Annotated in this window: 60 protein-coding genes, 2 tRNA genes and 1 other annotated feature; of the genes, 31 read left to right on the plus strand and 31 right to left on the minus strand. The window is 44.3% G+C overall.

Annotated features, from left to right (window positions below; translation table 11 throughout):
• Positions 1-39 precede the first annotated feature (39 nt).
• Positions 40-1,692: a peptide ABC transporter substrate-binding protein gene (locus tag ACXADE_RS19585; RefSeq protein ID WP_474982275.1), complete on the plus strand. Its 1,653-nt coding sequence runs from the start codon at positions 40-42 to the stop codon at positions 1,690-1,692.
• A 117-nt stretch (positions 1,693-1,809) separates the two neighbouring features.
• Positions 1,810-2,439, plus strand: a complete 630-nt coding sequence (locus ACXADE_RS19590) for a YczE/YyaS/YitT family protein (RefSeq protein ID WP_474982098.1) — start codon at positions 1,810-1,812, stop codon at positions 2,437-2,439.
• Positions 2,440-2,495: 56 nt separating this feature from the next.
• On the opposite strand, the gene hmpA is transcribed toward ACXADE_RS19590, so the two are convergent.
• Entirely contained in the window at positions 2,496-3,716 is a 1,221-nt protein-coding gene (gene hmpA, locus ACXADE_RS19595) for an NO-inducible flavohemoprotein (RefSeq protein WP_474982099.1), read from the minus strand.
• 176 nt (positions 3,717-3,892) lie between these two features.
• Between hmpA and ACXADE_RS19600 the strand changes: the two genes are divergently transcribed.
• Complete coding sequence (locus tag ACXADE_RS19600) at positions 3,893-4,330, plus strand: Rrf2 family transcriptional regulator (RefSeq protein WP_474982100.1); 438 nt, start codon at positions 3,893-3,895, stop codon at positions 4,328-4,330.
• Between the two features lie 174 nt (positions 4,331-4,504).
• Here ACXADE_RS19600 and rpsR read toward each other — a convergent pair whose 3' ends face one another.
• The 7 genes from rpsR to ACXADE_RS19635 all read right to left on the minus strand — a co-directional run bounded on the left by rpsR (position 4,505) and on the right by ACXADE_RS19635 (position 9,357).
• Positions 4,505-4,732 carry a 30S ribosomal protein S18 gene (gene rpsR, locus ACXADE_RS19605; RefSeq protein ID WP_035507315.1) on the minus strand — a complete coding sequence of 76 codons (228 nt, stop codon included), beginning with the start codon at positions 4,730-4,732 and terminating at the stop codon, positions 4,505-4,507.
• A 21-nt stretch (positions 4,733-4,753) separates the two neighbouring features.
• Positions 4,754-5,242 carry a single-stranded DNA-binding protein gene (gene ssb / locus ACXADE_RS19610; RefSeq protein WP_226582278.1) on the minus strand — a complete coding sequence of 163 codons (489 nt, stop codon included), beginning with the start codon at positions 5,240-5,242 and terminating at the stop codon, positions 4,754-4,756.
• A 12-nt stretch (positions 5,243-5,254) separates the two neighbouring features.
• Positions 5,255-5,548, minus strand: a complete 294-nt coding sequence (gene rpsF / locus ACXADE_RS19615; RefSeq protein WP_474982101.1) for a 30S ribosomal protein S6 — start codon at positions 5,546-5,548, stop codon at positions 5,255-5,257.
• Positions 5,549-5,686: 138 nt separating this feature from the next.
• On the minus strand, positions 5,687-6,784 hold the full coding sequence (gene ychF / locus ACXADE_RS19620; RefSeq protein ID WP_474982102.1) for a redox-regulated ATPase YchF: 1,098 nt from the start codon (positions 6,782-6,784) through the stop codon (positions 5,687-5,689).
• A 359-nt stretch (positions 6,785-7,143) separates the two neighbouring features.
• Positions 7,144-7,338 (minus strand): DUF951 domain-containing protein, encoded by a 195-nt coding sequence (locus ACXADE_RS19625; RefSeq protein ID WP_474982103.1) that lies wholly within the window; start codon positions 7,336-7,338, stop codon positions 7,144-7,146.
• Positions 7,338-8,285, minus strand: coding sequence for a mechanosensitive ion channel family protein (locus ACXADE_RS19630; protein ID WP_474982104.1), 948 nt, complete (start codon positions 8,283-8,285; stop codon positions 7,338-7,340). Before ACXADE_RS19630 ends, ACXADE_RS19625 begins: the two co-directional genes overlap by 1 nt.
• Before the next feature lie 52 nt (positions 8,286-8,337).
• Entirely contained in the window at positions 8,338-9,357 is a 1,020-nt protein-coding gene (locus ACXADE_RS19635) for a YkvI family membrane protein (protein WP_474982105.1), read from the minus strand.
• Between the two features lie 89 nt (positions 9,358-9,446).
• Between ACXADE_RS19635 and yyaC the strand changes: the two genes are divergently transcribed.
• Complete coding sequence (yyaC, locus tag ACXADE_RS19640; RefSeq protein ID WP_474982106.1) at positions 9,447-10,073, plus strand: spore protease YyaC; 627 nt, start codon at positions 9,447-9,449, stop codon at positions 10,071-10,073.
• Positions 10,074-10,077: 4 nt separating this feature from the next.
• Here the strand turns inward: yyaC and ACXADE_RS19645 are convergent, their stop codons facing one another.
• The 5 genes from ACXADE_RS19645 to ACXADE_RS19665 form a co-directional block, all read right to left on the minus strand.
• A complete protein-coding gene (locus ACXADE_RS19645) occupies positions 10,078-10,782 on the minus strand; it encodes a DUF554 domain-containing protein (RefSeq protein WP_474982107.1) in 705 nt (234 codons plus the stop codon).
• Positions 10,783-10,855: 73 nt separating this feature from the next.
• Entirely contained in the window at positions 10,856-11,704 is an 849-nt protein-coding gene (locus tag ACXADE_RS19650; protein ID WP_474982108.1) for a ParB/RepB/Spo0J family partition protein, read from the minus strand.
• On the minus strand, positions 11,685-12,458 hold the full coding sequence (locus tag ACXADE_RS19655) for a ParA family protein (RefSeq protein WP_474982109.1): 774 nt from the start codon (positions 12,456-12,458) through the stop codon (positions 11,685-11,687). Before ACXADE_RS19655 ends, ACXADE_RS19650 begins: the two co-directional genes overlap by 20 nt.
• 116 nt (positions 12,459-12,574) lie before the next feature.
• Positions 12,575-13,438, minus strand: a complete 864-nt coding sequence (gene noc / locus ACXADE_RS19660; RefSeq protein ID WP_474982110.1) for a nucleoid occlusion protein — start codon at positions 13,436-13,438, stop codon at positions 12,575-12,577.
• Positions 13,439-14,004: 566 nt separating this feature from the next.
• Positions 14,005-14,526, minus strand: a complete 522-nt coding sequence (locus tag ACXADE_RS19665; protein WP_474982111.1) for a GNAT family N-acetyltransferase — start codon at positions 14,524-14,526, stop codon at positions 14,005-14,007.
• Positions 14,527-14,693: 167 nt separating this feature from the next.
• On the opposite strand from ACXADE_RS19665, the gene ACXADE_RS19670 reads away from it, so the two are divergent.
• A complete protein-coding gene (locus ACXADE_RS19670; protein WP_474982112.1) occupies positions 14,694-14,954 on the plus strand; it encodes a transcriptional regulator SplA domain-containing protein in 261 nt (86 codons plus the stop codon).
• Entirely contained in the window at positions 14,948-15,976 is a 1,029-nt protein-coding gene (gene splB / locus ACXADE_RS19675; protein ID WP_474982113.1) for a spore photoproduct lyase, read from the plus strand. Before ACXADE_RS19670 ends, splB begins: the two co-directional genes overlap by 7 nt.
• 66 nt (positions 15,977-16,042) lie before the next feature.
• On the opposite strand, the gene ACXADE_RS19680 is transcribed toward splB, so the two are convergent.
• The 3 genes from ACXADE_RS19680 to ACXADE_RS19690 are packed head-to-tail and all read right to left on the minus strand — an operon-like array spanning position 16,043 to position 19,732.
• Positions 16,043-17,125: a Ger(x)C family spore germination protein gene (locus ACXADE_RS19680; RefSeq protein WP_474982114.1), complete on the minus strand. Its 1,083-nt coding sequence runs from the start codon at positions 17,123-17,125 to the stop codon at positions 16,043-16,045.
• Positions 17,122-18,231 (minus strand): GerAB/ArcD/ProY family transporter, encoded by a 1,110-nt coding sequence (locus tag ACXADE_RS19685; RefSeq protein WP_474982115.1) that lies wholly within the window; start codon positions 18,229-18,231, stop codon positions 17,122-17,124. The genes ACXADE_RS19680 and ACXADE_RS19685 overlap by 4 nt, the downstream gene beginning before the upstream one ends.
• Positions 18,224-19,732 (minus strand): spore germination protein, encoded by a 1,509-nt coding sequence (locus tag ACXADE_RS19690; RefSeq protein WP_474982116.1) that lies wholly within the window; start codon positions 19,730-19,732, stop codon positions 18,224-18,226. The genes ACXADE_RS19685 and ACXADE_RS19690 overlap by 8 nt, the downstream gene beginning before the upstream one ends.
• Positions 19,733-19,837: 105 nt before the next feature.
• On the opposite strand from ACXADE_RS19690, the gene ACXADE_RS19695 reads away from it, so the two are divergent.
• The 5 genes from ACXADE_RS19695 to nei all read left to right on the plus strand — a co-directional run bounded on the left by ACXADE_RS19695 (position 19,838) and on the right by nei (position 23,331).
• Entirely contained in the window at positions 19,838-20,068 is a 231-nt protein-coding gene (locus ACXADE_RS19695; RefSeq protein ID WP_474982117.1) for a hypothetical protein, read from the plus strand.
• A complete protein-coding gene (locus ACXADE_RS19700) occupies positions 20,040-21,026 on the plus strand; it encodes a DUF3231 family protein (protein WP_474982118.1) in 987 nt (328 codons plus the stop codon). Before ACXADE_RS19695 ends, ACXADE_RS19700 begins: the two co-directional genes overlap by 29 nt.
• Before the next feature lie 23 nt (positions 21,027-21,049).
• Positions 21,050-21,517 (plus strand): hypothetical protein, encoded by a 468-nt coding sequence (locus ACXADE_RS19705; protein WP_474982119.1) that lies wholly within the window; start codon positions 21,050-21,052, stop codon positions 21,515-21,517.
• 92 nt (positions 21,518-21,609) lie between these two features.
• Positions 21,610-22,479: an SDR family oxidoreductase gene (locus tag ACXADE_RS19710; RefSeq protein ID WP_474982120.1), complete on the plus strand. Its 870-nt coding sequence runs from the start codon at positions 21,610-21,612 to the stop codon at positions 22,477-22,479.
• An 18-nt stretch (positions 22,480-22,497) separates the two neighbouring features.
• Positions 22,498-23,331: an endonuclease VIII gene (gene nei / locus ACXADE_RS19715; protein ID WP_474982121.1), complete on the plus strand. Its 834-nt coding sequence runs from the start codon at positions 22,498-22,500 to the stop codon at positions 23,329-23,331.
• Positions 23,332-23,348: 17 nt separating this feature from the next.
• Here the strand turns inward: nei and ACXADE_RS19720 are convergent, their stop codons facing one another.
• From ACXADE_RS19720 to rpmH, 9 genes are all read right to left on the minus strand, one after another.
• Positions 23,349-24,110: an SDR family oxidoreductase gene (locus tag ACXADE_RS19720; protein ID WP_474982122.1), complete on the minus strand. Its 762-nt coding sequence runs from the start codon at positions 24,108-24,110 to the stop codon at positions 23,349-23,351.
• A 114-nt stretch (positions 24,111-24,224) separates the two neighbouring features.
• Positions 24,225-24,716 carry a metallophosphoesterase family protein gene (locus ACXADE_RS19725; protein WP_474982123.1) on the minus strand — a complete coding sequence of 164 codons (492 nt, stop codon included), beginning with the start codon at positions 24,714-24,716 and terminating at the stop codon, positions 24,225-24,227.
• A gap of 62 nt (positions 24,717-24,778) precedes the next feature.
• Positions 24,779-25,495 (minus strand): 16S rRNA (guanine(527)-N(7))-methyltransferase RsmG, encoded by a 717-nt coding sequence (rsmG, locus tag ACXADE_RS19730; protein WP_474982124.1) that lies wholly within the window; start codon positions 25,493-25,495, stop codon positions 24,779-24,781.
• 17 nt (positions 25,496-25,512) lie between these two features.
• Complete coding sequence (gene mnmG, locus ACXADE_RS19735) at positions 25,513-27,402, minus strand: tRNA uridine-5-carboxymethylaminomethyl(34) synthesis enzyme MnmG (protein WP_474982125.1); 1,890 nt, start codon at positions 27,400-27,402, stop codon at positions 25,513-25,515.
• A gap of 45 nt (positions 27,403-27,447) precedes the next feature.
• Entirely contained in the window at positions 27,448-28,824 is a 1,377-nt protein-coding gene (gene mnmE, locus ACXADE_RS19740) for a tRNA uridine-5-carboxymethylaminomethyl(34) synthesis GTPase MnmE (RefSeq protein ID WP_474982126.1), read from the minus strand.
• Positions 28,825-29,303: 479 nt separating this feature from the next.
• Positions 29,304-29,918 carry an RNA-binding cell elongation regulator Jag/EloR gene (gene jag, locus ACXADE_RS19745; protein ID WP_474982127.1) on the minus strand — a complete coding sequence of 205 codons (615 nt, stop codon included), beginning with the start codon at positions 29,916-29,918 and terminating at the stop codon, positions 29,304-29,306.
• Positions 29,918-30,676, minus strand: coding sequence for a YidC family membrane integrase SpoIIIJ (gene spoIIIJ, locus ACXADE_RS19750; RefSeq protein WP_474982128.1), 759 nt, complete (start codon positions 30,674-30,676; stop codon positions 29,918-29,920). The genes jag and spoIIIJ overlap by 1 nt, the downstream gene beginning before the upstream one ends.
• Positions 30,677-30,786: 110 nt before the next feature.
• Complete coding sequence (rnpA, locus tag ACXADE_RS19755; RefSeq protein ID WP_474982129.1) at positions 30,787-31,140, minus strand: ribonuclease P protein component; 354 nt, start codon at positions 31,138-31,140, stop codon at positions 30,787-30,789.
• Positions 31,141-31,398: 258 nt separating this feature from the next.
• On the minus strand, positions 31,399-31,536 hold the full coding sequence (gene rpmH, locus ACXADE_RS19760) for a 50S ribosomal protein L34 (protein ID WP_160910483.1): 138 nt from the start codon (positions 31,534-31,536) through the stop codon (positions 31,399-31,401).
• A gap of 673 nt (positions 31,537-32,209) precedes the next feature.
• Between rpmH and dnaA the strand changes: the two genes are divergently transcribed.
• The 9 genes from dnaA (at position 32,210) to ACXADE_RS19805 (ending at position 42,846) form a co-directional block, all read left to right on the plus strand.
• Complete coding sequence (gene dnaA, locus ACXADE_RS19765; RefSeq protein WP_474982130.1) at positions 32,210-33,562, plus strand: chromosomal replication initiator protein DnaA; 1,353 nt, start codon at positions 32,210-32,212, stop codon at positions 33,560-33,562.
• Positions 33,563-33,735: 173 nt separating this feature from the next.
• The gene (gene dnaN / locus ACXADE_RS19770) at positions 33,736-34,875 is read left to right on the plus strand and encodes a DNA polymerase III subunit beta (protein WP_474982131.1); all 1,140 of its coding nucleotides are present in this window, start codon (positions 33,736-33,738) and stop codon (positions 34,873-34,875) included.
• Positions 34,876-35,266: 391 nt separating this feature from the next.
• Positions 35,267-35,488: a S4 domain-containing protein YaaA gene (gene yaaA, locus ACXADE_RS19775; RefSeq protein WP_474982132.1), complete on the plus strand. Its 222-nt coding sequence runs from the start codon at positions 35,267-35,269 to the stop codon at positions 35,486-35,488.
• A gap of 15 nt (positions 35,489-35,503) precedes the next feature.
• Positions 35,504-36,622 carry a DNA replication/repair protein RecF gene (gene recF, locus ACXADE_RS19780; protein WP_474982133.1) on the plus strand — a complete coding sequence of 373 codons (1,119 nt, stop codon included), beginning with the start codon at positions 35,504-35,506 and terminating at the stop codon, positions 36,620-36,622.
• A gap of 9 nt (positions 36,623-36,631) precedes the next feature.
• Positions 36,632-36,916 (plus strand): extracellular matrix regulator RemB, encoded by a 285-nt coding sequence (gene remB, locus ACXADE_RS19785; RefSeq protein WP_474982134.1) that lies wholly within the window; start codon positions 36,632-36,634, stop codon positions 36,914-36,916.
• Between the two features lie 65 nt (positions 36,917-36,981).
• Positions 36,982-38,904: a DNA topoisomerase (ATP-hydrolyzing) subunit B gene (gene gyrB / locus ACXADE_RS19790; RefSeq protein ID WP_474982135.1), complete on the plus strand. Its 1,923-nt coding sequence runs from the start codon at positions 36,982-36,984 to the stop codon at positions 38,902-38,904.
• A gap of 80 nt (positions 38,905-38,984) precedes the next feature.
• Entirely contained in the window at positions 38,985-41,540 is a 2,556-nt protein-coding gene (gyrA, locus tag ACXADE_RS19795) for a DNA gyrase subunit A (protein WP_474982136.1), read from the plus strand.
• Positions 41,541-41,746: 206 nt separating this feature from the next.
• Entirely contained in the window at positions 41,747-42,076 is a 330-nt protein-coding gene (locus tag ACXADE_RS19800; protein ID WP_474982137.1) for a hypothetical protein, read from the plus strand.
• Positions 42,055-42,846, plus strand: a complete 792-nt coding sequence (locus ACXADE_RS19805) for an HD-GYP domain-containing protein (RefSeq protein WP_474982138.1) — start codon at positions 42,055-42,057, stop codon at positions 42,844-42,846. The genes ACXADE_RS19800 and ACXADE_RS19805 overlap by 22 nt, the downstream gene beginning before the upstream one ends.
• Positions 42,847-42,861: 15 nt before the next feature.
• On the opposite strand, the gene ACXADE_RS19810 is transcribed toward ACXADE_RS19805, so the two are convergent.
• Positions 42,862-43,668, minus strand: a complete 807-nt coding sequence (locus tag ACXADE_RS19810; protein WP_474982139.1) for a YaaC family protein — start codon at positions 43,666-43,668, stop codon at positions 42,862-42,864.
• Between the two features lie 81 nt (positions 43,669-43,749).
• Between ACXADE_RS19810 and guaB the strand changes: the two genes are divergently transcribed.
• The 6 genes from guaB to ACXADE_RS19840 all read left to right on the plus strand — a co-directional run bounded on the left by guaB (position 43,750) and on the right by ACXADE_RS19840 (position 50,214).
• On the plus strand, positions 43,750-45,219 hold the full coding sequence (gene guaB / locus ACXADE_RS19815) for an IMP dehydrogenase (protein ID WP_474982140.1): 1,470 nt from the start codon (positions 43,750-43,752) through the stop codon (positions 45,217-45,219).
• 104 nt (positions 45,220-45,323) lie between these two features.
• A complete protein-coding gene (locus tag ACXADE_RS19820) occupies positions 45,324-46,655 on the plus strand; it encodes a serine hydrolase (protein ID WP_474982141.1) in 1,332 nt (443 codons plus the stop codon).
• Between the two features lie 119 nt (positions 46,656-46,774).
• A complete protein-coding gene (gene pdxS / locus ACXADE_RS19825; RefSeq protein ID WP_146814478.1) occupies positions 46,775-47,659 on the plus strand; it encodes a pyridoxal 5'-phosphate synthase lyase subunit PdxS in 885 nt (294 codons plus the stop codon).
• A 23-nt stretch (positions 47,660-47,682) separates the two neighbouring features.
• On the plus strand, positions 47,683-48,273 hold the full coding sequence (pdxT, locus tag ACXADE_RS19830) for a pyridoxal 5'-phosphate synthase glutaminase subunit PdxT (protein WP_474982142.1): 591 nt from the start codon (positions 47,683-47,685) through the stop codon (positions 48,271-48,273).
• Between the two features lie 37 nt (positions 48,274-48,310).
• Positions 48,311-48,532 (plus strand) — a binding site (T-box leader).
• 69 nt (positions 48,533-48,601) lie between these two features.
• On the plus strand, positions 48,602-49,876 hold the full coding sequence (gene serS, locus ACXADE_RS19835) for a serine--tRNA ligase (protein WP_474982143.1): 1,275 nt from the start codon (positions 48,602-48,604) through the stop codon (positions 49,874-49,876).
• 245 nt (positions 49,877-50,121) lie between these two features.
• Positions 50,122-50,214 (plus strand) — tRNA-Ser (locus ACXADE_RS19840).
• Positions 50,215-51,053: 839 nt separating this feature from the next.
• Here ACXADE_RS19840 and ACXADE_RS19845 read toward each other — a convergent pair.
• Positions 51,054-51,398 (minus strand): winged helix-turn-helix transcriptional regulator, encoded by a 345-nt coding sequence (locus tag ACXADE_RS19845; protein WP_474982144.1) that lies wholly within the window; start codon positions 51,396-51,398, stop codon positions 51,054-51,056.
• A 275-nt stretch (positions 51,399-51,673) separates the two neighbouring features.
• On the opposite strand from ACXADE_RS19845, the gene ACXADE_RS19850 reads away from it, so the two are divergent.
• A complete protein-coding gene (locus ACXADE_RS19850) occupies positions 51,674-52,882 on the plus strand; it encodes an MFS transporter (RefSeq protein ID WP_474982145.1) in 1,209 nt (402 codons plus the stop codon).
• Between the two features lie 78 nt (positions 52,883-52,960).
• Positions 52,961-53,431: an NUDIX hydrolase gene (locus ACXADE_RS19855; protein ID WP_474982146.1), complete on the plus strand. Its 471-nt coding sequence runs from the start codon at positions 52,961-52,963 to the stop codon at positions 53,429-53,431.
• A gap of 188 nt (positions 53,432-53,619) precedes the next feature.
• Here the strand turns inward: ACXADE_RS19855 and ACXADE_RS19860 are convergent, their stop codons facing one another.
• Together ACXADE_RS19860 and ACXADE_RS19865 are read right to left on the minus strand one after the other, a co-directional pair.
• The gene (locus ACXADE_RS19860; protein WP_474982147.1) at positions 53,620-54,303 is read right to left on the minus strand and encodes a deoxynucleoside kinase; all 684 of its coding nucleotides are present in this window, start codon (positions 54,301-54,303) and stop codon (positions 53,620-53,622) included.
• The gene (locus ACXADE_RS19865) at positions 54,300-54,941 is read right to left on the minus strand and encodes a deoxynucleoside kinase (RefSeq protein WP_474982148.1); all 642 of its coding nucleotides are present in this window, start codon (positions 54,939-54,941) and stop codon (positions 54,300-54,302) included. The genes ACXADE_RS19860 and ACXADE_RS19865 overlap by 4 nt, the downstream gene beginning before the upstream one ends.
• A gap of 195 nt (positions 54,942-55,136) precedes the next feature.
• On the opposite strand from ACXADE_RS19865, the gene ACXADE_RS19870 reads away from it, so the two are divergent.
• Positions 55,137-55,209, plus strand: a tRNA-Arg gene (locus ACXADE_RS19870).
• Positions 55,210-55,230: 21 nt separating this feature from the next.
• On the opposite strand, the gene modB is transcribed toward ACXADE_RS19870, so the two are convergent.
• Positions 55,231-55,914 carry a molybdate ABC transporter permease subunit gene (gene modB / locus ACXADE_RS19875; protein ID WP_474982149.1) on the minus strand — a complete coding sequence of 228 codons (684 nt, stop codon included), beginning with the start codon at positions 55,912-55,914 and terminating at the stop codon, positions 55,231-55,233.
• Positions 55,911-56,696: a molybdate ABC transporter substrate-binding protein gene (modA, locus tag ACXADE_RS19880; protein ID WP_474982150.1), complete on the minus strand. Its 786-nt coding sequence runs from the start codon at positions 56,694-56,696 to the stop codon at positions 55,911-55,913. Before modA ends, modB begins: the two co-directional genes overlap by 4 nt.
• 95 nt (positions 56,697-56,791) lie before the next feature.
• On the opposite strand from modA, the gene ACXADE_RS19885 reads away from it, so the two are divergent.
• Together ACXADE_RS19885 and ACXADE_RS19890 are read left to right on the plus strand one after the other, a co-directional pair.
• Positions 56,792-57,448 carry a M50 family metallopeptidase gene (locus ACXADE_RS19885; protein WP_474982151.1) on the plus strand — a complete coding sequence of 219 codons (657 nt, stop codon included), beginning with the start codon at positions 56,792-56,794 and terminating at the stop codon, positions 57,446-57,448.
• A gap of 104 nt (positions 57,449-57,552) precedes the next feature.
• The gene (locus tag ACXADE_RS19890; RefSeq protein WP_474982152.1) at positions 57,553-57,657 is read left to right on the plus strand and encodes a YjcZ family sporulation protein; all 105 of its coding nucleotides are present in this window, start codon (positions 57,553-57,555) and stop codon (positions 57,655-57,657) included.
• Positions 57,658-57,671: the final 14 nt, after the last annotated feature.

A 57,671-nucleotide genomic window follows, 5' to 3' on the forward strand; every position in this document is an offset into this window, starting at 1 on the left:
TACACGTTGAGAAAACATCTATTAGTGTTATTTGCACTGATGTTCGCTTTGTTCCTGGCGGCATGTAGCGGAGGAGACAGTGAAACATCAACAGACACAGGAGAAGAAAACACGGATGATACAACCGAAGAAACAAATGAGGGAGAAGCTTCCGGAGACCAAGAGATTACCGTGACAGCGAAAAGTGAGATCCCTAGCATGGATCCATCTCTCATCACCGATTCTGTCGGTTTCCAATGGGCTGGAGAGACTTATGAAGGGCTTTACCGTCTCGATGAAAACAGTCAGCTTGTAGATGGAATGGCCGAAAGCTCCGAAGTAAGTGAAGACGGCCTTACATGGACATTCAAACTACGTGACGCAGAATGGTCTAATGGCGACCCTGTCACTGCCCACGATTTCGTTTATGCATGGAGAAGAGCTGTTGATCCAGAAGTAGGTTCCGAGTACGGTCCTTATTTCCTTGGAGGCATCATTAAAAATGCCCAGGCCATCAGTGATGGCGAAGCGGAGCTTGAAGATCTAGGGGCGACAGCCGAAGATGATAAAACGCTTGTCGTTGAGCTCGAAAAACCGGTTCCTTACTTTAAATCCATGACGGTATTCATTACGTTCATGCCTTTGAATCAGGATTACGTAGAAGAACAAGGCGATAAATTCGCAACAGAAGCAGAATACACCATCTCAAACGGACCATTCGAAATGACCGAATGGAACCACGGTGAAGGCTGGACGGTTGAGAAGAGTGATTCTTACTGGGATGCAGATACAGTTCAATTAGAAACGATCAACGCGAAAGTCATCAAAGAAATTTCTACAGGGGTTAACCTGTATGACACAGGCGAAATCGACCAGACAGAGTTGAATGCCGAATTCGTTGACCAATACCGCACAAGCGATGCTTTCAACGTTGCGGAAAAACCATACTTATATTTCTTTAAGTTCAACCAGGATAATAATGAGGCCCTTGCGAATGCTGATGTTCGTAAAGCCATCTCCTATGCTATTGACCGCCAGTCCCTGGTCGACGTCATCCTGAATGACGGATCTGTACCAGCTGAAGGTTATGTACCATCCAACTTTGTCTCTATGCCGAACAGTGAAGAGGATTTCCGCGAGGCTCAGGGTCCATTGGTTGAGTACAACGTAGAAAAGGCTCAGGAACACTGGCAGAAAGGCCTGGAAGCATTGGGTACCGATTCTGTTGAGATTGAACTTCTTGGTGATGATACAGGTACCTCTAAAGATGTTCTTGCCTACTACAAGAACCAATTGGAAGAAAATCTTGAAGGCGTAACGATCAAACTGATGGAAGTTCCTTTCAAAGAACGTGTTCGTCGTGATAACGAGAGCGAATTTGAAATGGAAGCTGCTACATGGGGTCCAGACTATGTTGACCCGAACACTTACTTGAACATGTACCTTACAGGTGGTCAAAACAACAACATGGGATATTCTAACGAAGAATATGACGCGTTAATAGAGAAAGCAAACGGCGAATATGCCCAGCAGCCTGAAAAACGCTTCGAGACCTTCATGCAGGCAGAGAAACTGCTTTTGGAAGAAGATCAAGCGGTCGCACCAATCTATCAGGATGCAAAAGCTCAGCTTTTCCGCCCAACCATCAAAGGGGTGTTCACAACAGCAACAGGTCCAGAATTCGAATTTAAGTGGGCTTATGTAGAAGAGTAATAGACTTGAGAAACGGCAGGGGACCCCCTGCCGTTTTTTTACATTCTTTCTCTTGAATTTTCAATCCCCTTCGCGGTATATTCTTCTTAGACAGCAGAAAAGAAAGGGGTGGAAACTATGAAGCGCATCTACATGAGAACGCTATATTACACATTCGGGATTCTCATCATGACGCTTGGAATCGCGTTAACCATCCTCTCTACGCTTGGGACATCCCCCTTTGATGCCCTTCTGGTCGGCCTCCACCGGACATTCGGCTTAACGATTGGAAGCTGGGAAATTGTCGTAGGTTTCAGCATGATCGTATTCAATGCCATCGCTGAAAAAAGAAGACCCGAGCTTCTAGCATTGGCAACATCTCTTTTAACAGGAATCGGGATTGATTTTTGGGTCTTCACGATCCGCGATACGGTCCATCCGGATGTGTTTGCGATCCAATTGATTTGTCTCGTTTCAGGCATGGTCATTGCAGGTTTTGGAATTGCACTTAACCTTCAAGCAGACTTCGCACCGAACCCATTCGACCGGATGATGCTTGTTGTCAGTAAGCTTACCAGCTGGAACGTTTCCATCTCACGGGCACTCATCAGTATCCTCCTTGTGATCCTCGCCTTCATCTTCAGTGGCGCGATTGGCATAGGTACGTTATTGATTACTGTGTTAAGTGGACCAGTCATCCAAGCCTTCATGGCGCAAATCAATAAATTAGACCAGCGTCTGCAGCCCGTAGCCCCTTCCTGTTCATAAAGACCCATCCATAAGTATAAAAAGTGGCGGAATCCATCATGGATTCCGCCACTTTTTTATAACTCCCCTTGGGGTCCAAAGAACTCATAATGTATTCGATCCTCCGATATCCCCCAACGATGCAGCATTCCATAAACAGCTTTCATGAATCCCTCTGGTCCACAAAAGTAAAATTCAGCCTCTTCAGGAGCTATCATTTTCAACCAATCAGGCGTTATATAGCCTTCCACCTTGTGCAAGCCTTTCCTTATATCTTGTTCGTCAGGCTTTTCATAAATAAGATGGACCGTTCCCGGCTGTGCTTTTTCCATTTCATCTTTGAACGCATGTACACGTCCATTTCTAGCAGCATGGATGAAATAAACCTTCCGATCTGGCTGAGCTTTCTGTACATATTTCCACATGCTCATCAAAGGGGTAAGTCCTACGCCACCACTGATCAAAACGAGCGGACGTGCTGTATGATCATCCAAATAAAAATCTCCTGCCGGGGCACTCACAAATAGCGAGTCACCAGTATTCACCTGTTCATGAAGCCAGGAAGATACAATCCCGTCAGGATGATTCACCACCCCTTGCTCTTTTTTCACACTAATTCTGTAGTATGTTTTCCCCGGTGCATCAGAAAGGCTGTACTGTCTTAAATGTGTATAGGTTTCTCCTGGAATTTCAGCCTTAATGGTTAAATACTGGCCAGGTTCATAGGCTGGCAAGGATTTCTTATCCTCCGGTTCCAAATAGAAAGAAGTGATTTCCTCACTCTCCTTCACTTTATCCACCACATTGAATGATCGGTAACCGGTCCATCCGCCCCTTTGTGCTTCAGCCTCTTCGTATAAAGATTTTTCTACTCCGATAAAAGCACCTGCAATGATTCTGTACGCTTTTCCCCATGCTTGGATGATATCTTCTGTCGCTGCATCCCCGAGGACCTCTTGAATAGCTTTCAATAAATATTTCCCTACTATCGGGTAATGCTCCGGTTGTACATTCAAACTCCGATGCTTTTCTGCTATTTGTTTGACACGCGGCAGAATGACTTCGAGCTGATCAATATTTGCAGCTGCCGCATAAACAGCACTCGCAAGCGCTTTTGGCTGTTCTCCTGCCCGCTGGTGGGTCTGATTGAACATGTTCTTCAATTCTGGATGATCTTCAAACATTCGTTTGTAAAAATGCGTCGTAATCGCTTCTCCATGTTCCGCTAATACAGGAACCGTTGACTTCACGATGTGAATGGTCTGTGGGTCTAATTTTTCAGTCGCTTTTAGAGACATATGAAGAACCCCTTTATACATGTATTTTAAATACACCTTTATTATAGAAACCTCCTTCTTTAAAAGCAACATTCAAAATACACCTTTTGTGACAAAGTCCGAAACTTTCACTATTTAAGACAGGCTGGGCGCTTTATGATAAGATTAAAAAAAACAAAAAATGAGGGTTTAAATAGATGCGTCTCAAGAAATATACTGACTACGCTTTAAGGGTCCTGATTTTTACAGCATCAAAACGTGAAGGTGAACTTGCCAATAAAAAAGAAATATCTGATGTATTTCATATCTCTGAAAATCACTTAGGGAAGATCATTCATGAATTAAATAAACTTGAACTAATTGAGACTCTGCGTGGGCGTTCTGGCGGGATCCGGTTGGCGAAAAAGCCGGAAGATATAAATATTGGAAGTGTCGTGCGCGCGATGGAAGACGATTTTCACTTGTTGGAATGCTTTGACTGTGCCACGAATTATTGTGTCATCACCCCTGCCTGTACATTGAAAGGCGTGCTTCATGAGGCATTACGGGCCTTTCTTTCCGTCCTTGAGAAATACACGCTGCAGGATTTGCTGGCCAACGAAAAGGAACTGCGGGAATTAATGGGGTTAGAATAGTTTAAAAGTACGGCTGTTTCTACCAAACTGGAAACAGCCGTTTTTTCATGGAAGAATCAGGACCATTAAAGGGTGTTAGAGACAGCTGGGAGCAACAGTTGATCCCGCCCTCGAATCATAATAAAAACCCCTTGATGGCTCCTGAAAGCCATCAAGGGGTTTGAAACGCTACTCTTACTCAGTAGTGTAAGGAAGTAGGGCCATTTGACGAGCGCGTTTGATCGCTTTCGTCAATTTACGCTGATATTTTGCAGACGTTCCAGTTACTCGACGAGGAAGAATTTTTCCACGGTCAGAGACGAAACGTTTTAGCAAATCAACATCTTTAAAGTCGATGTGTGTGATTCCGTTTGCTGTGAAGAAACACACCTTTTTACGTTTTCCGCGTCCACGACGTGCCATGTAGCATTCACTCCTTCCTATTTAGAATGGTAAATCATCATCTGATATATCGATGGGTTCCCCATTATCTGCGAATGGGTCATCATTTCGTTGGTTGTTATTATTAGAACCGAAGTTGTTTCCTGATGGTTGTTGATTCTGATTTGGCTGGTATCCTGAACCTCCACGGTTACCTCCACCTTGGGAAGCACCTTTGGACTCTAGGAACTGAACGCTGTCTGCAACGACTTCTGTCACAAATACACGTTTGCCTTCCTGGTTATCGAAGCTGCGGGACTGTAAGCGCCCATCTACACCGACGAGACTACCTTTACTCATAAAGTTAGCAAGGTTCTCAGCCGCTCTTCTCCAAACGACACAGTTGATGAAATCGGCATCGCGATCTCCTGAATTGTTTGAGAAAGGACGGTTTACGGCGATTGTAAAGTTGGCGACCGCTACTCCGTTTGGCGTATAGCGTAAATCAGGATCCTTCGTCAATCTGCCGGCTAATACGACACGATTTAACATCAGAACCACTCCTTATTTGTCATCTTCGCGTACAGCGATGTGGCGGATAATATCATCCGTGAACTTCGCTTGACGGTCGAATTCGTTGATCGCTTCACGTGTACCGTTGAAGTCGATCGTTACATAGATCCCATCACGGTAGTCGTTAATTTCGTAAGCAAGACGACGCTTGCCAACTTCTTTAACTTCTTCAATCTCCGCTCCGTTATCTGTAAGGATTTTGCTGAAACGATCTTTAACAGATGTTTTCGCTTCTTCCTCGATGTCTGGGCGGATGATATACATGATTTCGTATTTTCTACTCATCCGTTTTCACCTCCTTATGGACTTGACGGCTCCTTTTCTATCAAAGGAGCAAGGAGTAATCTTCATTGAATTACTCACAATTTAGTATTGTATCAAAGTTGTCCAAGATTTACAACCTTTTAACGGAAGGATCCTCGCTTATACGTTGAAACGGAAATGAATAACGTCGCCATCTTTCACCAGATACTCTTTACCTTCTAAACGGACACGGCCTCGATCACGGGCTACAGCCATGGATTCTGCATCTACGAGATCATCATAAGATACCGTCTCCGCACGGATGAATCCACGTTCGAAGTCGGTGTGAATGATACCGGCAGCCTGTGGAGCAGTCATCCCTTCTTTAAATGTCCACGCGCGTACTTCCTGCTCACCAGCCGTGAAGTATGTCGCTAGACCAAGAAGGTTGTAAGTCGCTTTAATCAGTTGATCAAGGCCGGATTCTTCAATTCCGAGATCATCAAGGAACTCTTCTTTTTCTTCGCTATCAAGCTCAGCGATTTCAGATTCAATCTTTGCACAAACCACGATCACTTCTGCATTTTCTTTTGCGGCAAATTCGCGGATTTGTTTCACTCGATCGTTATCTGGCTCCCCGATTTCATCTTCACTTACATTCGCCACATAGAGGATAGGCTTTGAAGTCAATAGATGAAGGCCTTTTACAATCTTTTCCTGATCGCTGCTGAATTCAACGGCACGGGCAGGCGTTTCATCCTCCAATGCATCTTTCAGCTTTTCAAGAACGGCATACTCGGCTACGGCTTCTTTATCCTTTTGACGTGCCATTTTTGCCACGCGATCCATGCGCTTCGACACGGTTTCAAGGTCGGCTAAGATCAGCTCAAGGTTAATCGTTTCGATATCAGTAATCGGATCGACCTGACCAGATACGTGGGTGATGTTTTCATCTTCAAAAGCACGGACGACGTGACAAATCGCATCCACCTGACGAATATGAGACAAGAATTGGTTCCCAAGGCCTTCCCCTTTACTCGCTCCTTTGACAATTCCTGCAATATCTGTGAATTCAAAAGCTGTCGGTACAGTTTTCTTAGGATTTACAAGCTCGGTTAATTTTTCGAGACGACTATCCGGAACTTCCACGATCCCAACGTTCGGATCAATTGTGGCGAACGGGTAGTTGGCCGACAAAGCGCCTGCTTGTGTAATTGCGTTAAATAACGTAGATTTCCCTACGTTCGGTAAACCTACGATTCCTGCTGTTAGTGCCATATGAGACTTTCACTCCTTAAGGATTTACATACATGCATGTTAGTCCACTTAATTATAGATTCTGTACTTGAAAATAACAACCTATGCAAAAACGAGAAAGCTTCTCGTTTTTCCCTATAAAAACTCCATTTTATACAGTAACAAATAAAGGGTTTGAAGAAAAAGAGCGAAGCGTAAGTGAATTCCCATGCAAAATGAAAAATAATCCTGACCTGTCTTACGTACCTTTGGTACCAGGTACAGGACGATGTCGTCCTGTACCTGGTACCCATAGAAACCATCATGTGGCCAGGTTTGCTGTTCAATATTTCACAAATGAAACAGAATAAAACCCCTTCTGAATCCAGAAGGGGCAGAGGTCATTCGCTTGTTTCCAAAACCTTCTTCATCTTCGTTTCAAATTTACGACGGGGGACGAGCACGCTATGGCCGCACCCTTCACATTTGATACGAATGTCAGCACCCATACGAATGATTTTCCAGCGATTCTCTCCGCAAGGGTGAGGTTTCTTCATCTGTACAACATCATTCAGCTCATAGGATTTATCAGCCATCAGGAAACTCCTCCTTTATCTTCGTGTTCATTCACGGCATCATTTTCATCGTCCCGTGAATACATGACCATACGAGGGAACGGAATCTCAATTCCTTCTGCATCCAACCTGTTTTTCACTTCTTTACGGATCACTCGTGCCATTGCCCAATGTTCCATCGGATTCACTTCACAAATGATACGCATGACAACATCTGAGGCACCAAGTGTTTGGACGCCAAGCAGTTCCGGAACATTCAGCATCGATTCGTGACGTTCCGGCATCTCTTCCAATAATTGCTGAATAACCTTCTCAGCTGCTTCAATGTCTTCCTCATAAGCGATGCTTACATCAACCACGGCAATGCTGTTATGCATAGAATAGTTTGTCACCTGGGTAACGTTTCCGTTTGGAAGGATATGGACTTCGCCCGTCCAAGCCTTTACTTTCGTCGTACGTAAACCGACTTCTTCTACAAAACCTTCCACACCGGAAGTTTGGATATAGTCCCCGACAGAAAACTGATCTTCAAAAATGATGAAAAAACCAGAGATGATGTCCCGGACAAGGTTCTGCGCTCCAAAACCGATGGCAAGACCAGCTACACCCGCACCTGCAAGCAAAGCACCCACCTGGAAGTTGAAGGTCTCGAGAATCATGATGAATGCCATGAAGTATACGACATAAGACATCGTATTCAAAACCAGTTTATTGAGCGTGGCTTCCCGCCGTTCTGTAATTCGGAAAGGGCCACGCCGCTTATTGGCAAAAAATTGCGCGATGAGTCTCCTTCCGATACGGATGATCAAAAAGGAGACGAGCAGAATGAGGGCAATCCGTATAGCACCAAGAGCCACGGTGACCCAAAGATCGGGTCCCGTTACGTAAGCTACAATTTCGTCCCATTTTGTCTTTGCATCCTCAACCGCTGTTTTCGCATCATCAACAACATCTGTAGCATCGGCCACCACTTTCCCTCCTGTTTCCGTCAATAGATATGCCATCTATTTTAACAGGTTTCTATCGAATTTTGAATCGGGAAAGAATCGGGTATAGAAGAAGAGAAACTAAAACATACAAGTTCAGGATGCCGTATAAAGGATATAAGTATTCGATCAGGGTTGAGAAACCAAAAGATGTAAAGGGAAGCATGAGAGCAATAACAGCCATGGCCAAAATCCAGAGCGGCTGCCTGAGGTATTCCCTGAACCGCGTAACTAGTCCAAGTGTGCCTGATGCCGCTGTTGTAAAGATGGCGATCCACAGCATAAGCGACATGAAGATCATCATTTCATAAGGATAATGTTTTAAAATCGCGAAAAGGGGGATTTCATACAAAATGATATCTTCTGAGATTTGAATGAGGCTGTTGTTATAAAGATAGGAAACCACGCCTAGAATGACCCCGCTTCCAACACTGGCAATCCAAATCTCTCCTTTGTGCTTCATTTGATTACCAATTGCTCCGAGAACCGCGATCAGTGGAAGGATGTTCAAAGCGGTGAAAGGAAAGGCAGACATCCAATTACTCATTTCATCAACATGTCCAAAAAGAGAAAGTTGCTGGTCCCTTATAAATACAATCAATACGAAGAGAAGACCCGATATGAGCAGGGGAAGAACGAAACTGTTTACAATCACAATGCCTTTTACATCCCAAACGAACAAAAGGATCAATGGGATAACAATGGCGAGGACACCTAGGCGATAGGAAAAATTAAAAGCCTGCCACGTCGCTCCGCTCCCGGCAAGCATAATGACGGTCGTAGTAAATAGATAAATGATAATCATCCAATCGTACACCCCAGTCAGGTGCTTGCCGACCACTTCCCGGAGGACTGGCAGATAGTGGCCTGTCTTTTTTTTGTAACTGATATCAAGTATGGCTTTGCACGAGCAGATGAACATAAGAGAGAACAACAGGATCGCCAAACTGCTATCATGTCCAAAGAATTGCCATAGTTCCCTCCCCGAAGCATATCCGGCTCCTATCATAGTTCCTATGATTAAGAACATCCACTTGAACCCTGCTTTTATCATGACCGTTCCTCCACATCTATGTATTTGCCACGTATAGAACCGCGGACAACCTTATATACTGTTACTACTATGTGTCTGGAGGAGAAGCTATGAATTTCAAGGACAAGTTTTCTAAAGAAGAGAAACGTGTAAGCACCGATGATCCAGCCATGAGCGATTTACTGAGCACGTACTTGCAAGAATGGCTTCCATCTTCCAAAGATATCGTCATCGCCTGTATCGGAACGGACAGATCAACAGGAGATTCGTTCGGGCCTTTGGTCGGTTCCATGTTGCATGACCATAACCTTGATACCTTCCATATTTATGGAACACTTGAAGATCCTTTGCACGCATTGAACCTGAAAGACAGACTCGCTGATATCAAAAAAAGACACCCAGCTCCTTACATTCTTGCCGTCGATGCCTGCCTGGGGAAATCGTCTTCCGTAGGTTCTGTCGTTCTCGGTAAAGGTTCTTTAAGCCCTGGATCAGCATTAAAAAAAGACCTTCCGCCTGTAGGTCAACTACACATTAGCGGAATGGTCAATGTTAGTGGGTTTATGGAACATGTGGTCCTGCAAAATACTAGACTGCATATCGTCATGCAGATGGCAGCCAAAGTAGCAGCTGCTATTCAATTAACAGAAGCGAAGAGGAAACAGGTTCATTTGGAAACGAAGCCTTTCCATTCTTTCACCACCTCTGCTGCACATTACAGAAAAAGCATTCAATAAAAACTTAAAACCATTGAGATACGGCCAGCACTACCCCGACCGTGAGCAGGGAAGGGAGCAGATTCGCGACCCTGATGGTGGTCAGCTTCAATAAATTCAAGCTGATGGCCACAATCATCAAGCCGCCAGTTGCCGTCATTTCAACAATAAAAAGGTCAAGCATCTGCTGGGGGACCCAATGATCGATTTGAGTGGCCAAAAGGGCAATCGACCCTTCGTAAAGGACAACAGGAAGAATCGAAAAAATCACACCGATGCCGAGGGTCGAGGTCAAAACCAAGGAAACAAAACCATCAATAATCCCTTTTGTGATCAGAACTTCATGGTCATTCCGGATCCCACTGTCCAGTGCGCCAATGACTGAAAGAGCCCCGATTACAAAAATAAGTGAAGCCGTAATGAATCCTTGTGCAACACTTGACGTCTGGTCAGGTTTTGTGAATTTCCGTTCGATCCAGCGGCCAATGTACTCCAGCCTATCTTCAAGATGAAGCGCTTCCCCGATAACCGCGCCTGAGAGCAGACTGAGAAGAACGATGACGATGTTTTCTGTTTCTAAAGCCATCTGGAGACCGATGGTAAGGACAACAAGCCCCACACCGCACATGACCGTCTCTTTAAATCTCTCTGGAATTTTCGTAAAAAACAAGCCGAACAATGTGCCGATCAATATACACAAACCATTGACTAACGCTCCTAATAAAACCATCGCATTCTCTCCAGTATCTTTTCGTTAGTTCTAGGAATCTAAAGAGATTTTTCAGAAAAGAACCAGGGGCTATTTATTCTTTATCTGCAAAAAGGGCGATAATTCGCTCTAAATCTTCGTTGTTCGTAAACTCGATTTCGATTTTACCTTTTCTTTTCCCTTTATTAATTTTCACACCTGTACCCAGGCGTTCTTGTAAATTTTCCTCTCGCTCTTGTAAAAAGAGATCTCGCGGCTTTTTTTCTTTCTTTTTCGACGATCGGTTCGCCATCTCCTGGATCATTCGTTCAACCTGACGAACATTTAGTGATTCTGCTTCTATTTTCTGAAGCAACTCCAATTGCAGGTCCTTGTTTTTAACCCCTAACAGGGCTCGTCCGTGGCCCATCGAGAGAGAGCCTTCCGTGATTTTATCCGTGACAGCAACAGGTAAGGACAGGAGGCGGATGAGGTTCGCGATATGAGACCTGCTTTTTCCTAAACGCTTGGCAAGTTCATCTTGTGTGACCCCCAGTTCTTTTATCAACAGCTCGTACGATTTCGCCTCTTCAATAGGGGAGAGGTCTTCTCTTTGTAAGTTTTCCAAAAGAGCGATCTCTCTCATTTGTTCATCACTCATCTCCCGTGCAATGGCGGGCACATGAGTGAGTCCGGCCTTTTGTGCTGCGCGAAAGCGCCGTTCGCCAGCGACAATTTCAAAACCTTTGATGCTTTTTCTAACAATAAGAGGCTGCAAAATACCATGTTCTGCAATGGATTGCTTCAACTCTTCCAATGCCTCTTCATCAAACTGCTTGCGAGGTTGATAAGGGTTCGGACGACATTCTTTAATCGCTATGTTCTGAATTTCTTCTGTAGGTGTCATGGCATTGAAAAAAGCGCCTAAAGGCTCGTGGCCTTTGCTACCTAACCCTTTCGCCATTCACAATCACTTCCTTTGCTAGATCTAAATAAACTTCTGCTCCTCGTGATTTGGCATCATAAAGAATCGCAGGTCTTCCATGGCTCGGAGCTTCGCTCAATCGCACATTACGCGGAATGATGGATTGGTAAACTCGATCCTGAAAGTATTTTTTAACTTCTTCAATCACTTGAATCCCCAGGTTTGTGCGGGCATCCAGCATTGTCATGAGGACCCCTTCAATCATCAAATCCTGATTCAAGTGCTTCTGGACAAGGCGAACGGTATTCAATAGCTGACTCAACCCTTCCAGCGCATAGTATTCACATTGGACAGGGATCAACACAGAGTCGGAGGCAGTTAAAGCATTCAAAGTTAAGAGACCGAGAGAAGGAGGGCAGTCAATCAGAATGTAATCGTAGTCACTTTTTATATCATCGAGGGCCTTTTTTAACTTTACTTCCCGGGAAATAATCGGCACGAGCTCTATTTCGGCACCCGCCAACTGAATCGTTGCCGGAATGGAATCAAGATTACGAACGACCGTAGACGTTTTGACTTCCTCGGCTTTCACTTCCTCTACAAGGACGTTATAAACGCATCGGTCCGTTACGCCTTTTTCGACACCGACTCCACTTGTCGCATTTCCCTGGGGGTCTATATCCACCAATAGGACTTTATAATCCAAATAGGCCAGACATGCACTTAAATTGACGGCTGTCGTCGTTTTTCCGACCCCGCCTTTTTGATTAGCGATTGCTATTACTTTCCCCATGGTGTCACCTGCCTCACTATCTTTTTTATCATTCTACCATTTTATTGAAACTATTAGGTAAAATGACTTAAAAAAAGCCCCATCTCCACATATGTCAAGATGGGTCGCTCAGGCTGTTATTTTTTCTTCCCTTTAGGGATTTTAATGGTGATCTGATAATAGTCGTCATGATCTTCTTCGTCCGTTTCAAGATCAATGCCGGTATCCGTCACCATCGTCAATGATTGGCGGATCGTATTCATGGCAATACGCATATCCTTATTGACGCCTTTCATCTTCGGTTTCTTCTTTTTAGGAGCGGGGTCATTCAGTTTAGCAATTCGCTCTTCTGTCTGTTTCACGTTCCATTGCTTTTCGATGATCTCAGCCAAAACTTTTTCCTGCTGCTCTTCATCTTTCAGAACAATCAAAGCCCGGGCATGACGTTCCGTGATTTTCTTATCCATGACCGCCTGCTGAACCGATTCCGGAAGCTTCAAAAGCCGGAGTTTATTTGCAATGGTCGATTGACTCTTACCTAATCGCTGAGCCAAAGCCTCCTGTGTAATCCCATGCAATTCCAAAAGCTTTGCATAGGCAACGGCTTCTTCGATGACGGTCAACTCTTCCCGCTGTAGATTTTCAATCAGAGCGACAGAGGCCGTCTGGGAATCGTTCATTTCGCGGATAATCGCAGGGATCGTTTCCCAGCCCAGGGACTGGACCGCACGCCACCTACGTTCACCGGCGATCAATTCATAATCTTCATCATTTAACCGACGGAGAACGATCGGCTGAATCATCCCATGCGTATGTATCGTCTGGGCGAGTTCGCTAATCTTCTCGTTGTTGAAAATCGCTCGAGGTTGGTAACGGTTAGGCTGCACGCGTTCGACTGGAACTTGTACAACTTCATCGGGGTTGTAGCCTTCTTCATTGTTGTCATTCTCCGAATCCGGTTTGTCCCCCAGCCCAAACAAACGACCAAAAGGATGTAACACGATCAGACACCACCTTTATACGATCGAGCATACGCTTTTTTTAGTAGATCTGTTATATTTTGAAATATAAAAAGCGCCGCAGGCTTCTCAACTGCTGCGCGTACGTATGCCGTTTTTCATTTCTCTATTCATTTTATCACATTTACTCTACGAAAAGTATCTTCAAGATTGAAGAATTGAGGATCACCTTTGTCGAAAACACAGGTTTCACATCTCGGGAAACAGATTTTTCCGCTGTTTATCAACATAGAATTCATGACTTTTCCTGACAGATTCCGTCGACAGATTTTCTCTTGGCCCCAAACTTATGCATTGCAATTAAACGGTCTATACTCTACTTTTACATAGATTCGAAAAACACCCCTCAATTAAGACCGCTTCCTATTAATGAATCAAACATATATTATTTTTTATCAACATCCCACGAATACGTCTGTTTGCTTTCAAAGGATAAAGAATAACCAGACACCTTATCCAAACCTCCTGCGACTGAAGGATCTCCCCTCTTACAAGCCCCAAAATCCGACATGAATTCATTAAGAAACTTCTGTTTCACATGAAACAAATCAGCGGTGTTTGATCTTCCCATAAAGGTCAAGGTCTTTAAACTCTCCCCAGTGATAAATGTCCTGTTTTAAAGTGCCTTCGTAACTAAGACCGGCTTTTTGCATCACTTTCACGGAACCTGGATTGCTGCTGATGGCGGCTGCCCAAATTCGGTTTAATTTCAATTTTTCAAACCCGAAGTCCATGATTCTGCAAGCTGCTTCCGTGGCATACCCCTGGTTCCAATAAGGCTTTCCTATCCAATAAGCGAGCTCACCTTTATGATGTTGATCGTCCACCCTTAAGGTCATCGTCCCTACAAGCTTCTGATTTTCTTTTAAAAGAACAGCCAGAGGAAAAGCTTTCCCTTGGTCGATCCAGTCTTTATGAAGAGCAATCCACTCCTCAGCCACTTCCCGTGTATATGGATGCGGAACAAAGGTCGTCGCTGCGACTGCCTCGTCTCCAGCTAATTCAACCACTTGTGCCGCCAAATCTTTGGTGTAGGGTCTCATGTAAAGTCTTCCTGTCTCAAGCTCCATCTTCATCCTCCTCCAGTGCTATAAACCTTACTTCTAGTTTCGGATCAAACACTCCTCCATTTAGGAAAAAATGTAATAAAAGTCGTGTTTTGTGGAAAAATGAGCAGGATTAGAAAAACATCAGCCTTATGAGACCGGACTGATAATATATGAGAGCAGGTGATTGGATGGAAATGCAGGAAAACTACAAAGCCGGAGATATTGTTTATGTGGTTTATAGAAACCCTCACACATATGACGTTGCTAATGTACAGGAGGCAGCGGTCGTAAACAATCCAGAACGTCCAGGAGAGCTGGCTTTATTTTTATACGAAACTTATTTTTCACTGGATGAAAATATCGCTATTTATGCTTCAGAAGGAGAAGCGGAACGTGCTTATTACGATGCTTTTGGCGGAGGCGTAGAATCGGAGGGGAAATTGTGGTAAAACCATTCGTTCCAGAACTCGTCTATATGGAACCAAGAGCACTCGAATATCCCTTAGGACGCGAATTAAAAGAGAAGTTCGATGGGATGGGAATAGAAATCAGGGAAACGACTTCCCATAACCAAGTCCGAAACCTTCCTGGTGAAAACGATTTTCAAAAATATAGAATGGCCAAATCTACGCTTGTCGTAGGGGTAAGGAAAACGCTGAAGTTCGACACATCCAAACCTTCAGCGGAGTATGCCATTCCATTAGCAACGGGGTGTATGGGACACTGTCATTATTGTTATCTGCAGACTACGATGGGCAGCAAGCCTTACATTCGTACTTATGTGAATATCGAAGAAGTATTTGATGCTGCCGAACAATACATGAAAGAACGTGCTCCTCAGGAAACTAGATTTGAAGCTTCCTGTACGTCTGATATCGTTGGCGTGGATCACTTGACCCATTCATTGAAACGGGCGATCGAATATTTCGGTGAATCTGAATATGGAAGACTTCGATTTGTTACGAAATTTGCACATGTCGATCATTTGCTTGATGCGAAACACAATGGGAGGACGAGGTTCCGGTTCAGCATGAATGCTGATTATGTCATCAAATACCTGGAACCCGGAACCTCCCGTCTGGATGACCGTATTGAAGCAGCCGCCAAGGTAGCGAAGGCAGGCTATCCACTCGGATTTATCATCGCTCCCATCTACTTGTACGACGATTGGAGAGAAGGGTACCGTATCCTTTTCGAAAAGCTACATGACAAACTGCCGGACTATGCCACGAATGATTTGACGTTCGAATTGATTCAGCATCGCTTTACAAAACCAGCAAAGCGGGTCATCCAAAAAAATTACCCGATGACCAAGCTTGAAATGGATGAAGAGAAACGCAAATACAAATGGGGGAAATACGGAATCGGAAAGTATGTCTATCAAAAAGATGAACAGGAAGAGATGAAACGCGTTTTAGGCGGCTATATCGAACAATATTTCCCAGAAGCTCGTCTCGAATATTTCACGTGAAACCAACATGCCTATAGTCAAAAGGTCATCCGCTGCAAGAGCGGATGACCTTTTTTCTCTATGTTTTCAGGAGAAAATTCCGTATTCCGTAATGTGTACATCGACTTTCACTTCTACATTAAGATCCGAATAATGATCTTCCCATTTAGAGAGGTTGAAATCCTTTCGCCGCGTCTTTGTAAAATTCCCAAGACCTAGTGGGTCAATTCCTTTTTCCTTAAACATGGTGATGAGTTCATTTGTCTCCTTATTAAAGTAGTCAGCGAACGCATCCTCCATATCTTTCGCTAATTTAGGGGTAGCCTCACGGCCTACGCCAGACATTTCGTTGACTTCTGCCTTTATGTTGACCTTTATTTTAAAGGTCAACTCATCAATCGGGCCTGAGATGCTGTAATCCACATTCGAACCAATATTGTCCATCATGATCGTTCCCTCTTCAAAAGGGACATCCTGCATCCCCTTTGTGAAGTTCTGCTTTAGCAATTTAAAAGTGAAGATTTTCGAATCCGGCACCTCTGTGACAAATAGCCCTTTTTTGAAAAAAGCAACACCGGATAACTCGACAAACGATTCTCTTTTCTTAAGCATGGGAAGAAAAGGATCCATACCTTCTGCATAATACGAATAAAGAAAATCATGAAGACTTGTCGATGGAAAGTTATGATGGGTGTTATTCTCGATCAGTCCCTGCAGGTGTTTAGAAGTCGTTTCATCCTGTGTGTATCCACTTTCTATCAAATCTTTAGCAGAACCGTCCACCACCCCAAGGTACATATTCCTGCTGAGGCGGGGATCCCGGCTTAACACGTCGATGATTTCTGACAGATCCTCCTCTGCAAGTGCCTTACTATATAGGTTGACCGCAAGTTTACCGATAGATATTGGCTTCGAGGACTGTTTCTGAATCTCCACTTCGACATCTTTCGTGGAATCAGCATCGACGGTCAAATAAAGCTCGGAGGCTGCCTGTTTATCTTCGCTTTTTCCGTACTGAGGGATGGATACCGTCCCTTGTATCCGTTTATCCTCTCCTACATCATAGCCGGCAATCTGAACAATCGCATTTTCTTCCACACTCTTATTCGGCATGCAACCCGTCAACAGGAAGAAAGACAATAGAATTAAAAGCATGGTTCTTTTTTTCATGACCTTTTCCTCACTTTATCCGAAATCATTTTCAAAACCAATAAGACAGGGATATACAGAAGCACATAGAATCCGAGCTGCGCAGAGAGGTTATTGACCTGATCGATGATTGGACGGGAATCTAAAAGGACCGCCGGAAAATAAAGCGCGATGCAGAATAGAATGACGACATACTTCTGCTTCACATTGAACACCCGCTTCGGGATCCTCGTCGCCCCCCATAACCCAAGGCAGATGTTCGGCAGGATGACGTAAAGCCACATGGAGATCCCGACAAATTCAAAGCGCTCGATAAAGGGGAATTCAACGATTTTCCAAGCGGATATCGTACCCCAAACCACTTGTCTGAGCTGCTCTTCACTATAATAAACGAACGTCACCAGAACACTGATGAGATAGATCATCGTCGTAAAAAACACTCCGAAGTGCGCCCACTTCTTCGACTTTTCCGGATTTTTGATAAACGGATAATAGATCAGAAGAAACTCAAGACCGATGAAGCTTAGGACGCTCTGTTTCGTAGCGGCGAGAATTTCTGTTACATCGTGACTGATCATAGGATAGATATTCATCGTATGCCCCGCCTGCACAGGAAAGAATTTCAGCAGGAGAATCGGCAGTCCAATAATAACGCTGATCAAACAAATTCCTGTGATGACGCGGAATCCACCGGACACAAGATAGTAAACAAGCAGGATGAGGACAAATGCGAACACCCAAACCTGCAGACCAGGAAACACCCAGACTTTGATGACCTCTATGAAAGTGATGATGACAGTAAACGCCAACAGGGTGAAGTAAGCACAAAATAGGAGGCTTAAAAAACCTCCTATGTACTTACCGAAAATGCTGCGGTGAATTTGCACGATGTCTCCGCCATCATTTTGAAGCAGACGATAGATCATCCACATAATGATGTGTAGGATCAAACCTGCAATCAATATAGAGATCCAGGCGTCGTATCCCGCTTTTTCGACCAGATACTTCTCAAAACCGAGAATTCCTACCCCGACCTGCATACTGTGGATCAAAAAGAATACATAGGCAGGCGTTACTAAATAATTTTCCGGGATGTTCAGTCCCTGCGTGTTGTTCAACTTATTCATCGATATCCCTCTTTGCATTAACACGTGTTGGGTTCATTCGTTGGGGATCCTCCGTCCTCATCAGAACCGGCCTTTCCGTTTGCTTATTGAACGGCAGGCGGATGAAAGCATCTTTTAAATCTTTAATCCGGAGGGGATACAAAGGTTCGAAAAACGGTCGACCGATCGATTGCAATTTGATGAGATGGCCGATGAAATAAACCATGCACATCGATACACCGATCAAGCCCCACAGTTGTGCACCTATGAGGAAAGGAAAACGAATGAGGCGGATAGTATTGCCGATCTGATAGACAGGTGTCGTAAACGAAGCAAGGGCACTCAAAGCAACAATAATCAGAAGCACATTACTCGTCAGGCCTGCATCAACAGCTGCGGTCCCGATGACAATACCACCTACGATACCGATCGTTTGTCCGATTTTTGTCGGAAGTCGGGCTCCTGCTTCTCTCAATAGCTCGATCGCCAGCTCTAAAACGATCACTTCCAATATCGGTGGGAACGGGATATCGGAACGCGAGGAGACGATGGTCGCCATCAGCGCTGCCGGAATCATTTCATGATGGTAAGTGAGGACGGCTACGTATAACGGTGTACTCAAAACAGAGAAAATAACGGCAAACAACCGGATCAAACGGAAGGCGGTCGCTAAATGCCAGGGAAGGAAATAGTCGTCTGACGCTCCAAAAAATTCAACGACCGTCGTCGGACAGGTGAGGGCATGGGGCGATCCATCTACAAGAATAGCAACCTTCCCTTCAATCAAGTTCGATACGACACGATCCGGCCGCTCCGTATCCAACAATTGAGGAAAAGGGGAGTTGGAATTATCAGCGATGATTTGTGTGACGAAGGAGCTGTCTATCAACTGATCGATTTCAATTCCCCTCAATCTCTGGGACACCGTATCCACGTTGTCCTGATTAACGATACCGTCGATATAAATGACAGATACCCGTGTTTTCGTAATCTTTCCGATATTCATTTCTTTAATGGTTAACTGTGGAAGAGGCAGACGCTTTCGAATAAGGTTGATGTTTGTATTCAACGTTTCTACAAAAGCTTCTTTTGGTCCGACGACACTGAATTCTACTTCAGGAATACTGACTTCACGGGATTCCAAAGAAATGGAGGGAATTAAAGCGACTTTTTCATCCCCTTCTTTCAATTGAATCATAATGTATCCATACATCACTTTCTCTTCAATCAAATCCAGCTTAGAGGTGACACGGATATTTTCGACAGGCACTTTCTCCTGTATTTCCTCCAGGCTGTGCAGGGATTGACTGTTCAGCGTCGCTAATACGCTCCGATTTAATATTTTAGAATCGCACATCGTTTTCAAGTAAGAAATGGTACACGTTGAACTACCACTCAATGTGTAATGAACAAAATCTTCTGATTGCTTCAATACTTGAAGAAATTCAGAAAGAGTATCGCTCTGCTTCTTGGTCTCTTGTTTTTGTGGCTGCTGTTTTTCTTTCCGCTTCCATTTCCACATGACGAACTCCTTCAAATAGAAATCTGACTTCTTTCTTCTATCATCTTCTTTTCGTAATAATTTATACTTCCTCGGATAGGATAAAAAGGACAAGGAGGACGGACCATGATTTACGCCTATTTATCACCGCTTATCATTATCGCGCTCGTATTCGTATCGACTGTGTTCGTCATCGACTGGTTAGCCAAACTCTTGATTTACATTTTTCTATTGAACTTCATCTGCCTGCCCGGCTACCTCTTATATAAAGATGAAGTAAAGGAAAAGAAATTAGTACAGCCACCAGCTTCACAGGAGGGGAATCAATATGTCCCAGAAAACACTGACAGCCAATGAAATCGGTCTCTTATGGACCCAATTTATACAGAACAGCATGACCATTCCGGTTCTGCAGCACTTCCAACTGACTCATAAGGATGAAGACATTCAACCGATCATTGGCTTGGCGAAAACCATTGCGGAAAAAGGGATGGAAGACTGCCGGAATTTCTTTGAAGAAGCTGATCTGCCCATTCCCAATGGATACACATTGGATGACCTCAACCCGAATGCTCCAAAGCTTTTCACAGATGCTTTCATGCTCACATTCCTTGAGCACATGGGACAGGCAGGTCTTACTTCTGATGGCTTTTCTCTAGGGGCATCTTCCCGGGAAGATGTTCGAAATTTCTTCAGTGAACGGATCCGTAAACAGGACCAGCTCTTCCACGAATGTGTGAACATAGGACTTGAAAAAGGGATTTACACCAGACCTCCACAAATTGCTATTCAAAAAGACACAGAATACGTAGAATCGAAAAAGTACTATCATCCATTCAACAAACGGTCGTTGAACGCGATGGAAATCAGTCATTTATATGAAAATATAAAAAACAACACGATCGGCGAAATCCTTTGTCTTGGCTTTGCTCAAACAAGTAAAAACAAATCGGTGAAAACATTCATGAAACAAGGAGTGAAGATGTCCGTGAAGCACCGGAAGCTCTTTTCCTCCTTTTTGGAGAAGTCCGGAATCATGACACCGATGGTATCTGCCAATTTCCTGACCACTCATACCGATCCAGTCTTCTCTGATCGGTTAATGATGTATCTCATCAGTGTACTTGCTTCTTCCGGGCAGGGGAATTATGCAGCCAGTGCCGCTGTAAGTCTTCGCTATGACCTTGTATTCCACTACCATAAATTGATGTTAGAAACAGCCATGTATTCCAAAGAAGGTCTGGATATCATGATTCACAATGGATGGTTTGAAGAACCCCCTCAAGCTCCAGATAGAGAGAAACTCATCCAATAATTTTCAGCGGAAGAGGAATCGATATGAAAGAAAAAAGATTGGAAATTTTACTATGGAGCATCGCTTTCCCCGGGTTCGGACAACTGTTGAACGGCCAAGTCATAAAAGGACTCTCGTTCATTCTTCTGGAAGTGATCCTTAACTTGAATAGCTCCTTTAACATGGCGATCGTCCACAGTTTCCAAGGAAATATTGAAAAAGCCATCCAAGTGACGGATTATCAATGGCTGATGTTTTACCCATGCGTCTACATGTTCGCTGTATGGGATGCTTATTGCAAAGCGGATGGAGAATGTGCGCCATATACATTTGTCCCTTTCGCTTTTTGTGCTTACTCCGTTACAATTGGACTCATTTACTCTCCAGTCTTTAAGGTCGGAGGTATCTTTTTTGGACCCGTATGGCTTCCTATCCTTTTCTTAATCCCAGGCATTATCACCGGTCTATTCGTTCGATCACTGCTCCAGCGCAGCAGAACAGGCTCTTCATAGTCACTCTATGAAGGGCCTTTCGTATGGTTTGTTTGATATTTCCAAAATGGTGGTATCACATGAGAAACATCATTTTAGGAGGAAGATCATTTATGTCTAGACAACAACGACAAACGAACGGTCAACCGGGACAAGAACAATCCATCCAGCCCGGCGTAGAAAAGGAGATGAACCCCCTCCCCTTACAAGCAGATGAAGATTACAAAAGCGGAAACAAACTGCTTGGGAAAGTCGCTTTAATCACGGGAGGAGACAGCGGTATCGGACGATCTGTAGCCATCGGCTATGCTAAAGAGGGTGCAGATGTCGCCATTTCTTATTTAGAAGAACACGAGGACGCTGAATATACGAAGAAAAAGATAGAAGAAGAAGGACGTCGGGCGATTTTAATCCCAGGAGACGTCGGCGATGAAGCCATTTGTAAAACAGCGGTCGAGCGCACGGTTAATGAACTGGGACACCTGGATATTCTCGTCAATAATGCGGCTGAGCAACACCCCACCGATGATCTGTTAAACATTTCAACCGAACAATTGGAAAACACCTTCCGGACGAATATTTTTTCCATGTTCCATTTGACGAAAGCAGCGATCCCTCATTTCAAACGAGGAAGTGCCATCATTAATACAGCTTCAGTCAATCCATATGTCGGCAACCCTGAGCTTGTGGATTACACGGCGACAAAGGGAGCCGTTGTTGCCTTTACCCGTTCCATGGCTAAACAATTGGTGGACAAAGGGATCCGCGTGAATGGGGTGGCTCCCGGCCCGATTTGGACGCCGCTCATCCCAGCCACTTTCTCTGAGGATAAAGTGGAACAATTCGGGACCAACACGCCGATGGGAAGACCAGGACAGCCGGTCGAACACGTAGGAAGCTATGTATTGCTTGCCTCCGACGACTCATCGTACATGACTGGGCAATTCATCCACATCAATGGTGGAATGTTTACATCAAGCTGATTGAAAGGAACGAACCAGATGCCAGAAGGACCTGAAATAAGAAAAGCAGCCGATCACGTAGAAAAAGCACTAAAGAACAAACCCGTTATCGATATCCATTTTGCCTTTGACCATTTACAAGGCTATGAGGAAATATTACGGGGCGCCAAAGTTACAAGAGTAGATACGAAAGGAAAAGCGATGCTCATTCGTTTCGACAATGATCATGTCATCTATTCTCATAATCAGCTGTATGGAAAGTGGTATGTAAGAAATGCCTATAATTATCCAAAGACAAACCGACAGCTTCGTCTTGCCGTCCATAATGAAAAGAAGTCCGCTCTTCTCTATAGCGCTTCGGATATCGAAGTTCTGACGAACGGAGAAGAAGCGGAACATCCCTTTCTTGCAAGGGTGGGACCGGACATACTAAGTGAAGAAGTAAGCACAGAAGACCTTTACCATCGCTTTAAAGATAAGAAATTTCGAAATCGAAAATGGACCTCTCTGCTCTTGGATCAAAGCTTTATCGGAGGCATCGGCAATTACCTGCGCAGTGAAATTCTATTCGCAGCCAGCATCTCCCCTTTTGCCAAGCCGTCGGATTGTACAGAAGAACAGCTTCGTCAGGCCGCAGAAGCAAGTATCGAACTGATGTGGCGGTCGTATGAGCATAAAGGAATCACAAATGACCCAGCACTTGCGGAAGAATTAAAAAAACAAGGAAAGAAACGTTACGAGTACAGGCACTGGGTCTTCAACAGAGAAGGACAGCCCTGTCGGATTGATGGGACAGAAATCATTAAATTCCGAGCAGCATCCAGGCGCTGCTATTACTGCCCCGCCTGTCAAAAAAATCCCGCCCCTTCTTGAAAAGGGCGGGATTTTCTTTATCTTCCAAGCCAACCTCCATCAACAGCAAGTTGATGGCCATGGATATAATTGGAGGCCTCAGATGCCAGAAATACAGTAGCACCGATGAAATCTTCAGGTTTACCCCAGTCTCCTGCAGGAATTCGATCGAGAATCTGCTGATTCCTGTCTTTATCCTGAATAAGTGCTGTGTTCATATCTGTTGCGATATAGCCTGGGACAACACTGTTCACGTTGACGCCTTCTTTTGCCCATTCATTGGACAAAGCTTTCGTCAATTGAGAAACTCCCCCTTTCGAGGCAGCATAGGCTGGTACTCGAATTCCTCCCTGATAGGAAAGCAGAGATGCAAAGTTGATAATTTTTCCACTTTTATTTGCCACCATGTAGCGTCCTGCCTGCTGACAGAGGGTCCACGTAGTTTTCAAGTTAATATTTAACACGTCATCCCAATCCTCTTCTGAAAAATCGACAGCATCGGACCGCCTCTGGATACCGGCCGCATTGACTAATACATCGATTCGGCCGAATGCTTCTACTACAGAAGGAACAGCCTCTTTCACCTGCTCTTTGTCGGTCAGGTCGCAAGGGATGATATAACACGTTTGCCCTCGTGCTTCGATTTCTTGTTTCACATCAAGCTGGGAAGTGTTGCGCTGTAATAAGGCTACATCTGCTCCTGCTTCGGCAAAACCTATAGCTACTGCTCGACCAATCCCCCTCGTTCCACCGGTAATGGCCGCTACTTTTCCATCTAAACGAAATAAATGATCTGACATATGCTACCCCTTCCACGCTACGACAGCGTTTTCATTCTCCTTTACACCTTTCGATACCTATCAGGGAAAATCCTTTCAAAAAACAAACTTATTTAATGAAAATTATTTTCTTTGTTACGTAAAGAAGATGTGTTCAGCATGAATCCCTTCTTCCATTAATGTCAGTTTTCCAAAAGAATACATCGGAAGCCGTCTTTTGTCGGTAAGCGATCCCGGGTTGAACAACAGAGTTTTCTTGAAATATCGCAGGACGGGGATGTGAGAATGCCCATAAATTAAAACATCCAGCGCATCCTCTTCAAAAGATTCAATCGCACGCTTCTCGGTGGTTTTTTTATCTCCGTGCCCGTGGACGATTCCGATTCGATACCCCCTCCATTCATGGATAGACTGAGAAGGAAATACGTTCTGAATCTCCTCTCCATCTACATTCCCATACACCCCGTATACAGGTGCATATCTTTTCAACGTTTCATATACATCCAACGCCTGCCAATCGCCTGCATGAATGATGGCATCCGCTCCTTCCAGCTCTTGTACAAAACGACCAGGAAGCTCTTTCGCTTTTTTCGGCATATGGGTATCTGAAAGTACGATGATTCTCATCGATCCATCCTCTCCTATTCTAAGAAAAAACCTCTCTGCCCAGAGCAGAGAGGTTTTCAAAATTATTGAATCGGTGTCTTATTTGGTGTTCCCGCTTTGCGCGGATATTTCTTCGGCGTTTTTCTTCTTTTCTCCACAAGAGCAATATTTCGTTCGCTGCCCTCTTCTGGTAATTCAAATGTATACACCTCAAGGACTTCCCCGCCGACGGTCTGGATCGCAATCTTTGCGTCTTCCATTTCATCTTTCAAGTTCGGACCTTTCATCGCTATAAACCTGCCGCCTTTTGTCGTCAATGGCAAACATAACTCACTAAGGACAGACATTCGTGCAACGGCACGGGCCATAACAAGATCATAACTTTCACGGAAATTCGCATTTTTACCAAAGTTTTCAGCACGATCATGATAGAAAGCGACATCATCCAGCTCCAATTCGTGGGCTAGGTGGTTCAAGAATGTGATGCGTTTCTTCAAGGAATCGACAATTGTCACCTTCAACTGTGGAAAGACGATTTTCAAAGGCAAGCTCGGAAATCCGGCTCCTGCCCCGACATCACAAATACGGAGCGGTTGATTGAAGTCATAGTAGAAAGCTGCCGTCAGTGAATCATAAAAGTGCTTCAAATAAACACCTTCTTGATCGGTGATGGCTGTTAGATTCATTTTTTCATTCCACTCGACGAGAATTTCAAAATACTTATGGAACTGGCGCTGCTGATGGTCATCAAGTTCAATGCCATGTTCCTGTAATGCTTGAAGAAAGGTGTTAATATCCATAAGTCCATCCTTTCAAATTATTCTCCGGATACACGAGCAATTTTCCCTTGTTCAATATAGACAAGCAGAATGGAAACATCCGCCGGATTCACTCCTGACACACGGGAAGCCTGCCCTACAGATAGAGGACGGACGGATTTCAAGCGGTCACGTGCCTCGGTAGCAAGACCGTGAATCGCATCATAATCGATGTCTTCAGGGATTTTTTTCGTCTCCATTTTCTTCATACGGTCAATTTGTTCCAGCGCTTTTTTAATATACCCGCTGTATTTCACCTGGACTTCCACCTGTTCTTTAACGTCATCAGGCAGAAGAACCTCACTTGGTGTCAAACGTTCCAGATGGCTGTAATTCATTTCTGGTCGCTTCAATAAGTCGGTCGCACGGATGGCATCTTTCAGCTTCGATCCTCCCGCTTCTTCGATGACAGATTGAACCTCGTCCGTCTCTTTCAAAATAACTTTATCGAGACGTTTTTTCTCTGCTTCGATCAGATGCTTCTTCTCCTGGAAGCGCTCGTAACGGTCTTCTGGAATCAAACCGAGCTGATAACCGATTTCAGTCAATCTAAGATCTGCATTATCGTGACGAAGCATTAAACGGAATTCCGCACGGGAAGTCAGCAGCCGGTAAGGTTCGCCGGTACCTTTCGTCACAAGGTCATCAATCATGACGCCGATATACCCTTGAGAGCGGTCCAGAATTAACGGTTCAAGATCCAATGCTTTGGCAGCGGCGTTAATTCCCGCCATTAGCCCTTGTCCGGCCGCTTCTTCATAGCCAGAAGTTCCGTTCAGCTGCCCTGCCGTAAACAGTCCGTCAATCTGTTTCGTCTCAAGCGTCGGCCACAGTTGGGTCGGTACGACAGAATCGTATTCAATCGCATAGCCGGCACGCATGATTTCAGCTTTTTCAAGTCCTGGAACTGTACGCATCATTTCATTCTGTACATATTCTGGAAGGGAAGTGGAAAGACCCTGGACATAAACCTCTTCTGTATCTCTTCCCTCAGGCTCAAGGAAAATCTGGTGACGGGGCTTATCGTTGAAACGGACAATTTTATCTTCAATCGAAGGACAGTAACGAGGTCCTGTGCCTTTGATTGCTCCAGAGTACATAGCAGAGAGACCTAAGTTGTCGTTTATGATCTTGTGCGTATCTTCATTCGTATAAGTCAGCCAGCACGGAATTTGATCGGTGATAAATTCGGTCGTTTCATAAGAAAAGGAACGCGGTTCTTCTTCTCCTGGCTGAATTTCCGTTTTAGAATAGTCGATAGTATGACTGTTGACACGCATCGGTGTACCCGTCTTAAAACGAACCATTTCTATACCCATTTCTTCCAGCTGTTCAGACAGAGAAACGGTGGAACGCTGGTTGTTCGGGCCACTTTCATACGACAAATCACCGATGATGACGCGTCCGCGCATGAACGTACCAGTCGTCACAATGACGGTCGGAGCGTAGTAGGCCGCTTTCGTCTCTGTAACGACCCCTTTCACTTGCCCATCTTCCACCAATACTTTTTCAACCATTGCCTGACGAAGGGTCAAGTTCTCCTGGTTTTCAAGAACGCGCTTCATTTCTTTAATATACAACGGCTTGTCCGCCTGTGCACGTAACGCGCGGACGGCAGGACCTTTCCGTGTATTCAATAGACGCATTTGGATGTGCGTTTTATCAATGACGCGCCCCATAGCTCCACCTAAAGCATCCACTTCACGTACAACAATCCCTTTAGCCGGACCGCCGATGGACGGGTTACACGGCATAAAAGCGACAAGGTCGAGGTTCAAGGTCAACATTAAGGTTTTCGCACCACGACGCGCCGCGGCAAGACCCGCTTCTACTCCGGCATGACCAGCACCAATTACAATTACATCATAATGCCCTGCATCATATGTCATTCGGATGACTCTCCTTTTTTATCTTAAATATCTTAAACAAAGCGTTTATTTACCTAAACAGAACTGTGAAAACAATTGATCAATCAAACTTTCATGGACCGTGTCCCCGACGATCTCCCCGAGGATTTCCCACGTCCTTGTCACATCGATCTGCACGACATCCAGTGGAACACCCATTTCCATACCACTTTGAGCATCTTCGAGCGCCTGTTTCGCTTGTTTCAACAGTTGGACATGGCGGACATTGGAGACATACGTCATATCTCCTGCATCAATATCGCCTTCAAAGAATGTGTCTCCGATGGCTTTTTCCAGTTGGTCGATCCCTTCTTCCCGGATGAGAGAAGTCGTAATCACCGGATGATCCCCCGCTAATTCCTTCACTTGATCAAGGTCGAGACGCTGTTCTAAATCCGTTTTATTAACGATGACGATAATATTCATATCCCGGATCGCTTCAAACAGCTTCTCATCTTCTTCACTAAGCTCATCCCCATAGTTTAACACAAACAGGATAAGATCAGCTTCTTTCAATACCTGGCGGGAACGTTCAACACCAATCCGCTCAACGATATCTTCCGTTTCCCGGATGCCTGCTGTATCTACAAGACGAAGGGGGACTCCCCTGACGTTGACGTACTCTTCAATCACGTCCCTTGTTGTGCCTGGAACCTCAGTCACGATCGCTTTATTTTCATGAACAAGAGCATTCATCAGCGAAGACTTTCCTACGTTTGGACGTCCGATGATTGCTGTTCCCAAACCTTCGCGAAGGATTTTTCCCTGCTTTGCGGTTTCAAGGATTCTAGTTACTTCTTCATGGACTTCCGTCGTTTTCTCTTTCATCATCTCATGGGACATTTCTTCTACATCATCGTATTCTGGATAGTCAATGTTCACTTCGACATGAGCAAGCGTCTCCAGAAGTTTCTGGCGCAGTTCCTGAATCAGGTTAGACAAGCGTCCGTCCATTTGTTTCAAGGCAACATCCATCGCTCGATCTGTTTTCGCACGGATCAGATCCATGACCGCTTCTGCCTGAGAAAGATCGATGCGTCCATTCAAGAACGCGCGTTTCGTAAATTCTCCCGGTTCAGCCAAACGGGCTCCACTCGCCAGAACAATTTCAAGCAGCCGGTTGACGGACACAAGACCTCCATGACAGTTAATCTCTACAATATCTTCTCTTGTGAAAGTTTTCGGGGCACGCATGACAGATACCATCACTTCTTCCGCCATTTCGCCCGAATCAGGGTCAATAATCTTTCCGTAATGCATCGTGTGGGAGTCGACCTGGTTCAAATCTTTGCCTTTGAAAAGGCTGGAAGCTATAGACACTGCCCCAGATCCGCTCAATCGAACAATGGCAATCGCCCCTTCTCCCATAGGAGTCGATATCGCAGTTATCGTATCTGTTTCCACACGCACTCACCTCCTGAAAATCATTCGTTTATATTTATCCACAAAGGGATTGATTTTGATATCACTAACATACTACCTTACCACACTGCCACGTGTTTTGAAAAGATATCAACACGTATATTCCCTACTTCCTCACCTTTTAGTTATCCACATGTGCATAACTCTTTCTACTATTTTCCCCACCATACCAACGAACAATACGACCACCAGCCATTTATCGAACAAACTAGCAGGATTTTGGAAGATGCTTAAATTTGGTACAGCGGTTCTTTTTTTACCTACAAGAAAAAGGTTGGTTGGGAAGCTCGGCGCTACCCCACAGGAAAGCAAGTAGCTTCCCAATCACCCCTGACGTTCAAACCATCCGAACCCCGAAACATCTCGATACTAGACTTCAACTAAAGGTGGAGTTTGTTGGTTTAGGAATCCATAAAAAATGCTTCTGTTCATGAAAAATGAACAGAAGCAAGGTTAAAACATTATTGAGGTCGGATGACGACGTGCCGGCGTGGATCGTTCCCGGCAGAATCCGTCTCCACCTTTTTATGATTTTGCAGCGCACTGTGTATGATTTTTCTTTCATACGATGGCATCGGCTCAAGTTTCACTTCTTGATTTGTCCGAACCGCTTTTTCTGCTAAACGGTGCGCAAGGTTTTGAAGCGTCTCTTTTCGTCGGCTACGATAGCCTTCAGCATCCAACATCACAGTGTAGAAAGCTTCAGATTCACGATTCACAGCCAACTGCGCCAAATATTGAAGGGAGTTCAAGGTTTGGCCGCGTTTACCGATCAGCATCGCAATCTTGTCACCTTCCAGTTCCATGTGTATATCGCGCTGACGAAGCTCTGTTTTCACCTGGACAGGAGCGCCCATTTGTTCTGCTACTTCATAGATGAATGTTTCGACGTCCTGCACTGGATTTTTCTTGACCGTTACTTTTACAATCGCCGGCTTTGTACCAAAGCCGAGAAATCCTTTTTTACCTTCATCAATGATCTCGACATCTACCTGATCTCTTGATGTGCGTAATTGCTCTAGTGCTGTTTGGATCGCCTCATCAACTGTCGTTCCTGTAGCAGTCCATTGCTTCACTAGTTTGCTCCTCCTGTCTCATCTTTCATCATTGGTCTACGGATGAAAATGGTTTGCAAAATCATGACAACGTTACCGACTATCCAGTACAACGCAAGGGCTGACGGGAAGAAGAATGCGAATGTACCGATCATTAACGGCATGATATAGAGCATCATCTGCATTTGCGGGTTTTGTGCAGCCGCTCCTCCAGCCATCATCAGTTTTTGCTGCAGGAAGGTCGTACCAGCTGTCAGAATTGCTAAGAACGGATCTGATTGACCAAGTTCCAGCCATAAGAAATTATGAGTCTGGACTTCCTGCGTTCTCATGATTGCGTGATAGAAACCAATCAATATCGGCATCTGGACGATGATCGGCAGACACCCGGCCAATGGATTAACCCCATTTTTCTGGAAAAGCTGCATGGTTTCCTGCTGAAGCTTTTGCTGGGTCTGAGCATCCTTAGAAGAATATTTTTCTCGAAGTTCTTTTAATTCAGGCTGAATGTCCTGCATAGCTTTTGAACTTTTCAGCTGTTTAACGTTCAATGGTAAAAGCAGCACACGGATGATGATGGTAACGATGATGATCGCCAATCCATAACTTCCATTTGTAGCATCCGCGAAAAACAACAATGTTTGTGATAATGGATAAACTATATATTCATTCCAAAATCCTGTACTATCCGAGGTGATTTCCTGATTGACATCCATACACCCGGATAGGAACGTAAGCAAACCTGTCATCGCGACCAGGATGAGTAATTTATTTCGCAACGTTCCTTCCTCCTTACTGAAATCGCTCTTCTATCTTTTCCATATAAACTTATGACGGACAATACGACAATCATAAGTTTAGCATTAGTTGCCACTATAATTCTATATGATTACGTGTGAATTTTTTTATTTAACAGCTTTGACCGTGATAATACATGAGTCAAACTTTTCTTTATTTCATGGAATTCCATTTGGTTTGTCGGTTTTCGAGCAATGATGACAAGGTCATAATGCGGGGAAATTTCTTCCTCAAGCTCCTGGAAGGCCTGTCTTAAATACCGCTTGATTTGGTTCCGCATGACGGCATGTCCAATTTTTTTACTCACGGATAAGCCGATCCGGAAATGGTTTTGCTCTTCCTTTTTCATATAGTAAAGGACCAGCTGGCGATTGGCGAACGACTGCCCGCGACGAAAAACCTTTTGAAAATCTTCATTCTTTTTAATACGATAAGCTTTTTTCATCGAACACCCTCCAAAATCACAAACAAGGTGGCTTGGGCAGACCGTTTTGCCTTCCACTCATTTCCGGTAAGAGATCTTTTACCATTATGTAGGAAAACATCTCTTCTTATCCTTCTCTCACCTGCTGGTGATCAAAGATCTATAAAATGAAAGCGGGATTCTACATCCGCCTTCCTCTAAAAAACAAAAGAGGGACGTAAATCCGCCCCTTTTTTGACCATTATACTGAAAAAAAGACCACTGATTGTTTTCAGTGGCCTATGCTGATAGAACTTTTCTTCCTTTACGACGACGGCGTGCAAGAACATGACGACCGTTCTTAGAGCTCATGCGTGCACGGAAGCCGTGTACTTTTTTGCGCTTACGGTTATTTGGTTGAAACGTGCGTTTACTCATTTATATACACCTCCTGAGGAAAATTCCAATAATACATCTAAAAGGCAGTCCCGATTAGTATAATAAACCCCTCTACTTTTTGTCAACTCTAATTTTAAGTTCTATTAAGGAAAGAGACTTAATCGCGTTATATAACAGCCTGTATTATAACAAGAGCAGAACATTGTCTAAATAAAACGAACAAACTCTCCCCCTGGCGAACATTCACAAGATCTGTGTATAATTTAAATCTGCATTTCTCACTGTCCACAACAAATATCGACAAGAAAATCACAAAATCTAGTGTTGTGGATGAGTTTTGTCTACAAGTCGTTGAAATTGTGGATAAGTTTCCCTGGACCATTGCAACACCCGTTTTTATCTGGTATTATATTTGTGTTTAACCGTGAATGACTTCTGAAGACTTTAAATGTTTTCCACAGATTGTGGATAACGTGTGGACATTTATTAACACGACTGTTTATGCAGTTATGCACATGAGTGTGGATATTGAAAATAACTTTCTAGAACTCTAGTGAAATCAACTTTCGGACATCCACATCCGATCAGAGGTTTTTTAACGATCTCACTTATACAAATCTTATACGCATGCCTTTCGATCCTTTTGTTACGTTCGAAAAAGAGAACGAAAGGCTTTTTTGTTTTCCACTGAAACAGAGAGGGGTGAAACAATTTGGAGAACATTAATGAATTATGGACGAATACGCTCGACCAAATTAAAGAAAAAATTAGTAAACCGAGCTTTGAAACGTGGCTAAAGGCGACGAAAGCTGATTCTCTCAATGAAAACACACTAACCATCGTCGCTCCGAATGAATTCGCCAGAGACTGGCTTGAAAACCAATATGAAAGCCTGATTACAGAAACTTTATATGAAGTGACAGGTGCAGAACTTGATACAAAATTCATCATTCCGGAGTCTAAAGACGATTCCCTGGAAGATGTGAAACTACCAAAGAAAGTACCGAATGTGAAAAACAACGGAAACGATGAATCTCCTCAGAGCATGCTGAATTCTAAATATACGTTCGATACATTTGTCATTGGTTCCGGCAACCGTTTTGCCCATGCTGCTTCTTTAGCCGTGGCAGAAGCGCCTGCAAAAGCTTACAACCCTTTGTTCATCTACGGAGGAGTTGGACTGGGAAAGACCCACTTGATGCATGCCATCGGACACTATGTACTTGATCATAATCCAAATGCCAAAGTGGTTTATCTATCCTCTGAAAAGTTCACAAATGAATTTATTAATTCCATCCGTGATAATAAAGCCGTCAATTTCAGGAACAAATACCGAAGTGTAGACGTGCTTTTGATTGATGATATACAGTTCCTCGCAGGAAAAGAACAAACCCAGGAAGAGTTTTTCCATACGTTCAACACCCTGCATGAAGAGAGCAAACAAATCGTGATTTCCAGTGATCGTCCACCTAAAGAAATACCTACACTGGAAGACCGCCTGCGTTCACGTTTTGAATGGGGATTGATTACGGACATTACACCTCCTGATTTGGAAACGAGAATCGCGATCCTCCGGAAAAAGGCCAAAGCGGAAGGACTTGATATTCCCAATGAAGTCATGTTGTATATCGCGAACCAAATCGATACAAACATCCGAGAACTTGAAGGGGCACTGATCCGCGTCGTTGCCTATTCTTCTTTGATCAATAGTGATATTAATGCATCGCTAGCAGCCGAAGCTTTAAAAGATATCATTCCAAGTTCAAAGCCGAAAGTGATTACCATCGAAGCCATTCAGGAAATGGTAGGGGAAAAATATAATGTGAGATTAGAAGATTTTCCAGCAAAAAAACGGACAAAATCCGTGGCATTCCCAAGACAGATCGCTATGTATCTCTCCAGAGAACTTACCGATTTCTCTCTGCCTAAAATCGGGGAAGAATTCGGGGGACGTGATCATACGACGGTCATTCATGCTCATGAAAAGATTTCAAAAATGGTCGCAGATGACCAGCAGCTACAAAAAGAACTGGATGAAATTAAAGAACAACTGAAGTCTCACTAGTGGATAATGTGAATAAAGGTTGCAGACCCATCAACAACCTGTCCACATGTGGATAACCTTATTTTTCAAAGGGTTTTTACAGATATCCACAAATCCACAGCCCATACTATTACTATTACTGCATTTTATAAAATAATAATTAATATATGATCATTAGGAGGAGTGTATTCCAAATGAAATTTGTAATCCAAAGGGATCAACTCATCAATAGTGTCCAAAACGTTATGAAAGCCATCTCTTCCAGAACAACAATTCCGATTCTTACAGGTATGAAACTTGAAGCAAGTGAAGAAGGAATCAAACTGACAGGTAGTGATTCAGATATTTCTATCGAATCGTTTATCCCGACAGAAGAAGATGGGATCGTATATGTAGAAAATATCGAACCAGGAAGTATTGTTCTTCAAGCCAAATATTTTCCTGATATTGTCCGTAAACTCCCTCAAAATACGGTAGAGATCGAGAGTGACCATACCCGTAACGTGACGATTCGTTCAGGTAATGCAGAATTCCATCTGAATGGACAAGATCCTGATGAATATCCGCAGCTTCCCCAACTTCATACAGAGGAAAGTTTTGAACTGCCGATCGATCTTTTGAAAAACTTAATCCGTCAAACGGTTTTTGCGGTTTCCACTTCTGAAACACGTCCAATCCTTACGGGGGTACATGTGAAGCTGGAAGAAGGAAACCTTGAATTTATCGCTACAGATAGTCATAGACTGGCTTCCCGGAAAATCCCTTTGGAACAACCCGAAGGAAAATCACTTCCAGCTGTCGTCATTCCAGGAAAAAGTCTGACGGAACTTAATAAAATACTCGATGAATCAGAAGAGACGATTGAAGTTAGTGTGACCGACAACCAAGTGCTTTTCCGCACAAAACACTTATACTTCCTTTCCCGTCTTCTTGATGGTAATTATCCAGAAACTTCACGGCTGATTCCGGAACAAAGCAAAACGATCGTAAAAATCGACACGAAAGAATTACTGCAATCCGTAGATCGTGCGTCTCTTCTAGCGAAAGAAAACCGCAACAACGTTGTCCGTTTAATTACAAAAGAAGATAATCACCTTGAGATTACCGGTAATTCCCCTGAAGTAGGGAATGTTGTCGAAGAAGTAATGGCGAACGATGTAGACGGAGAAGATTTGAAGATTTCCTTCAGTGCCAAATACATGATGGATGCACTGAAAGCGGTAGATTATGATCAAGTGAAAGTTGAATTTACAGGAGCCATGCGTCCGTTCCTGATCCGTCCAGTTGATGATGACCAAATTCTTCAACTGATTCTTCCAGTACGAACATACTAATCAAACGCATAGAAAAAACAGAGGGGTGCTTTATGTTATGCATAGAGCACCTTTTCTTATTGGTTCATTCGGTTAAAGCACAAGAGGTTTACGGTTCTCAAAAATAAAGCAACGGATTCTATTCCGAGATATTGGCAACGAAGAGCAACCGGACTGTTAATAACCGTTCGTTTTCACACTCAGAAATACTTAGACACCTAAGTAAAAAAAGTGTGGTAAGTATCGAAGCGGTGCGAAATTTGGAAAAATAGGGAAGGGGAACGGTCGGATGAGCATCTTCCTGAGAGAAAAAGAAGGCATACGGACCTGTTTCACTGTCTCAGGCTTTCCATACCCATCTATTTTTAGTAAAATGAAAGATAGGTGAATTCATGAAATAGGGTGAAATGTTATGAACGAAGAGATCGGAATCACTACAGAATATATTCCACTAGGACAATTTTTAAAATTAGCTAATGTTGTCGAATCAGGTGGAATGGTTAAAATTTTCTTGTCGGAATTTGAAGTTTTCGTTAATGGAGAACTTGAAAATCGTCGTGGCCGCAAACTGTATGTGGGCGATACAGTAGAAGTTGAAGAATTCGGCAGCTTCACTGTTGTCAAAGAAGGTTAGGTCAGACGTCCCTTTATGTATATCCACGAGTTGTCATTACGTTCATACAGGAACTATGACGAACTCTCTTTGACGTTCGACCATAAGATCAATGTCATCATTGGTGAAAATGCCCAAGGAAAAACCAATCTGATGGAAGCGATCTATGTCCTGGCTTTTACAAAATCCCACCGCACTCCACGTGATAAGGAACTGATACAGTGGGAGGCGGAGTATGGTAAAATAAAAGGGAGTATCTTCAAACGGAATCGAAAATTCCCTCTCGAAATTGTCGTGTCAAAAAAAGGGAAAAAAGCAAAATTGAATCATATTGAGCAAAAGCGCCTGAGTGACTACATCGGCGCTTTGAACGTGGTGATGTTTGCACCTGAGGATCTCAATCTTGTAAAAGGGAGCCCTCAGGTGCGTCGTCGGTTTATTGACATGGAAATCGGCCAGATACAACCCACGTATATTTATCATCTAGGTCAATACCAGAAGATTCTTAGACAACGCAATCACCTGCTGAAAGATCTGCAGCGCAAACCAGGAGCAGACCGGACGATGCTCGGCGTGTTGACGGAACAGCTGATTGAACATGCCGCAACGATTGTTGAACGCCGTTTCAAATTCCTTCACCTCTTAAGGTCGTGGGCGACACCGATCCACGAGGGAATCAGCCGCCAGCTGGAGAACCTGGAAATTGCTTATGATGCGAGTGTACGAGTATCAGAGGATATGAATTTGGAAACAATAAAAGATACATTGTCTGAAAAGTTTGCCGAGATTGAATCAAAGGAAGTGGAACGCGGGACGACGTTGGCAGGACCGCACAGAGATGACCTTGTCTTTTATGTGAATGGGAAAGACGTTCAGACGTACGGATCACAGGGACAGCAGCGGACAACTGCTTTGTCTTTGAAACTCGCTGAAATTGAACTGATTCATAGTGAAGTAGGCGAATATCCGATTTTGCTTCTTGATGACGTTCTGAGTGAACTGGATGACTTCAGGCAGTCACACCTGCTTCATACCATTCAAGGGAAAGTCCAGACGTTCGTTTCGACGACGAGTATCGACGGCATTGAACATGAAGCGCTGGAAGAAGCGGAGATCTTCCGTGTGAAAGAAGGAACGATAGACATAGAGAAATGAGGTGGCAGCTTGTTTATTCATATCGGAGATGATCATGTCATTCAATCAAAGGATGTCGTAGCTATCATTGACAATAGTTTGATTTCATCTTCTTCCATCATTGAAGAAATGATTCACAACCAGAGAAAAGATAAGCAGGTGATCGAAACGGAAGATCATCAGGCGAAATCCATCGTGATTACCAACGATGTCATCTATTTCAGTCCACTATCGGTCTATACCTTGAAGAAGCGGGCAAATATGAAGACGACATTGAACAAATTGGAAGATTTCTCGGAAGAATCCGATGATTGATAGAGCGGTGTATTTGAGATGTTAGGGATTAGAGATAAACCACTTGAGAAATGTAGGTGAGTACCATGAAGGAAGATATTATCGAAGAGCAGCAGGCATATGATGAGAGTCAAATACAGGTACTGGAAGGGCTTGAAGCCGTAAGAAAACGTCCAGGAATGTATATTGGTTCGACAAACGAGAAAGGTCTTCACCACCTCGTATGGGAAATCGTCGACAATAGTATCGACGAAGCGATGGCCGGTTTTTGCGATCATATTCAAGTCGCGATTGAAGAAGATAACAGCATTACCGTTACTGATAACGGCCGTGGAATTCCAGTCGGGATTCAGGAGAAAACGGGACGTCCTGCTGTCGAAGTCATTTTGACTGTTCTCCACGCCGGCGGTAAATTCGGCGGTGGCGGATATAAAGTATCCGGAGGACTCCACGGGGTCGGGGCATCTGTTGTAAACGCCTTATCTACGAAACTGGAAGTGTTCGTTCACCGTGATGGAAACATCCATTATCAGTCGTATCACTGTGGTGTACCGGAAGAAGACTTGAAGGTGATCGGAGAGACCGATCAAACAGGGACTCGTATTCAATTCAAACCAGATCCTGAAATTTTCTCAGAGACCCAGGAATACAAATTCGAAATCCTGGCTAACCGTCTGAGAGAGCTTGCTTTCTTGAATAAGGGGCTAACCATCACGATTGAAGATAAACGTACGGATGATGACCCTGTGAACTACTATTTCGAAGGTGGAATCCTTTCCTACGTAGAGCATATGAACCGCACACGGGAATCCCTGCACGATGCCTTCTTCATAGAGGATGAGCAGGATGAGATTTCTATTGAAATCGCCATGCAGTATAACGATGGTTTTGCCAGTAACATATATTCCTATGCCAATAACATCCACACTTATGAGGGTGGAACGCACGAATCCGGATTCAAGACTGGTTTGACACGTGTGATCAATGATTATGCTAGAAAGAATAATATGTTCAAAGAAACAGACCCGAACTTGACGGGGGATGATGTGAGAGAAGGATTGACTGCAATCATTTCCATTAAGCATCCGGACCCTCAGTTCGAAGGCCAGACAAAGACGAAGCTTGGAAACAGTGAAGCACGTACCGTTACGGACTCTCTGTTCTCAGAAAGTTTTACAAAGTTCCTTTTCGAAAATCCAAACATGGCGAAGACAATCGTTGAAAAAGGATTGATGGCTTCAAGAGCAAGAATGGCTGCGAAGAAAGCACGTGAACTGACGCGTCGTAAAAACGCCCTTGAAGTATCCAATCTTCCAGGTAAACTGGCGGACTGCTCATCCAAAGATGCCAACATCTCTGAACTTTACATCGTTGAGGGTGATTCTGCCGGTGGATATGCCAAGCAGGGACGGGATCGTCATTTCCAGGCGATTCTTCCATTGCGAGGTAAAATCATCAACGTTGAAAAAGCACGCTTGGATAAAATCCTTTCTAATAACGAAGTTCGTGCTATTATAACGGCACTTGGTACGGGAATTGGCGAAGAATTCGATATATCAAAAGCTCGTTACCATAAGATCGTCATCATGACCGATGCCGATGTCGATGGTGCGCACATTCGTACCTTGCTATTAACGTTCTTCTATCGTTATATGCGTCCATTGATTGAACATGGCTATATTTATATCGCCCAGCCGCCACTTTATAAAATCCAGCAAGGAAAAGCGATTTACTACACGTACAGTGATAAGCAGCTGGATGCGAAGCTTGCAGAGCTGTCCAATTCACCGAAACCAGGTGTTCAGCGATACAAGGGTCTTGGAGAGATGAACCCGGAACAGCTTTGGGAAACGACGATGGACCCTGAAACGAGAACGATGCTTCAGGTCAGTTTAGAGGATGCGATGGGGGCGGATGAAACCTTCGATATTCTTATGGGGGACAAAGTCGAACCGCGTCGTAACTTCATTCAAGAAAACGCCCAATATGTACAAAACCTTGATGTTTAATATAAAACGAATGTCTTGAAAGAGAGGGAAAGGGAGGCGAACATATCCTTTCCCCTTTTAGGTAAATAGGAGGTAAAAGAATGGTGGATCAACCCGAACGTCCGCGCGTACAGGAAGTAAACATCAGTCACGAAATGCGAACCTCATTCCTGGATTATGCGATGAGTGTTATCGTGGCTCGTGCCCTTCCTGATGTCAGAGACGGCCTGAAACCTGTACACAGAAGGATATTATATGCGATGCATGACCTGGGTATGCATGCGGACAAAGCTTACAAGAAGTCAGCACGTATCGTAGGGGAAGTCATCGGTAAGTACCACCCTCATGGTGACTCTGCAGTCTATGACACGATGGTGCGTATGGCTCAGGACTTCAACTATCGTTATATGCTCGTTGATGGACACGGAAACTTCGGTTCGGTGGACGGAGATGCCGCAGCTGCTATGCGTTATACAGAAGCGCGTATGTCTAAGATTTCTATGGAGATCCTGCGTGATATCAATAAAGACACGATTGATTACAATGATAACTACGATGGTACTGAGCGTGAACCTGAAGTTCTTCCTTCCAAATTCCCGAACCTCCTTGTTAATGGAGGTTCAGGAATCGCGGTCGGAATGGCGACCAATATTCCTCCGCACCAACTCGGGGAGGTCATTGATGCTGTTCTTGCACTTAGTAAGGACCCTGACATTACCATTCAGGAATTGATGGAGAACCATGTGTATGGCCCCGATTTCCCGACGGCTGGTAAAATTCTCGGTCTTAGTGGTATCCGTAAAGCTTATGAAACAGGGAAAGGATCTATTACTGTCCGAGCTGATGTAGAAATCCAGGAACAAGCCAACGGAAAAGCACGTCTAATCGTGACAGAGCTTCCTTATCAGGTAAACAAAGCCCGCCTTGTTGAAAAGATTGCGGATCTAGCCAGAGATAAGAAAATCGACGGGATCACAGATCTTCGTGATGAGTCAGACCGTAATGGTATGCGTGTCGTAATTGAATTGCGCCGGGACGTTAACCCGAATGTTCTTTTGAACAACCTTTACAAAATGACGGCCTTACAGTCCACGTTCGGAATTAATATGCTAGCTCTCGTGGACGGGCATCCGAAAGTGCTTAATTTGAAGCAGTGCCTTGAGCATTATTTGGAACACCAGAAAGTCGTCATCCGTCGTCGTACGGAATACGAACTTCGCAAAGCAGAAGCCAGGGCTCATATTTTAGCAGGTCTGCGAATTGCCCTGGATCATCTGGATGAAGTGATCTCTCTTATCCGTGAGTCCCAGACGACGGAAATTGCGCGCACTGGATTGATGGAGCGTTTCGGTCTGTCTGAAAAGCAGGCGCAAGCCATCCTGGATATGCGTTTGCAGCGCCTTACTGGACTAGAGCGTGAAAAGATTGAAGATGAATATCAGGAAGTTATGAAATTGATCCAGGAACTGAAAGCAATTCTTGCAGATGATGAGAAAGTTCTTGAAATCATCCGTGAAGAGCTTATGGATGTGAAAGAACGTTACAATGATGAGCGCCGGACAGAAATTGTCCTCGGAGGAACGGACTTCATTGAAGATGAAGACCTCATTCCTGAAGAGACAGTCATCGTCACCGTCACTCATCAGGGGTACGTGAAACGTCTTCCTGCCAGCACTTACCGATCACAGCGGAGAGGTGGAAGAGGAGTTCAAGGAATGGGTACTCACGAAGAGGACTTCGTCGAGCACTTGTTGTCTACGTCTACTCACAATACCCTGCTTTTCTTCTCGAACAAAGGGAAAGTGTACAAGGCGAAAGGATATGAAGTTCCGGAGTTCAGCCGTACGGCAAAAGGGATTCCGATTATCAATATGCTGAATGTCGAACGCGATGAGTGGATCAATGCCGTCATCACAGTCGAGGACTTCGTAGACGACTGGTACTTAGTCTTTACGACAAAGAACGGGATTACGAAGCGAACGACATTATCACAGTTTGCCAATATTCGAAAAGGCGGGCTGATCGCCCTCGGATTGCGTGAAGATGATGAACTGATCTCTGTCAGACTGACAGATGGATCCAAGGACATCATGATCGGCACACAAAATGGATATCTCATCCGTTTTAATGAAGATCAAATCCGTGCAATGGGACGTACAGCGGCAGGAGTGAAAGGAGTATCCTTACGAGAAGATGACAAAGTCGTCTCTATGGAGATTCTGGATGATTCCCTCCAAGTTCTCACAGTCACAAGCAAAGGGTACGGAAAACGGACCCCTGCGAGTGAATATAGAATCACGAACCGTGGCGGAAAAGGAATCATCACCTGTAATCTTACAGATAAAAATGGTTTCGTCGTTGCTACGAAAGCTGTAAAAGGCGACGAAGATATTATGATTATCACGGAGAGCGGTGTACTGATCCGCATGCCTATGGAGAGCATTTCAGAAACTGGACGAAATACGCAGGGGGTACGTTTAATCCGTCTCGGAGATGGAGAAGAAGTAGCCACCGTCGCTCGTGTTGAGTCTGAAAAAGAGGAAGAAGAGCTGGTGGAAGAAGCGCTTGAGAAAGAAGGCGGAGCTCCACAGCAACTTTCTGAAGATGGTGCAGGTGAAGCTTCCGAACCTACGGGAGAAGACCCTGACGAATCATAAAAAAAAGAATACCGAGCTAAAATCACCTGTCTGTTTATCAGACAGGTGATTTTTTATGTCGACGAATGTTCGCCTCAACCCTGTCTTATACTGACAGGGAAAAATATTCAAAATTAACTAAAATCATCCGATTTATATTCCTGATTCATGGTAATATAGAACTATGCGAAAAGAATGTTTTGAAAATGAGGAAAGGGGGATTTTTCATGAAGATGACGACTTCAAAGCTGGAACCAGGGTACCTTCTGACCAAAGATGTAATGGGACGGGCAAATCGTCCGATTATTCCTAAGAATACCACTCTTCAGCCGCTGCATATCGATGTGTTGAAAAAATTTAAAATCGAGTTTGTCGAAGTTTCCAACCGTCGTCCCGATGGTTCGTATCTTCATACGGCAGACGCTGCGGAGGAGAAAGGAAAACAACCGGTAAAGGAAAAGGATGAGATTTTTGAACGTCCATTCTTTGACGCCTATCTAGAAGCTGTCAAAGCTTATAAAAAATGGTTCGTCGCATGGCAGGGAGATTCCCAATAGATATCGCTGCTATCCGCAAGGTGATGGTTCCCCTTCTTGAAAAAGCAAGTGATTCTGAAGGACTGGAGGTTTTCTCGCTCCATCATCTATCATCAAGCGAAGAGTATATCTACCATCACAGCGTTGCCATGAGTGTCTTATCCAGTTACATAGCTTCAAAAATGGGATGCAATTATGGAGAGTGGGTTCAAGTCGGTTTGGCTGGTCTATTAGCCGACAGCGGGATGGCCAAAATCAGTGAGGGAATCCTCCGTAAAAATGCAGCATTGACGGAGCGAGAATATGAACTGGTGAAAAACCACCCGACCTACAGTTACCGGAACGTTGAGAAGATTTCTTCGCTAAGCAGTCATGCGAAGCTCGCGATACTTCAACATCATGAAAGGCTGGATGGAACAGGTTATCCAATTGGCGTCCGTCAGAAGAAAGTGCACCCTTTCAGTCAAATCATCGCTGTATGTGACATGTACCATGCCATGACATCGGAAAGGACTTACCGGAGGAAGCAGTCTCCGTACAAAGTACTCGAAGAAATTCTACAGGAACAGTTTGGTCGTTATGACCATAAAGTGATCAGTGCGCTGGTCAAAGAAATGACGCATTATTCCACGGGTACCCGCATCCGATTATCCGATCACCGGGAAGCGGAAGTGATCTTTGTCGAAAAAACGCATCCGACAAGACCCCTTGTAAAGATGATGGAGGATGGTCAAATTCTCCCGTTGAAAGAGCACCTTGATTTGTACATTGAAGAAGTATATGAAAATTAAAAGACCAGTTTGACCTCATGTTAGCGAGGTGAACTGGTCTTTAAGCCAGGAAGCGAACATATCCGGGATACGCTCAACAGCTGAGGCCAAAAAATGAACGATAAATACATAGTCTTCTCGATCTTTCATCTGTTCCATCTCTCCCCACCACTCTCCTTCATACCGGACCAACATACTTAGGTTGTATAGAACAGCAAAATAAGCAAGGAGTTCCGGCCATTCTTCATCCATGGTCATGGGTGGTGTTTTCTTCAATAGGTACAACTCAGCCATCCCCGGGAGCGGACGGAGCAGTTCATCCATGGAAATCTTCCCTTTATCAGAAGAAAAATGAAAAAGGTGTTCCGCTGCATGAGGGAATAATCCGTGGGGCTGGATCCGGATATCGTCCTCAAGAAAACGGTAGTGCTGTTTTTTCCGCTTCCGTGTTGATAACCCATGAGCGAGTACTTTAGCAGTGGCCGGATACCCGGGGTCTACGGTCAACAGACAGCTTTTTATGAAATGGTTCATACCGTAATACAAGAGCAGGGGCTTCACACTCAATGGAGTATGTAAGGAGGTCGACCAGTAGTCCTGTCCAAGACTCAGCCCGTGGATGAACCGTTCAGCATTGTTATAGGCATGGTGTTCCGCTTTTGTATGGCCGATTTTTTCATAGCAATCATATAGGAAGGGCCGCGTGTGGGACGTTACCTGCAGGTAAGTAAGAATCGGGTCTGTGGAGAGCAGAATAAGCTCCTCCTTTCTAACAGAAAAGGCATTCTCATCCATTTTTTTATGGTTGAAAAAGCCCGACCATTGTCGTATTGTAAATAACAATAAGAAATGGTGTCTGCGACTATACCACTTATTTTACCCACTTTCACCCAAACTATTTTAGAGAAAAAGGAGAGGTCAAGCATGCGTGAAGACAAGTTTAAAAAAGAAGGTTTAACGTTCGATGATGTTTTGCTTTTGCCTGCTAAGTCCGATGTTTTGCCACGAGATGTGTCACTCGCTACGGAGTTATCTCCGACCCTGCGATTGAACATGCCGATCATTAGTGCCGGGATGGACACTGTGACGGAAGCAGAAATGGCGATCGGAATGGCGCGTCAGGGAGGACTCGGTGTCATTCATAAGAACATGTCGATTGAAGAACAAGCGGAACATGTCGATCGAGTGAAACGCTCTGAGAGCGGCGTAATTACAAATCCATTCTTTTTGACACCGGAACACCAGGTATTTGATGCTGAACATTTGATGGGAAAATTCCGCATCTCAGGTGTACCAATCGTCAATAATGAGGAAGAACAGAAACTTGTCGGCATCCTCACGAACCGTGACCTCCGTTTTATCGAAGATTATTCCATGCAGATCAGTGACGTAATGACGAGTGAAAATCTTGTCACAGCGCCTGTGGGAACGACTCTGGATGAAGCAGAGAAGATCCTGCAGCAATATAAGATTGAAAAACTTCCGATGGTCGACAATAATGGCATCCTTAAAGGCTTAATTACCATCAAAGATATAGAGAAAGTTATTGAATTCCCACTCTCCGCCAAAGATGAGCAGGGGCGTCTCCTTTGTGCCGCAGCCGTCGGTGTAACCGCTGATGCCATGACGCGTATTGATAAGTTAGTGGAAGCAGGAGTGGATGCTCTCGTTGTCGATACGGCTCATGGCCACTCTCAGGGAGTCATCGAGCAGGTGAAACGAATCCGTGCCCGCCATGCAGAAGTGAATATTATTGCTGGAAATGTGGCGACAGCAGAAGCGACCCGCGAACTGATTGAAGCAGGCGCAGACGTTGTCAAGGTCGGAATTGGACCAGGATCGATTTGTACAACCCGTGTCGTTGCAGGAGTAGGTGTCCCTCAAATTACAGCGGTCTATGATTGTGCACAGGAAGCAGAGAAATACAATAAGCCGGTCATCGCGGACGGGGGAATTAAATATTCCGGAGATATCGTGAAGGCAATTGCTGCAGGCGGTCATGCTGTCATGCTCGGAAGTCTTCTCGCCGGGGTTTCCGAAAGCCCAGGAGAAACGGAAATTTTCCAGGGACGCCGATTTAAAGTGTACCGTGGTATGGGATCGGTCGGAGCGATGGAATCCGGATCCAAAGATCGTTATTTCCAAAACGACCAAGAGGCGAAGAAGCTTGTACCGGAAGGAATTGAAGGGCGTATGCCGTATAAAGGACCATTGGCAGACTCCATTCATCAGCTTCTCGGCGGCCTCCGCTCGGGTATGGGTTACTGCGGAACAACGACGATCAGTGAATTGCGAACAGATGCTCAATTCACCAGAATTACAGGGGCTGGTTTACGTGAAAGCCACCCGCATGATGTACAAGTAACAAAAGAAGCGCCAAACTACTCCGTTTGACCCGCATGAGAGAGATAGACAGGGACTTTTCCCTGTCTATTCTTTTATATACTCATGTGATAAAATAACAAAGATGCATATTTTAAGGGTGGAGGTTGAGAAAGTTGACACAAAGAATGAAAACATCTATTGCCTTGACGATGGCATTGCTTATGGGGTTCTTTGCTTTGTCCATCAATCCTGGACATACATACGCAAGCGTAGATGTTGGCGCAGAATCGGCAATACTTGTGGACGCGGAAACAGGGAAGATTTTATTTGAAAAAGAGGCGGATTTGACATTACCTCCTGCTAGTATGACCAAGATGATGACAGAATATCTGGTGATGGAAGCCATCGAGGAAGGTCAAATCAGCTGGGATACGACAACACAAATCAGTCAATATGCTTATGATATATCAGCCAATCCTGAGTTTTCAGGCGTCGGTCTGAAGTTAGATCAACAATACACGGTACGTGAACTTTATGAAGCGATGGCCATCAATTCGGATAATGCTACAACGATCGCCTTAACAGAATTGATTGCAGGCAGTGAAGGTGAATTTGTTCAGATGATGAATGAAAAAGCGGAAGAGATGGGTCTGCCGGATTACGATTTCGTAAATGCGACAGGTCTCAACAATTCCCACTTGGGAGACAACTATCCTGAAGGGACAGATCCTGAAGCAACGAACATGCTTTCAGCGAAATCCGCAGCACTTCTCGCTTATCATTTGACGAATGATTATCCCGAAGCTCTGGAGATCTCAAGCAAACCAACGCTTGATTTTGAAGGTCAGACGGTTACGAACTGGAACTGGATGCTTCCAGGCATGCCTGGCCAGAACTTAAAACAGTTCGAATACGAAGGGATGGACGGCCTGAAGACCGGTTATACGGAACTAGCTCAGAACACCTTTACGGGTACGGCGGAGCGGAATGGCCAGCGCTTCATTTCAGTCGTTATGAAGTCGGAGTCAAGGGCTTCCCGTTTCAATCAAACGAAACAACTCCTTGATTACGGTTTCGGTCAATTTACCCGCCAAGAGCTCTTCGCAGCAGGAGAGACACCGGAAGATGAGTCTTCCCTATCTGTTGCGAAAGGGAAAGAAGACGAGGTAGCGGTTGAGACGAGTGCGGCAATGAGCACTTTGGTGAAAAACGGAGAAGAATCCCAATATGACATTCAGTTCAACATCTCTGAAGATCAACTGGATGATGACGGGAAACTTGTAGCCCCTGTGGAAAAAGGCCAGAAAGTAGGAACAGCTACCCTTGTTTATAACGGGGAAGAAAACTACGGAAACATCCTTTCCGAAGGTGGAAAGACCGTTGATATCGTAACATCCTCCAGTGTGGAAAAAGCGAACTGGTTTATGCTTACACTTGGTGCCATCGGCGAATTCTTCAGTGATATCTTCACTGGAGCAGTCGATATGGTCAAAGGCTGGTTCTAGGTGAAAAAATCCCTATTTAACCAGTAGGATTTAATATAGTAATGCGTTACAATAGAGGTTAAGAATCTATGATTCAAAATAAAATGCTTGGACTATATAGCGGTTAGGGAGGAATCAACATGGCACAAACAGGTACGGATCGCGTAAAACGCGGGATGGCAGAAATGCAAAAAGGTGGCGTCATCATGGACGTCGTGAACGCAGAACAAGCGAAAATTGCGGAAGAGGCTGGTGCTGTTGCAGTAATGGCTCTTGAGAGAGTTCCAGCAGATATCCGTGCAGCAGGCGGCGTTGCCCGCATGGCGGACCCTACGATTGTCGAAGAAGTCATGAATGCTGTTTCTATTCCAGTTATGGCAAAAGCTCGTATTGGGCATATTACAGAAGCACGCGTCCTAGAAGCAATGGGCGTGGACTATATCGATGAGAGTGAAGTTCTTACACCGGCAGATGAGATCTATCATATCAAGAAAGATGATTACACAGTTCCGTTCGTATGCGGCTGCCGTAACCTGGGTGAAGCAACACGCCGTATCCGTGAAGGAGCTTCTATGCTTCGTACCAAAGGTGAACCAGGAACAGGAAACATCGTAGAGGCTGTCAGCCATATGCGTCAGGTTCAGTCTCAAATCCGTCACCTTCGCGGACTTTCTGAAGATGAAGTGATGGTCTATGCGAAAGAAAACGGAGCACCTTTCGATCTATTGATGGAGATTCGTGAAGAAGGTCGCCTGCCTGTCGTTAACTTTGCTGCAGGTGGTATCGCCACACCGGCAGATGCATCGTTGATGATGCAGTTGGGAGCAGATGGTGTATTTGTAGGTTCCGGAATCTTCAAGTCCAACAATCCTGAGAAGTTTGCTCGTGCAATCGTTGAAGCGACCACTCACTATGACGATTACAAGCTGATCGGTGAATTGTCCAAAGGACTTGGTACAGCCATGAAAGGGATGGAAATGTCCACCCTTACTCCTGAACAGCGTATGCAGGACCGCAGTCAGTAAGTGTAAGTAAAGGAGAATGCAGCATGACTACAATCGGTGTATTAGGCCTTCAAGGAGCTTTCCGTGAGCATGTGCGTTCTGTTGAAGCGACAGGTGCTGAAGCCGTCGTTGTAAAAAGAACAGAACAACTGGATGATATTGACGGGTTAATCATTCCTGGTGGAGAAAGTACGACGATTCGCCGGTTGATTGATAAATATGAGTTCCTTGAGCCGGTCCGTGCCTTCGGAAAAAGCGGGAAACCGATTTTCGGCACTTGTGCAGGGCTCATCCTGCTCGCTTCAGAAATCGATGGTTCTTATGATGTCCATCTGGGCGTCATGGATATCAAAGTCCGTCGCAATGCATTCGGGCGTCAGCGGGAAAGCTTTGAAGCCGACCTGGATATTGATGGTGTGGCAGATGCTTTCAATGCCGTATTCATCCGTGCTCCATATATTGAAGGGGTAGGAGAAAATACGAAAGTACTGGCTCGTTACGACGGTCATATTGTAGCTGCCCAGCAAGACCACTATTTAGCGTGTTCTTTCCATCCGGAATTAACAGATGACCATCGATTAACCCAACATTTTGTAAAAATGGTGGAAGAAGCTAAAAAAACACTTGCATTATAATTCTTAATCCGCTAATCTTATGTAACACAAACAATCATGTAACGCGATGACAGGAACTAGTAACATGTCCCTTCTTCTCTAAGAGAGTCAGTGGCCGGTGTGAACTGATGAAGAAGCCATGTGAATCCATCCTTGAGTGTCCGACTGAAAGGAGTAGGTTGGACCGGTACTCACCGTTATGAGTGAAGCCGGGAGGTCAAGTGTACCTTCAACTTGGGTGGTATCGCGGGAAGCTTAAACCAAAGCTCTCGTCCCTTATTAGGGACGGGAGCTTTTTTTGTTTAGCTTTATAAAAAATCAAAGAGAATAAATAAAGGAGGAAATAAACATGTTGGATATGAAATATTTACGGCAGAACTTTGAAGAAGTAAAAGGAAAACTGCAAAATCGTGGAGAAGACCTCACGGACTTGGATGCCTTTGGTGATTTGGACAGCAAGCGCCGCGAACTGATTCAGGAAGCAGAAGAATTGAAAGCAAAACGTAATGAAGTGTCTAAAGAAATTTCCCAGCTGAAGAAAGCGAAGGAAGACGCGGATGATAAAATTAAAGAAATGCGCGAAGTCGGCGATCGCATTAAGACTCTTGATACTGAGTTGAAAGAAGTCGAAGAGAAGCTTGAAACGCTTCTATTATCTATCCCGAACATTCCTCACGAAAGTGTACCGGTCGGCGGAGATGAAGAAGACAATATTGAAGCGCGAAAAGCCGGGGAGATCCCGACTTTCGATTTTGAAGCGAAACCCCACTGGGACGTAGCGACAGATTTAGGCATCCTTGACTTTGAAAGAGCGTCCAAGGTTACTGGAAGCCGCTTCGTATTCTACAAAGGCTTAGGCGCCCGTTTAGAGCGTGCGTTACTTAATTTCATGATGGATCTGCATGCAGATGAACATGGCTATCAGGAAATGCTGCCACCACAAATGGTCAACCGTACAGCGATGACTGGTACAGGTCAATTACCTAAATTTGAAGAAGACGCCTTTAAGATCGAAGACTGGGATTATTTCCTTATCCCAACTGCTGAGGTTCCAGTCACAAACTTCCATAGAGAAGAAATTTTATCTGTTGAAGACCTCCCGCAAAAATTCGTAGCCTTCAGCACGAATTTCCGTTCTGAAGCAGGTTCTGCCGGTCGTGATACAAGAGGATTGATCCGCCAGCACCAATTCAATAAAGTCGAGCTTGTACAGTTGGCAAAGCCGGAAGAGTCCTATGATATCCTTGAAGAATTGACAGGTCATGCAGAAAAAGTCCTTCAGCTGTTGAAACTTCCATACCGTGTGATGAGCATGTGTACGGGGGACCTTGGTTTTACAGCAGCTAAGAAATACGACATTGAAGTGTGGATCCCGAGCCAGGAGACCTATCGTGAAATCAGTTCTTGCTCTAACTTCGAAGATTTCCAGGCGCGTCGTGCAGGCATCCGCTTCCGTAGAGAAGATAAAGGGAAGCCTGAGTTCGTCCATACGTTGAACGGTTCAGGGCTGGCGATCGGCCGTACCGTAGCAGCTATTCTGGAAAATTATCAGCAGGAAGATGGAACGGTCATGGTGCCGGAAGTTCTTCGTCCGTATATGGGTGGAAAAGAAATAATTAAGTAAGACGAACAAGAAAGATGAAACAGGAAAAGCGTCTGTATCCTATTCATGGTTCCAGGCGTTTTTCTCGGTTTTATATTATGGAGATGGAGCGTGCGGATCACTCTTGACTCTGTTGAAGGGAATTTGTATAATTACGAAGTGATAATTTTTCGTGATTGTTCGACAACAACTTCTTTTTGAAAAAATTAAAAGATTTTGTTGACGGATGCGGACAACCATGATATTATATTCATTGTCGGTCACACGGAGGAGTACCCAAGTCCGGCTGAAGGGAGCGGTCTTGAAAACCGCCAGGGGGTTTACGCCCCGCGGGGGTTCGAATCCCTCCTCCTCCGCCATATTATTTTCAACAATAGCGCATAAATATTGGAGATTTATAGAACAAAAATCGTTACTTCTTGTAACGATTTTTTTATTTTGTTTATCCATTGAATGGAAAAAGAGTAAAGTCCTCACCCGGCATGATATTGGTGGGGGCTTTTTTTATTTTGGCTTATTCAACGAAAGCTCCCTTTTCTTGAAGACTCAGCTTCGAGATGTTTGTGTGATTCTAGGGGATCCGGGAAAAGGTTCGCTTTCCATGGGGCGGGCGGTGAGCCTCCTCAGGCTACGCCTTCCGGGGTCTCACCTGTCCCACACGTCCCATAGGAGTCTCACCGTTTCCCTCCGCCCCCTTTCCCTTATAAGTGTCTCGAAACCACTTTGAAAAGAGTGAGCTTGAATGGTTGAGGTTCGAACATCTGTATGGATTCGTAAGTTTCCAATTCTTCTCCCCTAGGCGGGCAGATCGTGCGTAGTATCAAGCATTTGCGTATGCTAAACGTTAATAGGGTAGAGATGATATCATTCCCTTCTCTTACCCATACAAGCTGATTTTTCAAGTAGTGGTTTCGAGACACTTATATGGCAAAGGGCTGCGGGGAATGACTCGCTCACCGCGCTCCCGCGGAAAGCGAGTCATTCCCCGCAGCCCTATCCACCACACAGAAGTCTCGAAATCAAGTCTTCAACAATCCTGCCATTTAGCGAAAGGCTCCGTTTCGAAATAATAATCCAACAAGATTCAATGGTTGGATCGTGAAAGTAGATCATCAAAAGGTTTCGACACCCTATCATTCATTGTCCCTTCCATCCGTTGATGCAAATATCAACACTGAACTTTAACAGAGCCTTTATTTTAAGAATCCAATAAAACCTCTTCTTTATTGGGGTAAGTTTTTTCAATATGCTGCTCCCCCCAGGCACACAACATATCTAAGGCCCCTTTTAACGTCCATCCATATTCCGTCAGTTCATACTCCACCTTAGGTGGCACCTGGTTATAGACGATCCGCTTAATAACTCCATCCCTTTCTAATTCTCTCAGCTGTTGAGTGAGCATTTTCTGAGTGATGCGTGGCATCAATCGTTTCAGTTCACTCGTACGGCGTTTATTTTCAATCAAATGACATAAAATGACGACCTTCCACTTTCCTCCGATGACTTCGAGGGCAGCTTCGACCGGTATATTATATTTTGGCATGGTTCATACCTCCCGCAGGGATTCTACGTTTCTTTTTAGCATGTATTTCCGTTGATTCACTATACACCAAAGAAACATGGGTGAAAAAGATTTTGCATGACTATTCCTATGAGCCCTTATTTTGTCCAAATGTTACTTTCAAGTACCTATAGTACATACAAGTGCGTACTTCCCAACGTTTATAACAGACATCATAATAAGGTTTGTTGCTTCGAGGCGCCTTGAAGACATAACGTGCAGTTTTCATTCTTATTTATTTTGTGAGGAGGAAAATAATGAGTTCATATGCTGAGAATCGTAAAGAAAATTCTCTGGATCATCAATCAAAAAATTTTCCATTTGCTTTAATAGCTCTGGCTATTAGTGCGTTTGGAATAGGGACGACAGAATTTGTGCCTGTCGGTTTGTTATCAACGATGGCCGGCGACCTTTCTATATCTATTACATTGGCCGGCATGTTGATCTCCGGATATGCGATCGGTGTTGCTGTGGGAGCTCCTGTTTTGACGGCACTGACCAATAAGATGAGCCGGAAAAACTTATTGCTGGCACTGATGGTTGTCTTTATTTTTGGTAATTTTGTAGCTTCCCTTTCAACAAGTTTTTCCCTGCTTTTAGTAGCGAGGATCATCACTGCTATTTCTCACGGCATATTTTTTTCAATCGGGTCCACCATTGCAGCAAGCTTAGTCCCTGAGCATAAGCGGGCAAGTGCGATTGCCTTTATGTTTACCGGATTGACGGTTGCAACCGTGACCGGTGTCCCTTTAGGAACATTTATTGGACAAACCTTTGGTTGGAGGGCGACATTTGCCGGTGTAGCTTTGCTTGGCGTAATCGGCATCTTAGCAAGTGCTTTGCTTGTCCCGAAAAACCTGGAAGAATCCCCTCCTGCAAGCTTTCGTGACCAATTAAGAATACTAACAGAAAAAAGAATTCTGCTCTCCTTCTCCATTACAGGATTAGGATATGGCGGAACGTTTGTTGCTTTCACGTATCTTGCTCCTTTACTAGAAGAAGTGACAGGTTTCGATCCGACGTTTGTCAGTGTGATCCTGCTTATTTATGGAGTTGCGGTGGCGATCGGAAATACGATTGGCGGAAAAGTTTCCAATAAAAAGCCGATCAAAGCGTTGTTTTGGATGTTTGTGCTGCAGGCGATCGTCTTGCTCCTTTTTGCCTTCGTCCTTCCATTTAAAGTGTTGAGTCTTATTGTCTTGTTTTTCATGGGGTTATTTGCTTTTATGAACGTACCTGCTTTGCAGATTCTGGTGGTTCAATTAGCTGAAAAATATGTTCCTTCTGCAGTCAACGTAGCTTCGGCATTGAATATTGCTGCTTTTAATGTGGGAATCGCTGTGGGGTCTTCCGTGGGCGGTGTCATTGTGGATACGATTGGTATCGTTCATACCCCGTGGATCGGTGCAGGGATGGTGGGGGGAGCTGTCCTCTTAACAAAACTGTTAAATACGATGGAACAATAGGTTATATCAAGGACCCCACTATATAGTGGGGTCCTTTTCTATTGTTATAATAGAAACGATGGAAAGAGGAGGGATCGAATGGGATATATAGAGGAATTGCGTGCTATTATAGGGCACCGCCCCATTATTTTAGTTGGATCAGTGGTCATCATTCTTGATTCTAAAGGCCGAATTTTGCTGCAGGAACGTACCTCTCCTGAAGGTGTGTGGGGCCTCCCTGGAGGTTTAATGGAACTTGGAGAAAGCACCGAACAAGTGGCGAAACGTGAGGTGCTTGAAGAAACAGGTTATACTGTCGAAAACCTGCAATTATTGAATGTTTACTCGGGGGAAGATCAATTCAGTCGAGCCCCGAATGGGGATGAGTTTTATGTGGTGACAACCGCCTACTTTACGGTTCATTACAACGACCATTGTGCATTCGATCGAGAAGAAACCGTCCAGGTGAAATTTTTTGACCCCGAGGAGCTTCCGGAAAGAATGATTGGGAGCCACCGAAAGATGATAGATGATTACAGACAAAGTATCGGTAATCAGGACGGTGTTTAAGTGTGTTGTTGAAGCGGGGCGGGGGTGACCTTCACGGTTGGTTCAATGCCCTTTTCCACCTGCAGGCCTTAAACATAAACAAATCCCTTGAAGTTGATTCTTCCAAAACCGAGAGCACTTCTTCGCTGACATAAAGCATAAAAAAACTCCTGACGTTGGTTGAACGTACAGGAGTTTTTCGCAGGTCATTACGTTAATAAATGACTGGATCGCCATTTTCGTGATTGTTGGATAAAGTGCCCGATTTTTTCTAGCACCGGTTCAATACTTGTTTTATCATTCAGCACATCATAATCAGCGATATTGAGCCGAAGGACAGGACATGAATTGAAATTATCGATCCAATTGTCGTAACGTTTGAACATTTCTTCCCAATATTCAATTGGTGTTTCTTGTTCCATAGGGCGTCCACGTTCCTTGATGCGTGTGAGAATATCATCGAACGAACCTTCCAAATAGATGAGAAGATCTGGATGTGGGAAATAAGGTGTCATTACCATCGCATCAAACAGGTTGCGATACGTTTCATAATCGGTTGCGGACATGGTGCCTTTTTCGTAGTGCATGCGGGCGAAGATTCCCGTATCTTCGTAAATCGAGCGATCCTGAATGAACCCACCGCCGTATTCGAAGATTTTCTTCTGTTCTTTGAAGCGTTCGGCTAAGAAATATATTTGTAAATGGAAGCTCCAACGTTCAAAGTCTTGATAAAATTTATCGAGATAAGGATTTGTATCGACTTTCTCAAAGGAGGTGCGGAAATTAAGGGCATCAGCGAGAGCGTTTGTCATCGTAGATTTCCCAACACCGACCGTACCTGCGATCGTTATGACGCTGTCATGTGGAATTCCAAAGCGTTCACGTGCATTCATTTGATAACTTCTCCTTTATTTAAATGCTGCTCTACTTGATCAACAATATAATTTAAATCGTCCTGATGTTTCACGAAGTCTAAATGATCCCCGTTCAAGCGAATCACAGGAATATCCGGGTGAGTAGCTTCAAAGTGTCTCATGAAGTCTTCGTAGTCTTGAGAGAGTTGTTCAAGATAAGAAGGTTGAATATTTGCCTCTACATCACGGTTACGCATGCGGATGCGTTCTAGAAGGGTATCTAAACTCGCGTGTAAGTAGACAACCATATTCGGTTTAGGCATATCGTGTGTCAATATATCAAAAATTTGAGCATATTTGTCAAATTGTTCTTCTCTTAATGTCCGCTGAGCGAAAATCATGTTTTTGGATATATGATAATCAGCGACTACAGGCTTTCCCAATTGAAGATATTTCCGGTCGATGTCTTCGAGTTGCTTGAATCGATTGCACAAGAAGAACATCTCTGTTTGGAAGCTCCATTCTTCAATATTGTCATAAAACTTGCCTAAAAATGGGTTCTCCTCAACGATTTCCTTCAGCAAATGAAAATCAAACTGGGAGGCGAGCTTTTTAGACAGAGACGTTTTCCCAACCCCAATGGGCCCTTCAACTGATATGAAAGGTAAATCTCCCATCTCTTTTCCTCCTTCAAACTCAATTCAAAAAACGTGAGTGTCCGCCACTCACTTACAAAATACGATACTTTTAGACAGACAAATAACATTTTATCATATACGATCGTTGGAGGTAACATCCGAAGAACATTTTTAAGCCTTAATTCCTTTGCAATCTTTGGTTTGTTTTGTATAATATTACTCGTACGTTCATTTGCCCCCGTAGCTCAGGGGATAGAGCATCGGTTTCCTAAACCGTGTGCCGCAGGTTCGAATCCTGCCGGGGGCGCTGGCTGAAGCTTGAAAAGCTTCAGCTTTTTTTTATATTCCTCACAAAATTAATCTTCTTACGGCTCCACGTGTTCAACCATAAGACAGCACTGAAACCGAGAGAGAGAATAACGATGACCCACATGAGAGCTTCTTCCATTCGACCTGATTCGACTGCAAAATAGATCGCCAGAGGGATGGTATCCGTCTCTCCTGGAATATAACCTGCAATCATCAATGTTGCCCCGAATTCGCCAAGCGAACGTGCAAAGCTCATGACTAAGCCGGCAAGCAACCCGGGCCATGCTAAAGGCAGGGAAATGGTAAAGAATATTTTAAGTTTTGAAGCCCCCATCGTCAAAGCCGCGTTCTCAAGGTTCTGATCATAGTTTTCGAAAGCGGCAGATGCACTTTGATACATGAGAGGAAAAGAGACGACCGCTGAAGCGATAACAGCACCTGTCCATGAAAATACCACCTGAAGATCAAACCAGGCCATGAGCCACTTTCCGACCCATCCATTTTTTCCGAATAAGTAGAGAAGAGCAAATCCGATAACCGTAGGAGGCAGAACGAGAGGAAGGAGAAGCATCGATTCGATGATACTTTTCCCGGGAAATAATTTTCTGGAAATCAGCCGTGCGGTCAATATACCAATAATGAACACAAGTCCTGTAGCGATACTGGCTACCTTTAATGACAATAAAAGAGGTTCGACATTCATTTTCCTATCTTTCCACCTCTCGTGGGATTGAATCCGTAATCTTTGTAGAATGTTGTCGCCTGGTCACTTTTTAAGAAGGAAAGGAAGTGACGCCCCTGTTCCTTAGTCCGGCTCTCTGAAATAATGACTCCAGGATAAAGGATCGAATCATGAAGAGACGTGTCTATTCTTGTTAGGACAGATGCTGTATCAGAAATCACTGCATCACTTGCATATACAAATCCGTACTCCACTTCTCCGGACTCTACATAAGCGAGCACCTGTCTTACATCACTTCCAAATACGACCTTTCCCTGCAGCCCATTCCAAAGTTGAATCTTTTCCAAGGCTTGCTTCGTATAGGTACCAGCAGGTACGCTATCCGGATTGCCAACGGCGACTTTTTCTTCCGGTGATAAGTCCAGGTCTTTCAGATTATGGAAAGGTGTTGCCGATTTAGCGGTGATGAGAACGAGTCGATTGGTGGCGAATTCGGTGTACGTTTCCGGTTCCACAAGATGATTTTCTTGAAGAAAGTCAGTCCACCGGAGGTCTGCAGATAGAAAAACGTCCACCGGAGCTCCTTGTTCAATCTGTCTCGCTAGTTTCCCTGAGCTGCCGTAGACCGCCTCAACCTCTACATCGTATGTTTCTTCGAATATAGGAATGAGCTCTTCCATGACATCCTGCAGACTAGCAGCAGCTGCAACCCTTAGGGTCGGTTCGCTGGATTCCGATTGAGAGGTACAGCTGGCCATAAATAGTAAAATCAATGTCACTGAAATCAATGTTTTCGTCCGCATAGTTATTCCCCTTTGTTTCCATAGGTTCTATGTTAAAGATACGTTATATGAAAGTAGAAAGCGATGAAAAGGTCAAGGAGAAAGGAGGAGTTTTCGTGAAATTCCAGGTGATTTCGACACTTATTATTGCTTTGATTCTGACACAGCTCCCAGTGGTAGGAAAATATTTTGCTGTTTTGAATACGATGATCCATGAGAGTGGGCATTCTGTTATGGCTCTCCTTACAGGTGGGGAAGTCAGGAGGGTTTCCTTGTTCCCGAACACTTCAGGATACGCTTTAACCGGCCATACCTCATGGATCGGACAGGGACTGACGAGCATGGCAGGCTATGTATTTGCTTCTTTCTTCGCCTTTCTTTTCTTTTTCCTGATCAGTCGAGGGCAGTATAAATGGATGATGTACCTTTTACTTGCGTTTTTAGCCGTCAATTTACTCTTCTGGGTCAGGAATGTATATGGACTCTTTTGGATCGTAACGTTTGGTGCAGGGTTCCTTTGGTTGTTAAGGACCGGCCATGACCAATTGATGGAGTATGTTTTATTATTTTTAGCCTCTCTCGTCCTGGTAGAATCGGTTACGAGTGCATTTGAAATCATGTGGGTCAGTTTTGTAGCACCACAGCAGGCAGGAGATGCAGCAAACCTTGCGCGACTAACAAAGTTTGTTCCTGCGCCGCTATGGGGAACTGCATTTTTCCTTCAGTCTATATACTTTGCGTTTCTTTCTCTCAAGCGTGTCTTTCCTTTTTGATTCTGTGATGGAAATTATGAAAAAATAAAAAAATCCGCTCTCGCCCTTACTTATTAAAACCTTCTGAATAAGTTAGTAAGGTAAGAAAGAGAGGAGGGAATGGAATGAGCGGAGGATACGGTGGCGGTTTCGCGCTATTGGTTGTTTTGTTCATCCTTTTGATCATCATCGGTGCATCTTTTGTAGGTGGCCGTGGGTACGGATACTAAGGAATAAAAATGGC

It is taken from the genome of Halobacillus sp. ABR2_026 (assembly GCF_056158545.1).

Coding starts and splice junctions, on each gene's coding strand:
- ACXADE_RS19855 (WP_474982146.1), top strand. CDS start 52,961: ATGGGATATATAGAGGAATTGCGTGCTATTATAGGGCACCGCCCCATT.
- ACXADE_RS19590 (WP_474982098.1), top strand. CDS start 1,810: ATGAAGCGCATCTACATGAGAACGCTATATTACACATTCGGGATTCTC.
- ACXADE_RS19860 (WP_474982147.1), bottom strand. CDS start 54,303: ATGAATGCACGTGAACGCTTTGGAATTCCACATGACAGCGTCATAACG.
- ACXADE_RS19690 (WP_474982116.1), bottom strand. CDS start 19,732: ATGTGGAAATGGAAGCGGAAAGAAAAACAGCAGCCACAAAAACAAGAG.
- recF (WP_474982133.1), top strand. CDS start 35,504: ATGTATATCCACGAGTTGTCATTACGTTCATACAGGAACTATGACGAA.
- ACXADE_RS19865 (WP_474982148.1), bottom strand. CDS start 54,941: ATGGGAGATTTACCTTTCATATCAGTTGAAGGGCCCATTGGGGTTGGG.
- ychF (WP_474982102.1), bottom strand. CDS start 6,784: ATGGCACTAACAGCAGGAATCGTAGGTTTACCGAACGTAGGGAAATCT.
- yaaA (WP_474982132.1), top strand. CDS start 35,267: ATGAACGAAGAGATCGGAATCACTACAGAATATATTCCACTAGGACAA.
- ACXADE_RS19805 (WP_474982138.1), top strand. CDS start 42,055: ATGGCAGGGAGATTCCCAATAGATATCGCTGCTATCCGCAAGGTGATG.
- ACXADE_RS19850 (WP_474982145.1), top strand. CDS start 51,674: ATGAGTTCATATGCTGAGAATCGTAAAGAAAATTCTCTGGATCATCAA.
- ACXADE_RS19725 (WP_474982123.1), bottom strand. CDS start 24,716: ATGAGAATCATCGTACTTTCAGATACCCATATGCCGAAAAAAGCGAAA.
- nei (WP_474982121.1), top strand. CDS start 22,498: ATGCCAGAAGGACCTGAAATAAGAAAAGCAGCCGATCACGTAGAAAAA.
- rsmG (WP_474982124.1), bottom strand. CDS start 25,495: ATGGATATTAACACCTTTCTTCAAGCATTACAGGAACATGGCATTGAA.
- ACXADE_RS19695 (WP_474982117.1), top strand. CDS start 19,838: ATGATTTACGCCTATTTATCACCGCTTATCATTATCGCGCTCGTATTC.
- ACXADE_RS19705 (WP_474982119.1), top strand. CDS start 21,050: ATGAAAGAAAAAAGATTGGAAATTTTACTATGGAGCATCGCTTTCCCC.
- ACXADE_RS19635 (WP_474982105.1), bottom strand. CDS start 9,357: ATGATAAAAGCAGGGTTCAAGTGGATGTTCTTAATCATAGGAACTATG.
- modB (WP_474982149.1), bottom strand. CDS start 55,914: ATGAATGTCGAACCTCTTTTATTGTCATTAAAGGTAGCCAGTATCGCT.
- ACXADE_RS19685 (WP_474982115.1), bottom strand. CDS start 18,231: ATGAATAAGTTGAACAACACGCAGGGACTGAACATCCCGGAAAATTAT.
- modA (WP_474982150.1), bottom strand. CDS start 56,696: ATGCGGACGAAAACATTGATTTCAGTGACATTGATTTTACTATTTATG.
- yyaC (WP_474982106.1), top strand. CDS start 9,447: ATGAATTTCAAGGACAAGTTTTCTAAAGAAGAGAAACGTGTAAGCACC.
- ACXADE_RS19650 (WP_474982108.1), bottom strand. CDS start 11,704: ATGGCGAAAGGGTTAGGTAGCAAAGGCCACGAGCCTTTAGGCGCTTTT.
- ACXADE_RS19890 (WP_474982152.1), top strand. CDS start 57,553: ATGAGCGGAGGATACGGTGGCGGTTTCGCGCTATTGGTTGTTTTGTTC.
- ACXADE_RS19845 (WP_474982144.1), bottom strand. CDS start 51,398: ATGCCAAAATATAATATACCGGTCGAAGCTGCCCTCGAAGTCATCGGA.
- ACXADE_RS19800 (WP_474982137.1), top strand. CDS start 41,747: ATGAAGATGACGACTTCAAAGCTGGAACCAGGGTACCTTCTGACCAAA.
- ssb (WP_226582278.1), bottom strand. CDS start 5,242: ATGTTAAATCGTGTCGTATTAGCCGGCAGATTGACGAAGGATCCTGAT.
- rnpA (WP_474982129.1), bottom strand. CDS start 31,140: ATGAAAAAAGCTTATCGTATTAAAAAGAATGAAGATTTTCAAAAGGTT.
- ACXADE_RS19700 (WP_474982118.1), top strand. CDS start 20,040: ATGTCCCAGAAAACACTGACAGCCAATGAAATCGGTCTCTTATGGACC.
- dnaN (WP_474982131.1), top strand. CDS start 33,736: ATGAAATTTGTAATCCAAAGGGATCAACTCATCAATAGTGTCCAAAAC.
- guaB (WP_474982140.1), top strand. CDS start 43,750: ATGCGTGAAGACAAGTTTAAAAAAGAAGGTTTAACGTTCGATGATGTT.
- ACXADE_RS19670 (WP_474982112.1), top strand. CDS start 14,694: ATGGAAATGCAGGAAAACTACAAAGCCGGAGATATTGTTTATGTGGTT.
- ACXADE_RS19655 (WP_474982109.1), bottom strand. CDS start 12,458: ATGGGGAAAGTAATAGCAATCGCTAATCAAAAAGGCGGGGTCGGAAAA.
- mnmG (WP_474982125.1), bottom strand. CDS start 27,402: ATGACATATGATGCAGGGCATTATGATGTAATTGTAATTGGTGCTGGT.
- ACXADE_RS19645 (WP_474982107.1), bottom strand. CDS start 10,782: ATGGTTTTATTAGGAGCGTTAGTCAATGGTTTGTGTATATTGATCGGC.
- ACXADE_RS19585 (WP_474982275.1), top strand. CDS start 40: ATGTTCGCTTTGTTCCTGGCGGCATGTAGCGGAGGAGACAGTGAAACA.
- gyrB (WP_474982135.1), top strand. CDS start 36,982: ATGAAGGAAGATATTATCGAAGAGCAGCAGGCATATGATGAGAGTCAA.
- ACXADE_RS19625 (WP_474982103.1), bottom strand. CDS start 7,338: ATGGCTGATAAATCCTATGAGCTGAATGATGTTGTACAGATGAAGAAA.
- serS (WP_474982143.1), top strand. CDS start 48,602: ATGTTGGATATGAAATATTTACGGCAGAACTTTGAAGAAGTAAAAGGA.
- rpmH (WP_160910483.1), bottom strand. CDS start 31,536: ATGAGTAAACGCACGTTTCAACCAAATAACCGTAAGCGCAAAAAAGTA.
- ACXADE_RS19720 (WP_474982122.1), bottom strand. CDS start 24,110: ATGTCAGATCATTTATTTCGTTTAGATGGAAAAGTAGCGGCCATTACC.
- pdxS (WP_146814478.1), top strand. CDS start 46,775: ATGGCACAAACAGGTACGGATCGCGTAAAACGCGGGATGGCAGAAATG.
- ACXADE_RS19600 (WP_474982100.1), top strand. CDS start 3,893: ATGCGTCTCAAGAAATATACTGACTACGCTTTAAGGGTCCTGATTTTT.
- ACXADE_RS19665 (WP_474982111.1), bottom strand. CDS start 14,526: ATGGAGCTTGAGACAGGAAGACTTTACATGAGACCCTACACCAAAGAT.
- pdxT (WP_474982142.1), top strand. CDS start 47,683: ATGACTACAATCGGTGTATTAGGCCTTCAAGGAGCTTTCCGTGAGCAT.
- ACXADE_RS19680 (WP_474982114.1), bottom strand. CDS start 17,125: ATGAAAAAAAGAACCATGCTTTTAATTCTATTGTCTTTCTTCCTGTTG.
- hmpA (WP_474982099.1), bottom strand. CDS start 3,716: ATGTCTCTAAAAGCGACTGAAAAATTAGACCCACAGACCATTCACATC.
- rpsR (WP_035507315.1), bottom strand. CDS start 4,732: ATGGCACGTCGTGGACGCGGAAAACGTAAAAAGGTGTGTTTCTTCACA.
- gyrA (WP_474982136.1), top strand. CDS start 38,985: ATGGTGGATCAACCCGAACGTCCGCGCGTACAGGAAGTAAACATCAGT.
- rpsF (WP_474982101.1), bottom strand. CDS start 5,548: ATGAGTAGAAAATACGAAATCATGTATATCATCCGCCCAGACATCGAG.
- ACXADE_RS19710 (WP_474982120.1), top strand. CDS start 21,610: ATGTCTAGACAACAACGACAAACGAACGGTCAACCGGGACAAGAACAA.